At 53.6% G+C, this 57,671-nt stretch carries 46 protein-coding genes, 1 tRNA gene and 1 other RNA gene (1 of these 48 running past the window's edge); 32 read left to right on the top strand and 16 right to left on the bottom strand.

Annotated features, from left to right (window positions below; genetic code table 11):
* The 5 genes from NXT01_RS02510 to NXT01_RS02490 all read left to right on the top strand — a co-directional run.
* Positions 1–2,118: the 3' portion of an ATP-dependent DNA helicase gene (locus NXT01_RS02510; RefSeq protein WP_259077155.1), read on the top strand. The gene continues 1,131 nt to the left of window position 1, outside the view; the window shows 2,118 of its 3,249 coding nt (coding positions 1,132–3,249); its start codon lies beyond the left edge, outside the window; its stop codon occupies positions 2,116–2,118.
* A 71-nt stretch (positions 2,119–2,189) separates the two neighbouring features.
* Entirely contained in the window at positions 2,190–5,522 is a 3,333-nt protein-coding gene (locus NXT01_RS02505; protein WP_259077154.1) for an ATP-dependent helicase, read from the top strand.
* Between the two features lie 79 nt (positions 5,523–5,601).
* Entirely contained in the window at positions 5,602–6,678 is a 1,077-nt protein-coding gene (locus tag NXT01_RS02500) for a TrkA family potassium uptake protein (RefSeq protein ID WP_259077153.1), read from the top strand.
* The gene (locus NXT01_RS02495; protein WP_259077152.1) at positions 6,638–7,420 is read left to right on the top strand and encodes an NAD(+) diphosphatase; all 783 of its coding nucleotides are present in this window, start codon (positions 6,638–6,640) and stop codon (positions 7,418–7,420) included. Before NXT01_RS02500 ends, NXT01_RS02495 begins: the two co-directional genes overlap by 41 nt.
* Positions 7,413–9,461, top strand: coding sequence for an ATP-dependent DNA helicase UvrD2 (locus tag NXT01_RS02490; protein ID WP_259077151.1), 2,049 nt, complete (start codon positions 7,413–7,415; stop codon positions 9,459–9,461). Before NXT01_RS02495 ends, NXT01_RS02490 begins: the two co-directional genes overlap by 8 nt.
* Here the strand turns inward: NXT01_RS02490 and NXT01_RS02485 are convergent.
* Positions 9,391–10,347: a hypothetical protein gene (locus tag NXT01_RS02485; protein ID WP_259077150.1), complete on the bottom strand. Its 957-nt coding sequence runs from the start codon at positions 10,345–10,347 to the stop codon at positions 9,391–9,393. The two genes, NXT01_RS02490 and NXT01_RS02485, sit on opposite strands and share 71 nt — an antisense overlap.
* A gap of 82 nt (positions 10,348–10,429) precedes the next feature.
* Here NXT01_RS02485 and NXT01_RS02480 point away from each other — a divergent pair, with 82 nt between their 5' ends.
* The gene (locus NXT01_RS02480; RefSeq protein ID WP_259077149.1) at positions 10,430–10,948 is read left to right on the top strand and encodes a SprT-like domain-containing protein; all 519 of its coding nucleotides are present in this window, start codon (positions 10,430–10,432) and stop codon (positions 10,946–10,948) included.
* On the opposite strand, the gene NXT01_RS02475 is transcribed toward NXT01_RS02480, so the two are convergent.
* The 3 genes from NXT01_RS02475 to NXT01_RS02465 all read right to left on the bottom strand — a co-directional run bounded on the left by NXT01_RS02475 (position 10,929) and on the right by NXT01_RS02465 (position 14,734).
* On the bottom strand, positions 10,929–11,654 hold the full coding sequence (locus NXT01_RS02475) for an ABC transporter ATP-binding protein (RefSeq protein ID WP_259077148.1): 726 nt from the start codon (positions 11,652–11,654) through the stop codon (positions 10,929–10,931). The two genes, NXT01_RS02480 and NXT01_RS02475, sit on opposite strands and share 20 nt — an antisense overlap.
* 5 nt (positions 11,655–11,659) lie before the next feature.
* Positions 11,660–13,162 (bottom strand): ABC transporter permease/substrate-binding protein, encoded by a 1,503-nt coding sequence (locus tag NXT01_RS02470; protein ID WP_259077147.1) that lies wholly within the window; start codon positions 13,160–13,162, stop codon positions 11,660–11,662.
* A gap of 204 nt (positions 13,163–13,366) precedes the next feature.
* The gene (locus NXT01_RS02465) at positions 13,367–14,734 is read right to left on the bottom strand and encodes a zinc-dependent metalloprotease (RefSeq protein WP_259077146.1); all 1,368 of its coding nucleotides are present in this window, start codon (positions 14,732–14,734) and stop codon (positions 13,367–13,369) included.
* Positions 14,735–14,826: 92 nt separating this feature from the next.
* Between NXT01_RS02465 and NXT01_RS02460 the strand changes: the two genes are divergently transcribed.
* Positions 14,827–15,888, top strand: coding sequence for a PDZ domain-containing protein (locus NXT01_RS02460; protein WP_259077145.1), 1,062 nt, complete (start codon positions 14,827–14,829; stop codon positions 15,886–15,888).
* A 16-nt stretch (positions 15,889–15,904) separates the two neighbouring features.
* On the opposite strand, the gene NXT01_RS02455 is transcribed toward NXT01_RS02460, so the two are convergent.
* Complete coding sequence (locus tag NXT01_RS02455; RefSeq protein ID WP_259077144.1) at positions 15,905–16,675, bottom strand: hypothetical protein; 771 nt, start codon at positions 16,673–16,675, stop codon at positions 15,905–15,907.
* Between the two features lie 27 nt (positions 16,676–16,702).
* On the bottom strand, positions 16,703–17,227 hold the full coding sequence (locus NXT01_RS02450) for a PPA1309 family protein (RefSeq protein WP_259077143.1): 525 nt from the start codon (positions 17,225–17,227) through the stop codon (positions 16,703–16,705).
* Between the two features lie 248 nt (positions 17,228–17,475).
* Here NXT01_RS02450 and NXT01_RS02445 point away from each other — a divergent pair, with 248 nt between their 5' ends.
* A complete protein-coding gene (locus NXT01_RS02445; protein ID WP_259077142.1) occupies positions 17,476–20,451 on the top strand; it encodes a UPF0182 family protein in 2,976 nt (991 codons plus the stop codon).
* 124 nt (positions 20,452–20,575) lie between these two features.
* Positions 20,576–20,649, top strand: a tRNA-Met gene (locus NXT01_RS02440).
* Between the two features lie 267 nt (positions 20,650–20,916).
* On the opposite strand, the gene NXT01_RS02435 is transcribed toward NXT01_RS02440, so the two are convergent.
* The 4 genes from NXT01_RS02435 to NXT01_RS02420 form a co-directional block, all read right to left on the bottom strand.
* Positions 20,917–21,087, bottom strand: coding sequence for a hypothetical protein (locus NXT01_RS02435; protein ID WP_259077141.1), 171 nt, complete (start codon positions 21,085–21,087; stop codon positions 20,917–20,919).
* Between the two features lie 493 nt (positions 21,088–21,580).
* Positions 21,581–24,694, bottom strand: a complete 3,114-nt coding sequence (locus NXT01_RS02430; RefSeq protein WP_396124719.1) for a type I restriction endonuclease subunit R — start codon at positions 24,692–24,694, stop codon at positions 21,581–21,583.
* Between the two features lie 20 nt (positions 24,695–24,714).
* Entirely contained in the window at positions 24,715–25,923 is a 1,209-nt protein-coding gene (locus tag NXT01_RS02425; RefSeq protein WP_259077139.1) for a type I restriction endonuclease subunit S, read from the bottom strand.
* Positions 25,920–27,854, bottom strand: a complete 1,935-nt coding sequence (locus NXT01_RS02420; protein WP_259077138.1) for a class I SAM-dependent DNA methyltransferase — start codon at positions 27,852–27,854, stop codon at positions 25,920–25,922. Before NXT01_RS02420 ends, NXT01_RS02425 begins: the two co-directional genes overlap by 4 nt.
* Positions 27,855–29,602: 1,748 nt before the next feature.
* Between NXT01_RS02420 and NXT01_RS02415 the strand changes: the two genes are divergently transcribed.
* The gene (locus NXT01_RS02415) at positions 29,603–29,833 is read left to right on the top strand and encodes a hypothetical protein (RefSeq protein WP_259077137.1); all 231 of its coding nucleotides are present in this window, start codon (positions 29,603–29,605) and stop codon (positions 29,831–29,833) included.
* Entirely contained in the window at positions 29,830–31,890 is a 2,061-nt protein-coding gene (locus tag NXT01_RS02410) for a DUF262 domain-containing protein (protein ID WP_259077136.1), read from the top strand. Before NXT01_RS02415 ends, NXT01_RS02410 begins: the two co-directional genes overlap by 4 nt.
* A 113-nt stretch (positions 31,891–32,003) precedes the next feature.
* Here the strand turns inward: NXT01_RS02410 and NXT01_RS02405 are convergent, their stop codons facing one another.
* Positions 32,004–32,153, bottom strand: a complete 150-nt coding sequence (locus tag NXT01_RS02405; protein ID WP_259077135.1) for a hypothetical protein — start codon at positions 32,151–32,153, stop codon at positions 32,004–32,006.
* A gap of 565 nt (positions 32,154–32,718) precedes the next feature.
* Between NXT01_RS02405 and NXT01_RS02400 the strand changes: the two genes are divergently transcribed.
* Positions 32,719–34,182 (top strand): hypothetical protein, encoded by a 1,464-nt coding sequence (locus tag NXT01_RS02400; RefSeq protein WP_259077134.1) that lies wholly within the window; start codon positions 32,719–32,721, stop codon positions 34,180–34,182.
* Between the two features lie 170 nt (positions 34,183–34,352).
* Here NXT01_RS02400 and NXT01_RS02395 read toward each other — a convergent pair whose 3' ends face one another.
* Positions 34,353–35,972: a hypothetical protein gene (locus NXT01_RS02395; protein WP_259077133.1), complete on the bottom strand. Its 1,620-nt coding sequence runs from the start codon at positions 35,970–35,972 to the stop codon at positions 34,353–34,355.
* Between the two features lie 332 nt (positions 35,973–36,304).
* Here NXT01_RS02395 and NXT01_RS02390 point away from each other — a divergent pair, with 332 nt between their 5' ends.
* The 5 genes from NXT01_RS02390 to NXT01_RS02370 all read left to right on the top strand — a co-directional run bounded on the left by NXT01_RS02390 (position 36,305) and on the right by NXT01_RS02370 (position 41,284).
* Positions 36,305–37,786 carry a methylmalonyl-CoA carboxytransferase subunit 5S gene (locus NXT01_RS02390; RefSeq protein ID WP_259077132.1) on the top strand — a complete coding sequence of 494 codons (1,482 nt, stop codon included), beginning with the start codon at positions 36,305–36,307 and terminating at the stop codon, positions 37,784–37,786.
* A gap of 15 nt (positions 37,787–37,801) precedes the next feature.
* The gene (locus NXT01_RS02385; RefSeq protein ID WP_259077131.1) at positions 37,802–39,358 is read left to right on the top strand and encodes an acyl-CoA carboxylase subunit beta; all 1,557 of its coding nucleotides are present in this window, start codon (positions 37,802–37,804) and stop codon (positions 39,356–39,358) included.
* A 24-nt stretch (positions 39,359–39,382) separates the two neighbouring features.
* Positions 39,383–39,646: a hypothetical protein gene (locus NXT01_RS02380; protein ID WP_259077130.1), complete on the top strand. Its 264-nt coding sequence runs from the start codon at positions 39,383–39,385 to the stop codon at positions 39,644–39,646.
* A 20-nt stretch (positions 39,647–39,666) separates the two neighbouring features.
* Positions 39,667–40,029, top strand: coding sequence for a biotin/lipoyl-containing protein (locus NXT01_RS02375; RefSeq protein ID WP_259077129.1), 363 nt, complete (start codon positions 39,667–39,669; stop codon positions 40,027–40,029).
* A gap of 130 nt (positions 40,030–40,159) precedes the next feature.
* Entirely contained in the window at positions 40,160–41,284 is a 1,125-nt protein-coding gene (locus NXT01_RS02370; RefSeq protein ID WP_259077128.1) for a S1 family peptidase, read from the top strand.
* Between the two features lie 52 nt (positions 41,285–41,336).
* Here NXT01_RS02370 and NXT01_RS02365 read toward each other — a convergent pair whose 3' ends face one another.
* Entirely contained in the window at positions 41,337–42,164 is an 828-nt protein-coding gene (locus tag NXT01_RS02365; RefSeq protein ID WP_259077127.1) for an inositol monophosphatase family protein, read from the bottom strand.
* A gap of 47 nt (positions 42,165–42,211) precedes the next feature.
* Between NXT01_RS02365 and prfB the strand changes: the two genes are divergently transcribed.
* The 11 genes from prfB (at position 42,212) to NXT01_RS02310 (ending at position 51,129) form a co-directional block, all read left to right on the top strand.
* Complete coding sequence (gene prfB / locus NXT01_RS02360; RefSeq protein ID WP_259077126.1) at positions 42,212–43,306, top strand: peptide chain release factor 2; 1,095 nt, start codon at positions 42,212–42,214, stop codon at positions 43,304–43,306.
* 58 nt (positions 43,307–43,364) lie between these two features.
* On the top strand, positions 43,365–44,054 hold the full coding sequence (gene ftsE, locus NXT01_RS02355; protein WP_259077125.1) for a cell division ATP-binding protein FtsE: 690 nt from the start codon (positions 43,365–43,367) through the stop codon (positions 44,052–44,054).
* 9 nt (positions 44,055–44,063) lie between these two features.
* Positions 44,064–44,960: a permease-like cell division protein FtsX gene (gene ftsX, locus NXT01_RS02350; RefSeq protein WP_259077124.1), complete on the top strand. Its 897-nt coding sequence runs from the start codon at positions 44,064–44,066 to the stop codon at positions 44,958–44,960.
* 29 nt (positions 44,961–44,989) lie between these two features.
* Positions 44,990–45,484, top strand: a complete 495-nt coding sequence (smpB, locus tag NXT01_RS02345) for an SsrA-binding protein SmpB (RefSeq protein WP_259077123.1) — start codon at positions 44,990–44,992, stop codon at positions 45,482–45,484.
* An 82-nt stretch (positions 45,485–45,566) separates the two neighbouring features.
* Positions 45,567–45,957: a transfer-messenger RNA gene (gene ssrA, locus NXT01_RS02340) on the top strand.
* Positions 45,958–46,136: 179 nt separating this feature from the next.
* The gene (locus NXT01_RS02335; protein WP_259077122.1) at positions 46,137–47,393 is read left to right on the top strand and encodes a site-specific integrase; all 1,257 of its coding nucleotides are present in this window, start codon (positions 46,137–46,139) and stop codon (positions 47,391–47,393) included.
* Complete coding sequence (locus NXT01_RS02330) at positions 47,393–48,046, top strand: hypothetical protein (protein ID WP_259077121.1); 654 nt, start codon at positions 47,393–47,395, stop codon at positions 48,044–48,046. Before NXT01_RS02335 ends, NXT01_RS02330 begins: the two co-directional genes overlap by 1 nt.
* A gap of 158 nt (positions 48,047–48,204) precedes the next feature.
* Positions 48,205–48,396, top strand: coding sequence for an excisionase family DNA-binding protein (locus NXT01_RS02325; protein ID WP_259077120.1), 192 nt, complete (start codon positions 48,205–48,207; stop codon positions 48,394–48,396).
* 74 nt (positions 48,397–48,470) lie between these two features.
* On the top strand, positions 48,471–48,734 hold the full coding sequence (locus NXT01_RS02320) for a hypothetical protein (RefSeq protein WP_259077119.1): 264 nt from the start codon (positions 48,471–48,473) through the stop codon (positions 48,732–48,734).
* A gap of 3 nt (positions 48,735–48,737) precedes the next feature.
* Positions 48,738–49,610 (top strand): bifunctional DNA primase/polymerase, encoded by an 873-nt coding sequence (locus tag NXT01_RS02315; RefSeq protein WP_259077118.1) that lies wholly within the window; start codon positions 48,738–48,740, stop codon positions 49,608–49,610.
* 1 nt (position 49,611) lies between these two features.
* On the top strand, positions 49,612–51,129 hold the full coding sequence (locus NXT01_RS02310) for a phage/plasmid primase, P4 family (protein ID WP_310472002.1): 1,518 nt from the start codon (positions 49,612–49,614) through the stop codon (positions 51,127–51,129).
* A gap of 585 nt (positions 51,130–51,714) precedes the next feature.
* Here the strand turns inward: NXT01_RS02310 and NXT01_RS02305 are convergent.
* Both NXT01_RS02305 and NXT01_RS02300 read right to left on the bottom strand, forming a co-directional pair.
* Entirely contained in the window at positions 51,715–52,140 is a 426-nt protein-coding gene (locus NXT01_RS02305; protein WP_259077117.1) for a hypothetical protein, read from the bottom strand.
* Complete coding sequence (locus NXT01_RS02300) at positions 52,137–52,355, bottom strand: hypothetical protein (RefSeq protein WP_259077116.1); 219 nt, start codon at positions 52,353–52,355, stop codon at positions 52,137–52,139. Before NXT01_RS02300 ends, NXT01_RS02305 begins: the two co-directional genes overlap by 4 nt.
* A 783-nt stretch (positions 52,356–53,138) precedes the next feature.
* Here NXT01_RS02300 and NXT01_RS02295 point away from each other — a divergent pair.
* The 4 genes from NXT01_RS02295 to NXT01_RS02280 all read left to right on the top strand — a co-directional run bounded on the left by NXT01_RS02295 (position 53,139) and on the right by NXT01_RS02280 (position 56,937).
* Positions 53,139–54,176, top strand: coding sequence for a siderophore ABC transporter substrate-binding protein (locus NXT01_RS02295; RefSeq protein WP_259077115.1), 1,038 nt, complete (start codon positions 53,139–53,141; stop codon positions 54,174–54,176).
* A gap of 82 nt (positions 54,177–54,258) precedes the next feature.
* Complete coding sequence (locus NXT01_RS02290; RefSeq protein WP_259077114.1) at positions 54,259–55,224, top strand: ABC transporter permease; 966 nt, start codon at positions 54,259–54,261, stop codon at positions 55,222–55,224.
* Positions 55,214–56,185: an iron chelate uptake ABC transporter family permease subunit gene (locus tag NXT01_RS02285; RefSeq protein ID WP_259077113.1), complete on the top strand. Its 972-nt coding sequence runs from the start codon at positions 55,214–55,216 to the stop codon at positions 56,183–56,185. The genes NXT01_RS02290 and NXT01_RS02285 overlap by 11 nt, the downstream gene beginning before the upstream one ends.
* Positions 56,182–56,937: an ABC transporter ATP-binding protein gene (locus tag NXT01_RS02280; RefSeq protein ID WP_259077112.1), complete on the top strand. Its 756-nt coding sequence runs from the start codon at positions 56,182–56,184 to the stop codon at positions 56,935–56,937. The genes NXT01_RS02285 and NXT01_RS02280 overlap by 4 nt, the downstream gene beginning before the upstream one ends.
* 527 nt (positions 56,938–57,464) lie before the next feature.
* Here NXT01_RS02280 and NXT01_RS02275 read toward each other — a convergent pair.
* A partial coding sequence (locus NXT01_RS02275) for a hypothetical protein (RefSeq protein WP_259077111.1) occupies positions 57,465–57,671 on the bottom strand: 207 nt, incomplete at its 5' end.

Genomic DNA, 57,671 nt, shown 5'->3' with positions numbered 1-57,671 from the left:
TCCGCCGAGGTCGATCCCATCAGACGTGCTCTCATAGCGGCTGGGGTGCCGGTGCACACAGATGCAGGTGCTCTCGTTCTCGGAGAACAGCCGCTAGTTTCAGCGCTTGTGCTCACCGTGCGTGCCGCACGCGATGGTGTGAGCCTGGAAGAACTGGAGGACTTACTCATCGGACCAATTGGTGGTGCCGATCCAGCAACTTTACGACGCCTCTTGCGCGGCCTCCGGCTAGCTGAATTGCGCTATACGCGCGCTGTAGAAAGCGGTTTTGATAATTCTACTCCGCAGCGGAGAGCTATGGAGGTATTAGCGGATTTGCTGCGCGCTGATGCCGCCCAAAAAAATGCTGATTTCGAAGAGGTCGTCACAACCGTTCTCGCACCCCGTGAATGGGAGATACTCAGCCACATCCGTAGCATCCTCGAGCAGGCACGGCGCCCTGGTTCAGTAGAAGAGGTGCTGTGGAATATTTGGGAAGCAACTGGATTAGGGCGCCACCTTCTGGCTGTCAGTCTTCGCGGCGGTGCGCCTGGATCTCAAGCCGATCGCAGTCTCGATGCGGTCATGACGCTCTTCGATTATGCTGGCGACTTTGCTGAACGTCGTCCGCACGCAGGAATAGATTCCTTTATCGCGCATATAGCCCAACAGGAGCTTCCTACCGGGGTACGTGATAGACGCCTGAGCGCACCCGATGCCGTAACAGTGCTCACTGCCCACGCCACCACAGGCCGCGAGTGGGACACGACGATCATCGCCGGAGTTCAGGAGGGGAGCTGGCCCAACACGGGAGTCACCGGCGGGATATTCGGCCAAGAAGAGCTCGTTGATCTCATCGACGACGGCATTGAACCGGGCGTTCCTATCTCGCGGATCCGAGAACGCATCCACGAGGAACAGCGCCTTTTTGATATGGCAACCTCACGTGCACGCCAAAAGGTAGTAATCGCCGCCGTTGACGCCCCCGAGGCTGACGAGGTCATGGAAATATCCCGCTTCCTCGTGCCCTATCTCGATATGCTCGAGGAGCAGTCCACGCCAGATTCTCAACCGCCAGCGAAACCGGACCAGAGTTACCAACCAGCGGTAGCAGATTCCACCGCCAGTGCCGAGAATTTAGAGGAGATGGGGCGCACCACGCTGCTATCGATCCCAACGGTGGTGGCCGAACTGCGCAGAGTGCTGATCGATCCTCATCGCCCAGCTTTTTTTAAAGAACAGGCGGCGCGTCACTTAGCTCGAATGGCCCACGCTGGCATAGCCGATGCGCACCCGTTTTCGTGGTGGGGAAGTGGTGGGATAAGTAGCGATAAAGAACTAACGGTGACTGCGCTGTCACCTTCTAAAATCGATAGAGCTTTACACTGCCCATTGCTGACAATGCTAGGTCCTTTAGTCGTGGACTCGGAAACCTCCCCGGCACTGCTCAAAGGTATCCTTGTGCACGCTTATGCCGAAGCTTTAGCTCGTGGGATGGATAAAGATCGAGCCCAAGAACTGCTGCGCGCTGCTTATCCCCAGATCAGCGATAGCGCAAAGTGGCAAGAGGAGACACATATCCAACAGTGGCAGGAAACACTCGACCATACCGCTGCGTGGATCGAGACGAATAGCCATGATGCCGCAGATATATACGCGGAAATCCCCGTGAACGTGGAGGTTCTTCCCGGAGTTCGCCTAAGAGGTCGTATCGACCGCTTAAAAAAGACCACCGACGGGGCCTATCACATCTACGATTTCAAGACTGGATCCAACCTCCCCTCGACGTCCGATGCAGATAAGAACCCGCAGTTATGTGCCTACCAATTAGCATTGAACAAGGGGGAGATAGAAAATGGGCGCGTCATAAATGGCGCTGGGATGGATATTGAAGGTGCGAGCCTCATCTACGTAGAGTTATATGGTGCACGGGGTACCAAATTTCGCAGTCAAGTGCCAAAACAAGAGGCCGATTTACAAGAATTTGCAGATCAACTCCCACCACTGATGGACAAGTTGCGCGGACCCTACCTGGAGGCGCGAGTCTCTCAGAGGTGCGATACGTGCGTACTTAGAAATATTTGCCCTGCCCACAGTACCGGTAACTTGACCACCACCCCCACGGGTATGCAGCTATGAGGACGTAGCTTCCACGATGACATATTTTTTTCAATACCCGCACCAGAGAACAGGCAAGTAGAACAAAGACGATGAGTGACAATCGAAGCACCGATATTCGCCTAGACCCGTACGAGCTGTCGCAGCTATTAGGGCAGGCCCATCCGCCTACCTCACAACAGGCTGCGGTGATTTCTGCAAACCGTGAACCCCTCCTCGTCGTGGCCGGAGCTGGGGCTGGAAAAACTGAAACAATGGCAGCCCGTGTGGTGTGGTTAGCCGCCCAAGGTGTTATTGATCCTTCCCGGGTGCTCGGATTGACGTTCACCCGAAAAGCAGCGCAACAATTATCACAGCGGATTCGCACAAGGCTGGGACAACTAGCTCACCTTCCCCACCTAGAAACCCTAGATCCCAAGGGGCGCCTCGCTGAAAATCTCTCTGTTATCGCCCCCACAGTATCGACCTACGACGCATTCGCTGGATCCCTCATCAGGGAGTTTGGGCTCCTACTTCCCGTGGAGCCCGGGAGCAGAATGATTACTCAGGCCGAATTATTCGAACTCGCCTACGCCGTGGTGGAAGCCTACGACGGTGAGCTGATGAGTGGTGGAAAAACAGCAACCGCTGTTCAAACTCTTCTGGATCTGGTCAGCGAATTAGATAACCATATGGTCAGCGCTAACCAGATCATTGAGGAAAGTCAGCCATTTATTAACCTTTTTGAGGAATTACCAAAGGGGCCACGTCAAAGAGATGCCCTCAATGGGGATATGGTCAAATTTCGCGACGCACAGATCCTGAGGATGCAGTATCTTCCTCTGGCGCAGCAGCTCAAGGATCTATTGGCCGAGCGTAACCTCATGACTTTCGGGGAGCAAATGTCGCTTGCCGCCAGACTAGCCACCGAAAATCCGCGCGTATCTGATTCCCTCGCCAAGCGCTTTGATATCGTTTTGCTCGATGAGTACCAAGACACCTCCCACGCTCAACGTGTCTTGTTATCTGAGCTCTTTGCCGGCCAAGCTGTGACGGCTGTGGGAGACCCCATGCAGTCCATTTATGGGTGGCGTGGTGCTACCGCAGCTAATCTGGAACGTTTTGTAACGGACTTCGCGCATAGTGGCAACCAGGTGGCCCCCAAAGCCCAACTGACCATGAGCTTCCGCAACCCACCGCGCATTCTTGAGTGCGCCAACGAAATCAGTGAGAGCGTTTTAGGTCCGATTAGGAAAAAGAATCGCTCCGTAGAGCCACTAGTCTCACTCCCGCACGCTGATGAGGGGGTGGTGGAACTAGGCTATTACCCCAGCCCTGAAGCGGAGTGTGCGGCAGTAGCCGAGAAATTCGCCGATTTCTATCACAATCGTGGAGATTCTCCTTTTACAGCGGCCGTCCTCGTGCGCAAACGCAAGCATATGGATCTCATTTCTCATGAACTCAAAAAGCGGGGAGTTCCAGTGGAGATACTTGGATCCGCTGGACTAGTCGATATTCCGGAGGTCGCTGATCTTATTGCTGTGGCTACCATATTGATTCGTCCTCTCGATTCCCAGGCTGCTATGCGGATACTCAGCTCGCCCATGATGGGTCTATCAGTAGCTGATATTGAGGTACTTGCCCAGCGAGCTCGCAACCTCAAAGGTCGAATGCACGGAGACGAGCACCCAGCGAATCGCCCTGAGCCAGCTGTGGATGATGATCCCACTATATCGGCGGCTGAGAAAGCACTACGCACCCATATCGCGTCAGCGGTGAAAGAAAACCCAGAGGAAATTGTCGGGCTTGCGGATGCTATTGCAGACCTGGGAGAAGCCGAAGGTTTTAGTCCCCTGGGGTTACGACGTTTAAAAAGACTCGCCGCCATTTTAAGACGCTTGCGCCGCAATATTCTTAGTCAACCGCTACCGGATCTGTTCGCCCAGATCGAAAGCGAATTAGGATTACGTACTGAGGTTCTAGCGCGAGAGAATCCCCGCGCTGACGGGGCTAGCGGAGTAGTTCATCTTGAGCGCTTCCATGAGGAGGTGGCGCGCTATGCACAGATACCTGGCGCCAGCCTATCGAAATTCTTGGATTACTTGGATCTTGCTAGAGAACACGACAACGGGCTTAGTCCCGGGGAAGTCACGGTTCGTACGGATCGGGTGCAAATCCTCACCGTCCACAAGGCCAAAGGTTTGGAATGGCGGTATGTCAGCGTCCTCCACGCCGATGCTAATACCTATAGCGCCAGAGTACGTACCTGGTTGACTGATCCAGCGCAGGTGCCCTCCACATTGCGCGGCGACGCCCAAGAAGAGACAGAGCAATCAGGTTCACCCGTATTAGATCTCACGGAGGTGGAGGATCGTAAACAGTTGGAGACTGCTCTCAAGGGACATATTCAGGAATTCAAGGAAGGGGCCGAAGAGGAGAATACTCGTCTCTTTTACGTTGCCCTCACGCGAAGTGAACAATATTTGATCATCACAGCCTCGCATAACCCGAGCCGCAAGGCCATCATTGACCCCTACGAGCATCTCGCTCAGCTAGCCAAGAAACACCCAGACTATATCATTCACTGGTGGCAGGGGCGGCAGGCTGATGGGAATGATACCGATGCGCAACCAGAGAACATTGAGCACCAACCTAGCTTTTTCCCGCCGGCAATCACCACTCCAGCTAAAGAAGAGGCAGCCCAGCTGGTACTCGCGGCTATGGAGAAGGTTCCAGCCTATTCCGCGGACTACGAGATCTTCGAGCAATGGGAACGCGATGTCCAAGCGCTAATCCGAGAATATGAGCGCCAAAGCACCACTGAGGTCGAGGTAGCTCTATCAGATCAGCTTACTGCCACCGATATAGTCGCCCTTAGTGAAAACCCTGAGCAATTCGCGAAGCGGCAGCGCCGACCGATACCGTTTAAGCCCAATACCTACGCCAAGCGGGGAACCGCGTTCCACTCCTGGTTGGAAAACAGATTCGGTGCCACCAGTTTGCTCGATGAGGATCAATTGCCGGGCGTTGATGAGCATATACCCGATGAGTCCTTAGCGGAGCTCAAAAAAGCCTTTTTGGCTTCTGAATGGTCAGACCGTAGCCCCGATTTCGTTGAACAACCCTTTGAAGTGAGTATCGATGGAATAGTCATCCGCGGCCGCATGGACGCCATTTTTCGCGAAAACGACGGCAGCTATATGGTTGTGGACTGGAAAACTGGGCACCCTCCGACCGCACAAAAGTTGCGCAGTACACGACTGCAATTAGCAGTTTATCGTTTAGCGTGGGCACGGCTAAAGGATCTACCACTCGAGCAGGTGCGCGCCGGGTTTTACTATATTTCCTCTGGAACCATGATTACTTTCGAGCAGTTACCCTCGGATCACGAGATCGCCGCAATGATCGCGAATGCCACGGGTCAGGCAGATCGCGAAAAAGGCTGAGGGGGAGCAGTCGGTGTGACTGCTGAGTCTAGTAGACTAATCGAGGTGTAAATATCATCGATGAGGGAGAGGTAGCGGGATGGCATCCCATTTGCCGGATAGATTCCGAACTGATCCGCAACTTGCGGATGTGCCTGAGCACGCTCTGCTCAACGTCATTCGTATACCTAAAAACACGCTGGTTAGCCCCGTTCAACTCATCGCCAGACGATTTTCTATCGCCCTCATCCTTATAATCGTGGTCACGTTGCTGGCCTATTTGGACCGTGATGGGTATTCCGAGGAGCTGACCTTTGTCGATGCTCTCTACTACGCAGCCGTCTCGCTTTCGACGACCGGTTACGGCGATATAACGCCAGTGACGCAATTTGCACGGTTGATTAATATCTTCATTGTCACGCCGTTACGCGTCGCCTTCGTGGTGCTCTTAGTTGGTACCACCTTATCGGTGTTGACCGAAGAATCCCGTAAGGCCTGGCAAATTCAACGTTGGAGGAAAAAATTGCGCAACCACACCATTGTGATTGGCTATGGCACCAAGGGACATTCGGCGGTCTCAGCACTGCTCGCCGATGGTGTAAACCCCCGCGAAATTGTGGTGATCGACACTGATAGGTCAGTCCTCGAGGCGGCCGAAAACAAAGGCCTTGTCACCGTCAACGGGTCAGCTACCCGCTCCGAAGTCCTCAAATTAGCGGGAGCGAATAAAGCTAAAGCCATTGTAGTTGCCCCCTCCACAGATGATACTGCGGTGTTGGTGACGCTTTCGGTGCGCGAGTTGGCCCCTTCTGCCTGGATCGTGGCTAGTGTGCGAGAGAGTGAAAATCAACACCTTCTGGAGCAATCGGGTGCCGATTCCGTAGTTATCTCCTCGGAGACGGCGGGCCGCATGTTGGGGCTAGCTACTGTAACCCCGTCAGTGGTGGAGATGATGGAAGATTTGCTCTCACCCGACGAAGGTTTCTCCGTAGCCGAGCGGCCCGTAGCCGAGGACGAGGTAGGGGCGAATCCTCGACACCTCGCTGATATAGTCCTCGGAGTAGTTCGTTCGGGGGAGTTATATCGTCTTGACTCCCTCGAAGCTGAGACCGTGGAACCTGGCGACCGGCTACTGTATGTACGTCGCGTATTTAGTGAGGACCTTAAAAATCGTTAGCAGCACTCCACTCTTTCTATTCGACGAGCATGGCTGCACACTCGTTGATACCGCAGGTTGTATCGAACACTGCCCCCACCCTGACCTTCACCTCTACGAGGGAGCTTTCTTTTTCGAGGCCATAGCGGTCAAGCGGGTCGCACGGGAGGAGTATTCGCTACCAGAATATCTGGTCTGGGCGCGGTGCTTTCAGCCCCAAGCTCTTCGGGCATTAGGGGTACTACAGCAGCGTGAGAATTTCCGTTTCCACCCGCGCACCGGCGAAGCCCTGGACTACCACGGACATATTGCTAGACCTCGTGGAAATGTCGCGGGTAACGTACTAGAAATTTTCCCGCGCATCGACCCAGCAATCATCTGCCGCCTGGAGCTTATGGGTGAAGAGAAGATCCTGGTGGGGCTCAATGCGCTACGCCCGCACTACTATTCTTTGATTGCTGGCTATATTGAGGTGGGAGAATGTGCTGAGGACGCCGTGCTGCGAGAAATTCGCGAAGAGACTGGGCGCCTTGCTTGTCATCCGAACTATATTATGAGCCAGGCTTGGCCGTTTAGCGGATCTCTTATGCTGGGCTTTGAAGCGTATACCGATGATAGAGAACCGCGGTGGCCATCCGACGGCGAATTATTGGATATTCAATGGTTGTCTCGGGAGGATGTGCGACGGCAGACGGTGAATCTTCCAGCACCTGGAACGGTGGCGTGGACGATGATTGAGCAATGGGTGAATAAATATGATTAATCTCGAAGACCTCGATTCTGATCAGCGAGTTGCTGCTACCGCACCGCGTGGTCCCGTGGCTATTCTCGCTGGTGCCGGCACCGGAAAAACACGCACTATCACCTACCGCATAGCTCATATGATCGATGCGGGCTTTGTCAGTCCGCAGCGGGTCATGGCGGTCACTTTTACCAAGCGGGCAGCTGGGGAAATGTCACACCGACTGAAACTGATGGGTATTGGTGGCGTGCACGCCCGCACCTTCCACGCAGCGGCGTTGCGTCAATTACGGTATTTTTGGCCTCAGGTAGCTGGAGACCTGCGCTGGGCGATACTGGATAATAAGTTTCCCAAGGTTAGCCGAGCAGCGCGCCGCCTTGGTATCGAGTCTTCAAAAGAAAATATTCGTGATCTCTTAGGAGAAATTGAGTGGGCGAAAGCCAGCCTTATCCCACCGGAAAGCTATGCGGCACGGGTGGGCGATCGCAGACTCCCATACCCTGCAGAGAAGATAGCGCAGTGCTATCAGCTCTATGAGGAGTCCAAAATATCGCCAGAGGGCGTGGAACTAGATTTCGATGATCTTCTTGTTCATGTAGCTGGGGCTCTAGAGAATTCTCGTGGCATCGCCGAGGAATTCCGCAGCCAATATCGTAGTTTCGTGGTCGATGAGTATCAGGATGTCACTCCTCTGCAGCAGCGAGTGCTCAACGCATGGCTAGGGGATCGAGATGATCTCACGGTCGTTGGCGATGCCAACCAAACAATTTATTCATTTACGGGAGCAACCCCGAATTTTCTGTTGGATTTTTCCCGTACTTATGCTCATGCCACCATCGTGAAACTACAACGAGATTATCGTTCTACCCCGCAGATCACCACTCTTGCTAACCGGGTGATCGCCCAAGCTTCAGGGCGTGTTGCGGGCACGCGCCTGAAATTAGAGGGTATGCGACCGCGGGGACCTGAACCGGTTTTCCGACCCTACGACAGTGAGCCAGAAGAGGCCCGTGGTGTTGCTGCCGCTATTAAAGATCTCCTAACACAGGGGGTTGATCCCGCCGAGATCGCCATTTTGTATCGTATAAACGCCCAATCTGTCGCCTTTGAACAGGCACTGGCTGAGGCTGGCATTGTCTACCAAGTACGTGGTGGGGAGGAGTTCTTCAAGCGGCCTGAGATTATTCAAGCGATCAATCAACTTGTACGCGCGGCACAGCGTGAGGATTTTCCCGATCAGCACCGTGGGCCCGAGATTCACCATCTAGTGACTGCTATCTTAAGCGGTGTGGGCTTTAGTACTCAGGAGCCTCAGGGTGTGCAAGCTCGTGAACGGTGGGAGTCTTTGCGTGCCTTGGTGGAGTTGACCCAAGAACTAGGACAGGCCACTCCCGACTTAGATTTGGTTGGCCTTTTGGGCCAGCTCAAACAGCGAGCCGATGCCAAACATCCGCCTTCTATGCGGGGAGTGACTCTGGCCTCGCTTCACGCCGCTAAGGGGCTGGAGTGGGACGCAGTCTTTTTGGTGGGACTTAATGATGGTTCTATCCCCATTAGTCACGCTCTGAAAGCGGGAGAGGAAGCGATCGAGGAGGAGCGTCGTCTCTTCTATGTTGGTATTACGCGGGCGAGGGAACACCTGGTGCACACGTGGTCGTATGCACGTCAGGAGGGTGGACGTAAAAGTCGCAAGCGCACCCGTTTCCTTGATGGCATAGTAGCGGAGCCAGCGACGTTGACTGCGAAAAAAACTAAGCGAGGTGCGCACAGGTGCCAGATTTGTGGCGTGCCGTTAAATGATCCTGATGATAAAATTCTAGGCCACTGTCAGGACTGTCCCTCTGAGGCTGATCATCAGCTCATCCACACATTGCGGAGTTGGCGCTTAGAGCAGGCAAAGCTAGCGGGGCGCCCCGCCTACACCATTTTCTCTGATGCGGTGCTATTAGCCTTGGCGGAGCGTCGACCTACCACCGACGAGCAGCTTTTAGCTATTGCTGGGATTGGCCCGGTGACAGTCGAGAAATTTGGTGCGGATCTCTTGGAATTATTGGCCCAGTAAATCGTGGTCGCTCACCTGCGTGCTCCCAGCAGTAGGGGCATGAGCGATGGGGACCGACAACCTCAATATCCTCTGCGCCACGGTAAGGGTTGAGCGCTATTTTTAAGCCCGGTCTCAGGAGATCATTCTTGATCCCAGGTGATGGATATGCTGGGGCGAGTAGTGCCGCTAAGCGCGCAGCAACGCTATATTCTACAATCGGATCGTTCCGGCCTGGAGTGTGGCGTTGATCAAGGAGGAAGCCCCAATGGGGGTCCTTCTCAGTGGCATAGAGATCCCCGCATACGGGGCACGGGCCGTGACCATCTATTCTTAGCGGCCCAATTATAGCACTGCCGCCAAGGAACTCAATGGGAATGATGGTCTGAAAACTATAAATGTCCTTGGCATAATGAGAGCCCCTCTGATAGTGTCCTGCAACGATTAAGGGGGTGGTTCGATCCACGGAGTCGAGAAGAAGCTCAGGAAAGCGGTGATCCTCAGCCTCAATAACGCGAGCACCCGCTTGTTTGAGTACAGAAGCGATGGTGAAACCGTGACTTCCCGGACCGATAAGACAAACAGTGGGCCATACGGGATCGACTAAAACTCCGTGGTAGGTTAGATCTTCGAGAATCATCGAGGCAGTGCTCGATTTCAGCCCGAGTTTGATCAAACCAGCGTGGATCACGCTTATGTGATGGGGGCGGTCCAGAGAACGTAAGAAAGCGATGAGATCTCCCGGTCTTAACTCGGTAATATCAAAGATCCCAGCCCTGGAGGTGTCAAGGCCACATTGGACGGCGCAATCGGCACGAAGGAGTATATCTATACCTGGGCTGAGCACCAGGAGGCGATCGCTAACGCGATGGTCGAGGTTATGATCGGTGAGAGTAGTGGAGGTCATATGGCCATTGGATCACGGCTTTCATCAGTGCGCATCTCGAATGGGCAGAAGAGGGTAGCAAGCGATAGAGAAAGATTGGGTCATGGATGACAATCCCGATATCACCGTCATCAGATCTGCGCGGCGAAAGAAAACGGTGAGTGCAAGCTGGGTCGATGGCGTCATTGAAGTCCGGGTCCCAGCCCACCTATCGGAACAGGCAGAGGCAAAAATAGTCTCAGAAATTACCGAAAAACTCACTCGGTCGAAGCAGCAAACTAGATATAGCGATGCAGATCTAGAACAGCGAGCTGACGAGATCAATAGGCGCTACCTCGACTCGCGAGCACACATGACTTCGATCAGGTGGGTAAAAAATCAGCGCAAAAGGTGGGGGTCATATTCCAGCTTGACAGGCGAAATTCGCATTTCTGATCGTCTCCGTGGGGTCCCAGATTATGTTCTTGATTCTGTCATTGCCCACGAACTAACTCATACTTTTATCCACTCCGGTCATTCAGCCGAGTTTTGGCATTGGGCGGATCGGATTCCCTATGCCGAGCGCGCTAAGGGATTCTTAGAAGCGTGGGCACGTCAGCCGGTCAGTCGCTCATATCCATAAGGTCGGAGACAAATCCCTCGGCAGGATGGTCCTTAATCTCAGCGGGTGTAGCGAATTGCTGAATCACACCATCGTGAAGCACGAGCACCTTGGTGCTCATACTGAGAGCCTCGCGGATATCGTGAGTGATAAAAACGATGGTCAGCCCTAGCTTTTCGTGCCAGTGTTTGAGATCTTTTTGGAGCTGATAGCGGGTAATTGCGTCTACTGCTCCAAAGGGTTCGTCCATGAGTAATACCTTCGGTGACGAGGCATAAGCCCGTGCGATTCCCACCCGCTGTGCCTGGCCCCCCGAAATCTCATTAGGCATCCGGTCACGTATATCGTCGGGTAACTGGAAAGTATCCAGCAAATCTCCAACGCGCTGCGAAATCTCCTCGGGGTCTTGCTCCATAAGGGAGAGCACATACCCAATATTTTCTTCAACCGTCAGATGGGGGAAGAGCACATTGCCCTGAATGCTGTAGCCGACGTGGCGGCGCAAATCGACCAAATCGAGGTCGGCAACATTTTCGCCATCGATAAGCACGCGCCCGGAATCGGGCAGGATTAAACCGTTGATCATTTTCATGATTGTGGTTTTGCCGGACCCTGAGGAACCAACAATGCTGACAAAATCGCCGTCGGCTATTTCCAGATTGAGGTCTGTGAGCAAATGATTATCGCCGAATGAAAGGCTGACATCTTCATAGCGGATGGTAGACATGTCTTCTAGGCTCCAATCAATTTGTTGTTCACCGCGAATTCTTCGGCAACTTCAGCCACAGTCTTTCCCTCAACTTCAACTTGGTTGTTTAAGTTGGCCATCGTCGCTTCATCGATCAGTTCCTGCAGTGGGCTGAGGATCTGAGCGATCTCGGGATTTTCTCTCACAAAATCTATACGGCTAAGAACTCCCGCCTCATAGGAGGGGTAGAAGTTTTTATCGTCCTCAAGGACCACAATGCGCGGATCCGTTAGCTGGCCATCAGTGGTGAAAACGGTGATGGCATCAATCTTGCCATCCAAAATAGCCTGGTATTTCAAACCGTTATCCATATCCACGGTGTTTTTGAAACTTAGACCGTAGAATTCCGCGAGAGCGTCATAACCATCCTCACGCTCATAGAAATCGTATTCCGCACCAAAGCTCATCGACGGAGCTACCCGGGTGAGATCTGAGAAGGTCTTAATGGAGTATTTTTTGGCTAGTTCAGCATTGACCGCAATTGAATATGTGTTATTGAAGCCGAACATGGGGTTGAACTCTTGGCCGACCTGGGCGCGCAACCCATCATTGAGTTCGGCGAACTGAGATTCATCATAAGCGCGCGAATTTTTTAGGATCACCTGCCAAGCAGTTCCTGTGTATTCGGGGTACATATCGAAGTCCCCGGCCTTCATGCCGCTTTGGATATTGCTGGTGCCACCGCCAACTCCGTCGGTCATGGACACCAAGTAATCGGAATTCTCCTCGATCATGCGCTGCATTATTTTACCCAGAATAAGATTCTCGGTATTTGGTTTAGTAGCAATACGCACCGTTTGGGCACCTCCAAGATTGACTGCAAAGAATGCCACGAGCACCATGAGTACAGCCCCAGTGGCCACGAGCCCCTTAGTGGTGGTGCGCCGTGTTTTAGTCGAACCCGTCAGGCCCTTTTGTATAGCGGCCAGGAGAGCATCAGATATTAGGGCGAGGGCCGCAACGAGGGCACTACCGATAACAATCATCTGTTGGTTACCGGTTGTGATACCCCGATAAATTGCCACACCCAAGCCGCCTGCGCCCACAAAAGAAGCAATACCAGCCAGCGCGATAGTCATGGTCACCATTGTGCGTATCGAGGCAAGGATCTGCGGCAGTGCTAAGGGGAAGGTGACTGTGCGAAAAACCTGCCGCTTCGTAGCGCCCATTCCCCTGGCAGCCTCGATTAAAGCTGGATCAACGGCGCGCATGCTCACAAAGGTTGATCGCACCACCGGGAGCAAGCCATAGACGACGAGCGCAATAACCGCCGTCGTATTGCCAATGCCCGTCACAGTGATGAGCACGCCAAGCAGCGCGATCGATGGGATGGTATACGCAATATTGACCACCGCAATAGCGGGAGTGGCAATCTTGGGCCGTGTAGAGAGCCAAACTCCAGTTGCCACTCCGATCAGAGCCGCAACAATCGCGGCGCCCAGAGAGATCATGAGGTGGTCGATAATCAGATCGCCGTAAAAGCGCATAGCAGTCGGTGTCCTCACAAGGGGAAGGGGGTGACAGCTTCCCACGCCTTCCCACGATGAGGTGGGAAGGAGACAGGCTGCCACAGCACTGTTACTTGGTGCTGGTTAATATGTTAGGGCAATTGAGTGATATGTGCCCACCCGTTACCCCACACGAGTAGGCACAAAGGAGATCTGTTATTACTACAGGTCTATCAGAGGAGGTTATTGATTGGAGGGATTCTCCGGATCATCCTCGTGAGAGGATTGTTCTTCGCGTTCTTTCTCTAGTGCCGTTATCTCAGCAATAGGATCAAAATCTTTAAAATCAGATTCGTCGAGGAGAGAATCTATAAATTCTGCAGGATTCGTAATATCATCCGCGGTTGGAAGGAAATCGGGGTGCTTCCATACTCCGTCGCGGCGCTGGGTACCGACAGCTACGGTCACTCTGCGCCACAGTTCACCGGCCTCATCCGTGGGAGGCTGAGCGATCTCAAAACCGACGACCTCAAAGAAGACATTTTCGGCAGAGCCCCCGGTCAGTCGGCGGTTAATCCACTGCTTGTGGAGCTGTGCAGCTTGCGGTATCCGATCCGATAGCCCCTCTTGTACAACCACATCGACCCAACCTTCGACAAGGGCAAGAAGGCTCTCCAGGCGAGAGGTGGCGGTGATATTTCGAGAGGAAATACGCGGTTCCAAATCCATATCCTGCAACCGAGCCATAGCCTCCTGGATTGCCTGCGGATCCTGAGATTCGATATTAATCTCGCGCATGGCCTCCTCAATATGCGAGGTATCTATCTCAAGTCCAGCAGCATATTCCTCCACAGAGGATACTAGGCGTTCAACAAGCCACGGCACGGAGTGGAAAAGTCGTTGGCGCGCAGCCTCGCGGGCTGCCACATAGACCAGAACTTCCTGAGCGGGGATCCCTGAGTTCGCGGCACTTTCCTCAATGGCCAAGGGGTTAAGCGCCAAGATCCCAGGTGCCGCCACTGGTATGCCAAAGTCGGAGCCAGAAAGCGCTTGGGTAGCGAGATCGCCTAAAGATTGCCCCAAGTGCATTCCGTAGTTAACGCCTGACATCTGGTTCATCATTGCGAGCATGGGGCCGATGGCATCCTTGGCTTCGCTCGGCAGGGTATCTAGTCGCGCCTCATTTTTGTGGGCGGCAACGGGGGAGACGAGACGCTTCCACTGCGGGAGCGTCTTCTCCAGCCAATCCGCAGCAGACCACGCCTCCACCCGGGCCGAAGCCGACGGCAGGATGGTAGCGTCGTCCAGCCATAATTCGGCAAGGCGCACTGATTCTTCGCTCGCTTTGATGTGGGCGCTGCTGACTTTTTCGGTGCGCTTAAGGCTAGATAGATGTTGTATCCCTATGCGCTTGGCCATTTCATAATTCACGGCCTCTTTCTGCGCGTCGGGGGTATTCATGGAGTTACCCAAACCTGACAGCATAGCGCCGAGCTGATTGAACATATCGCCTAAGCCGCCAGAGAAATTGCCAGAATTCTCTCGGCGGTCATTATTGTCATCATCGTCGGAGCCGAAGTTGAAGGAGAAACCGAAACCGCTGTTATTCATGTCCCTAACCTACCGAAATCTAAGCAATAAGCGCTAGCGCTATATACATGCTGTTAGCGAACAGTGACCTTCTACACGTAAGCTGAGTGACCGTGAGCAGACGAACGCGAACCCTAGCTTTTGGAGCCATCCCGGTTGTTATTCTCATGACGCTTGCCCAATTAGACCATATACCTGGCACCAATTATTCCCTGACTATTCCCTATGCGGCAGAGGGGCAGGGGCCGACGTTTAATACGCTCGATGAAGTCAACGGGGTCGAGGTGATCAATATCGACGGCGCCGAGGTGGACTCAACTCAGGGTCATCTCGATATGACCACAGTAAGTGTACGTAGCAATATGACGCTCATCCAGGGACTCAATCGACTTATCGTGCACGGGGATACGCTCATCCCCATTGAACAGATCTTTCCCCAAGGAAAAACCGAAGACGAGATAAAACAGCTCAATGAGGCTGCCTTTAGTGCATCTGAATCTGCGGCTACCACCGCCGCTCTGCGTTATCTCAAGCGCCCTATGGACGTAAAGATCGCGCGTATTGTTGCTGATTCCGCCGCTGCTGAAGCGCTGCGCGATAATGACGTAATTCTAGCTATCGATTCCGTCCCTGTACGCACTGGAGGTGGAGCGCAACAGCTGGTCCGAGCGAAAAAACCTGGCGATAGCATTGAGCTGAGTATCAAGCGCGGGGATCGCAGATTGACAAAAACTTTGACTTTGCGGGCGCATCCCTACGACGAGACCGTGCCCTTTTTAGGAGTCAATATGGTGACGTCGTCAGCAGAGGGAATCTCTGTGCGCTATAACCTCGAGGATGTTGGAGGACCATCTGCTGGGATGGTTTTCGCCCTCGCTGTCATTGACAAGCTTTCGCCCGGTGAACTCAATCACGGGAAATACGTGGCCGGTACCGGCACTATTACTGATACGGGCGAGGTGGGCCCTATTGGGGGCATCAAGCACAAAGCCCGAGCCGCCGCTGCTGCGGGAGCTGAACTCTTCTTAGCCCCGGCGCGCAATTGCGAAGAGCTCACCGGCGAGAATTATTCCTCCATGACAGTAGTGGGAGTATCAACGCTTTCCGATGCCGTAGCACGCATGGATGACTTTGCCGCCGGTAAAGAGCTGATAAGCTGCACCGACCGTCCATAATGGTTAAAATTTCCTCTTAGCTACCTGGGTCCACCCGAGATGCGATTGACTTAGAAGTCGCGGAGGTGGCCTCCGGTGTGGGCTCAGAGATGGACTTCACGGAATGACTTCGCGGGGATTCTACCGCGGCAATAAGCCCTAGAGTGGAAATTCTTTCCTTAGGATCGACGTCATAAGTAGAAACCATCTGCTGCATAACAAGGCCGAGATCATTATCAATTGCCGTAATAATCGCGGTATTGCCCACCGTGGACCAGCCCACCACAAAGCGGCCGGAATCGTACATCACGCGTGAAGAACGCAGTTCAGTCAGGATCTGGGTGGTTGAGGCAGCCTTGGCGTCGGAGGAGAAAAACTGAAATTGCCCAACCTCCGGCCCGGTGCAGGCCATGGAATCACTCACTCCATTGGGTTGGCAACTATCAAATTGGGCGAAAAGAGAGTCAGGCGCCAGCGTAGAAAAAGCATCGCGAGTGCGCTCAACTGGGCCGTTTAGCGCCCGTTGCTGTGTGCGCGTACTCGAGGTGTCTACCCGTGAGGTGGGCGCATGAGCCTTTGTTGTGGGATGCGTTGTGGGATGCTGCGAGCCCTGGGTATGCGGCCCGAGAGAGGGAACCCCAACTGGTTTTACTGCAGTGCGTATTGGTTGCAATGTTGGTTGGTCAGTGGAGTCAGTGGACTCGTGAGGTAACGACTCACTGCAACCAGAGATGAGCATGAGAGCGCCACAGGTGGCGACGAGCAACCTTTTATACATAAAGGGGAGGGGAGCTGTGTGAATAACCATAGTGATCCAATCGCAGGAGAAGGACAGTTAATCGTCGAAGCCAGCCAAAAGAGTAGCGATAACTCCAGGGGCAATAGAACCGCCCCCGCGCAACTCGATGTCATCTTCGGCAAAGGGGCCCTTCGTGGCTAATTCTTCTGCCGAGGGACGCATCTGGAATAAGGTTTGGTGCGCCCCATTTCTTAAGACACCCGATAATAGGCGCGCCGGGCGGGGCGCATCGGACTCTTCATCGGAGGAGTCGCGGAACTTAATTTCCTGGGCTAAAACGGCCCCTAAAACTTCCTCTGGCCAGGTGATTCTGGACAGATAATCTCCTAGCTCCATCGAGCCAGGAAGAATATGTGTGGGAAGCTCTTCTTGGACCACGAGAGTCAAGGGAGAGTCGTCCTGCTCGAAAGTGTCGACAGATTGGGCGATTAATCTGGTAGGCACAAGAGCAAAGAGGGTTGGGGAAGCGTCCCACCCTTCAGCATGGACAAAATCCACCGCTTCGAGCATCGCCTTATTTAAAGCTTGTTGCGATAATTCTACTCGGTGCTGATCACTCATACCCTTAATCCTTAACTCACACGTTATAAATGTATATATTCAGTTCCGGGACGGCCTAGGCGCCTTTCTTCATCTTATCCGCTGCGCACACTATCGTGCTCCTGGGGGAGTAGATCCGTGGTCTGTGGTGGCGCAGGGCCTACAGGTGGAAGGGAGATCTGCTTTACCTCATCTGCCGTTTCTCCTCGATCTCCACTAAAGTGGGAAAGCACTTCCCTTATCATCAAAGTTTCTACAGAATTGAGGAGATGGCGTTGGCCAATCGCCTACTGTCCACCCCACGTTCGGGGCGCCCACCAAAAATCCTGACGACCTTGCTCATCATTGGTACATTGTTGAGCATTTTGATCCCTATTACGGTCACCTTCTATGCCGACTGGCTGTGGTTCGGGGCTATCGACTTCCGCAGTGTGTTCAATAAGGTTGTCCTGACGAGAATCGCTTTATTTTTTGCCTTCGGTCTCCTAGCAGCTTTATTCGTAGGAGCTACCTTATTAATTACTTACAAATCCCGAGCTCACGAGAATTTACTTTTCGTCGACGATGCTGTTGCGGAGGCGCGACGGCAACTTGAACAGTTCGTTGCTAAGCGCGGATTTGTGCTCCCCCTGGCATTCGGAGTTTTTGCTGGTTTTATCGGTCAGCAGCAGTGGCGAGTTGTGCAACTTTTCCTTAACCGCCAAAGCTTTGGAGTTACCGATCCGCAATTCGGCATGGACTTTGGCTTCTACGCATTTACCCTCCCCATGCTGCGGCTCATGCTAGGAACTGTGTCAATTCTGCTCGTTGTCTCGTTCTTCCTCGCCTTGATCGGGCACTACCTCTTCGGGGGAATCCGTCTGGCAAACTCCCAAACAGGAGCCCCGGGAGTCGTCACCATGGGGGCTCGCATCCAGCTGGGGATTACAGCTGGTCTGTATATGATCCTGCGCGCACTGGGCTATTATCTGGATCGATTTGATCTGTTGAATAATTCCAATGAAACCTTCACGGGCGCGTCATATACCGATGTTCATGCGGTACTTCCCGCCAAGATCATCTTAATGGTCATAGCAGTGCTGGTAGCTGCCTCATTCTTCTCCGTTATTTTCCTCAAGGATTTGCGTATTCCAGCGGTCTCGACAGTCCTCATGCTGCTGTCCGCCCTTGTTATCGGCAGCGCCTGGCCACTGATGTTAGAAAAGTTCTCGGTGACCCCAAACCGCGCTGAAAAAGAATCAGAATATATTGGTCGCAATATTGAGGCCACCCGCTACGCCTACGGGCTCACCGATGAACAGGTGGACTATAAGCTCGATTGGGGCGCAGAACGCGCCAGTGAAGAAGTAGTCGCGTCCGACTCAGCGACGGTGTCCAATATTCGTTTGCTGGATCCAGAAATCCTCTCTCCAACATTCACGCAAAATAAGCAGCTCAAAAACTTCTACGGATTCCCTGAGTCACTGGCGATGGACCGCTATGTCATCGATGGTGAGTTACGTGACTTCGTGGTGGCTGCCCGCGAGATCGATCCCAACTCGCTGCGCGAAAACCAGCGAAACTGGATCAACCGACACACTGTATATACCCACGGCAATGGTTTCGTGGCCGCGCGCGCAAATAAGGTCGATGAGGTCGCCCGCGACGTGGGATCAACTCGTGGTGGGTATCCCGTTTATACCGTCTCGGATCTCCAGACAACAGACGAGGATGCCAAAAAACTTGGCATCGTGGTCGATGAACCCCGAATCTACTACGGCCCACTAATTGCATCAGCGGTCGATGGGGCTGATTACGCAGTGGTTGGATCAAATTCGGATACGGCTGTGGAATACGATACGGACAACTCCACTTATACCTATCAGGGCAAGGGTGGAGTAGGCATTGGTAATTACTTCAACCGAGGTGTATTTGCAGCGCGGTACGGGGAAATCAATATCCTGTTGTCTGAACGCGTCAATGAGAATTCCAAGATTCTATTCGATCGAGATCCGCGCCAGCGCGTACACAAGGTAGCACCGTGGATGAGCACCGATTCCACTACCTACCCGGCGGTTATCGACGGTCGCATCAAGTGGATTGTTGACGGCTATACAACTCTGCGCTCGCTTCCTTATGCGCAGCGCGTGAGCATGTCGCTGACCACGCAAGATACCACCGCCGGAGTGGGAGCGGACAACCGCGCGATTGTCAATGATGAGCTCGGTTATATCCGTAACTCCGTGAAGGCAGTCGTCGACGCCTATGATGGCTCAGTTGAGCTGTACGAATTTGATAAGAATGACCCTGTTCTAAAAGCCTGGGAAGGAGTATTCCCTGGCACCGTAAAGCCAAAGGAAGAGATCTCTGATGAACTCATGAGTCATATCCGCTATCCGCAGGATATGTTCAAGATTCAGCGCTCCATCCTTGCCCGCTACCATGTCAATGAGGCCCGCGAATTCTTCACCAATGACCGCTTCTGGTCCGTTCCCTCTGACCCATCCTCAGGTATTGACGGCAAGGCTCAGCCCCCGTTCTACGTGGTAGCTGCCGACGCTGAGACCGGTGAACCCTCCTTCCAGTTGATCACCCCATTCCGTGGTCTGAATCGCCAATACCTTGCTGCCCATATGGCGGCGAGCTCGGATCCTGAGAATTACGGCAAGATCACCGTTCGCGTATTGCCTACCAATACTCAGACACTCGGGCCCCAGCAGGCCCAAGACGTTCTGATGTCCTCTGACCAGGTGGCTCGTGACCAGTCGTTGTGGAAGGCTACTACCGAGCTTAAGAATGGAAATCTTCTCACTTTGCCCGTGGGTGGTAGCGAGATCCTATACGTAGAGCCCATCTACGCTCAGCGCAAGGGGCAAGAAGACTCCGCCTTCCCCAAGTTGTTGCGCGTACTCGTCAGTTATAACGGCCAGGTAGGTTATGCCCCGACAGTCTCTGAGGCACTCGCACAGGTTGGAATCAACCCACGTGAGGCTCAAGATATCGACCAAGCAAAAACTCTCAAGACGCCGACGGGTAAGGCACCCATAACGGAGACACCCGTCGAGGGTGACGGTGAAGAGACTAGCGGTGAAGGGGTGGCTGAAAAGCCAGTACCAGGAGCTGCTAATGCTTCGGAAGCAATCACAGCGATCAACGAGGCTCTGAGCCGACTCGAGGCGGCTCGTGACGGGTCCTTCGAAGAATACGGACGGGCTCTTGATCAGTTAGATCAGGCTGTAGCTGCCTACCAAGCCCTGAACAACTAGGAGCCGATCCCCAGTACTCTTTTGCTGCCATGAGGTGGAAGGTACTGGGGATTTGTCTTTGCGCGCATGATCTGGGTATAGTTGTTTCTCGTTGCGGAGATCAGATATGATCTAAGCAATTCGGCGCGGGGTGGAGCAGCTCGGTAGCTCGCTGGGCTCATAACCCAGAGGTCGTAGGTTCAAATCCTGCCCCCGCTACTATAGAAAACCCTCGCCAGGCCCATAGCCTGGCGAGGGTTTATTTTTTTGCTTCGGAAGTGCTGGAGGGTCTCGGTGGAGTTCTCTTGGCTCGTTTAAAAACCTCGGTGGCCGCGCCGCGACGCGTTGTGTGACCTATTACACTCCTGTCGCGTTGTCACGCAAACGTTTCGTCAATATACCCGCTAAGTTCAACAGCAGTTTTCGTCTGGACAAGGCGGCCGAATCCAGCGTGGACGACGAGGATATAACAAAGGCGTGGGAGAGTCACAGCGCCACCGCCACGCCGACGACGTAAAGCCGACCGAGGATGAAGCAGGCAATCGCACCGTTAGAAACACCTGCCGCGATATCACCACGCTGCTCGGGCACCGACGCGAGACCGAACACCTGCAACAGCGCACCCACCGGCATGACCAACCACACGACGCTGGGCAAAAACGCAGCGGCGTGCAGGCCGAAGGCACGGACGGTACGCAGCAGTTGACCCTGTCAGCCGAGATCAGCGGGCCTCAGAGCCTCCCAATACACCGGTCGGCCGCTTTGCCGCGGAAAAAGGCATAGTCGACACATCAACCGCCGTTGTCTGCAACCGCTATTGGAGGCGGCAGCGGATGGAACCAGAGCCACTGCCACGGCCCCTTGGGAGCTGTGAGTTCATCGAGATGGTGCAGTAGGCAGCCAGGGAACAGCACCCAGCGTCTGGAAAACCGGTTTTACCGCAATCTCGGCTCTTTCGAGATCCCAACGGGCGCAGGCCAGGTTGCTCAGTCGCAAATGAATGCGCTCCAGTCGGGGCCTGTCCAGAAGGTGGGGCGCCGTGCGTACTACTCAGCGCGGTGACTACAGGGACGTGAGCAACTGCGCGGCGCATCGGGATCTTCGGTTAGCACAACTGTGTCGCGGACCCGTGACTTAGATCGGACGTCAGCTATGCATTATTCCTCTCATCCTGGCGTGCTGCGACCAGCATGTGCGCCAGTACTTCGAGGAACTTTTCTAGGTTCTCCGGATCGGCGGTGACAGCTTCGAAAACCTCGTTGGACTGTCTGGCGGCGGTGACGATGGCCCCGAGTCCCTTGTTCCTGAAGGTGTCGGTGCCGGCTACCTGTGTCGGGTCGTTCTCCCGCGTTAATGCCTGCACAGTGGTGTCTGCCGCCAAGATGCCGTAACTTGCTCGAACTGCGTTGCCGGCAGCTTGGTTTGATGAGTCCAGACCGGCCTTCGCCAGCAGTTGGTTCACTTGGTCTACGGCCTCATCGAATGCGGCTTGCACAGGCGAGTGACTGCCGACCGGACGACCGTCAAAGCCTGGCAGCCTCAGCTTCCCCTCGGGGTCGTGTGCGGCCAGTTCCAGATCCTGTTCGTCTGATGTCGGCTCGACGGAGACTCCCACCAGTTCAATGCCGACGGTATAGTCATCGTCATCGTCCTGACGCTCGAGGTTGAGGTTCTTGGCCAGCAGACCGGCGACAATCGCCCGTTTATGCAGCAGCGCGTCCTGGAAATCGACGATCTGGCTGAGAAACTCCCAGGCATGGGTGTACTTGATGAGGTTGGCCCTAAAAGACTTACCGGTATCGTAGGCCTCCTTGTCCAGCTTCAGACGGGCATCACGCATGTGATCATTCCACCGGGCCCGGATCGGCGCCACCAGCCCCTGCAGGGTTTCGGCATCCTCATGCGCTATGTAGGCATCGGCCAGTTTGTCGAGCTCGTCCGGGGTGTAGAACGCGGCGGCATCCAGGACATCACCCAGATCCGCCAAAGCGTTAGCGGGGATCTCGTCCTCGATGTAGGCATCCCGGTAATAAGGCCTGAAGGACTCCAGAATAGCGGACGGCTCGTTGATGAAGTCCACCACCATCGGCTTGGGCTTGTCCGGGAACACCCGGTTGAGCCGCGACAGGGTTTGCACAGCCTGCACACCGGAGAGCTTTCGGTCAACATACATCGCACATAGGCGCGGCTCATCAAACCCGGTCTGGAACTTGTTCGCCACGATGAGCACCTTCGCCTCGTCATGCTCACGGAAGTGCCCGGCGGTATCGCGCACACCGTTCATCGACGCCTCGGTAACCTCCATGGCCTCGTCTCCCTTTCCGTAGGTCAACGACCCAGAGAACGCCACCAGGGTGGTCATGTCCGTGTAGCCGCGCTTGGCTATATACTCGTTCATTTTGTGCGACCAGGTCGCCGCCGACATCCGGTCAGCTGCCACCACCATGGCCTTGGCGGTGCCACCCAGGTGGTGCATGACGTTGCGCCGAAAATGTTCGACGGTGACCTCCACCTTCTGGGCAATCGAGGTCGGGTGCAGGCGCACGAAACGCACCATATCGGAGACCGCTTCACCGAAGTTGACTGTCTCCTCCCTCCCCAGCGCATCACGGATGCTAGCGAACATCTGGTAGGTGGAGTAGTTGGCCAGCACATCGAGGATGAAGCCCTCCTCGATGGCCTGACTCATCTGGTAGGTATCGAATGCGACACGACGGTCAGGGTTGTGCGGGTCCACAGCTCCGTACGCGGCCAGGGTTTTTGCTTTCGGGGTGGCTGTTAGCGCAATAAAACTCAAGTTCGGGGAGTTGGTCACTGCCTTGTCCATGGCCAGCAGGACATCATCAGCGCCGATGTCCTCGCCCTCAGGAACCTCAACGTCAACGAGGATCTCACGCAGTCGGGTGGCGGCCTCACCGTGCTGGGAGGAGTGGGCCTCATCCATGATCACACAGTAGTTGCGCCCGCTAAGGGCCGGAGACTTCTCCATCATCTTCGCCAGCGCCGGGAAGGTCTGGATGGTGCACGAGATGATGTGCCCACCCCGAGAAAGAGCCGCCTCTAGCGTCTTAGACTTGGAGCCGAGTTCGTTGTTGACGTTGACCACCAGGCCCTCGGAGGCACGCAGCAGGTCCAAGCCCTCCTTGATGTTGTCATCAAGCACGGTGCGGTCGGTGACCACGATGACCGAGTCGAATACCGGCTTGCCGGCCATGTCGATGACACGGCCCGCCCGGTGGGCCAGCCACGCAATTGTCTTGGTCTTACCTGAGCCTGCTGAGTGCTGGATCAGGTAGCGACCACCAGCACCTCTGCCGGTGGTCCGGGCACGCTCGGCGATGTCGTCGATGACCTTCTCGGTGGCCCGCAGCTGGTGGTAGCGCGGGAAGATCAGTCGACCCTTGTTCCCCTTCGACGACGGCTCCCAGAGGGCATAGTCGCGCAGGATACGCAGGAACAGCTCCGGTGCGAACACCTCCTCCCATAGGTAGGCGGTGTCAGAGCCAGTTGGGTTGGCCGGGTTGCCGGCATGGCCGTCGTTGCCCTGGTTGAAGGGCAGAAAGAAGGTGTCCAGGCCCGCCAGCACGGTGGTCATGTAGACCTCCTGGTTGGACACGGCAAAGTGCACCAGTGCCCGGCCAGGCTTGAGCAGGGGCCGGTTCTTCGTCGGCTTGCGGTCCTGCTTGTACTGCTTGACGGCATCACGCACTGCCTGGGTGTTATCGGTCTTCAGTTCCAGGGTGGCTATCGGAATACCGTTGACGGTGAGTACCAGATCAAGTGTGTCGGTGCCGGTGACATCGAAGGGCACCTGGCGCAGCACCCGGAGCCGGTTGTGACGGGCTTGCTCGACAGCACTGGTGTAGAGCGGGTTTTCAGGATGGAATGCCACCATCGGGCCGAAGGTGGCGTTCATCTGGCCACGCTGGGCGTGGGAGAAGCCGTTACGCAGGGTACCGAGCAGCCCGTGCTGGACCTTCTTGGTCCGCGCGTTGAGGATCGGTGCCTTATCCAGCATCTCGGCCAGACGGTCCAGGAGCTTGGCGATGTGGACATCACGCTGCACACCCGTCGACGACTCGGGGACCGCTTTGGCAAACTCCTCCGGGTACTGGGTCTCAAGCCAGTGCAGCACGTCAGGGATATACAGCGCCCGGGCCTTGTCCCAGCCGGCGTTACTGCTAGCGCCAGCATTGCCGGTGCCGGTCAGCCACCCGTGGGCGGAAAGATGGTTGACGATGGTGTCCTCGAACGCCCTTTCCATCGTGGACGAAATACCCATGATTATTGAACCTCCTTCCGGCCGGTAACGACCTCAGTAATAAGAACAGAACGACGCTTGAGCAGAAGATCACGGAGCTTGGTGGATTCGGCGATAAGGGAGTCGATTTCTGCATTTTTCTCGTCGAGGGACTGAACAATCTTCAACTGCTCTTTTTGGTTGAGAAACGCGACTGGAAGCTTCTTAGCGCGTTCAGAAGAGAAACCGGGGATTGTGGCGCCAATTGCTATTAAGTCGATAAGACCATCGGCTTTATGTGCCCTTATCGAGTAATCCAGAAACTTACCTATCCAGCCAGCAGAGGGGCGGATTCGGATGACATGGTTTTGAAACCCCCAACCCGGAAGTCCGCGTTCCATTGTCAAACTTCTACCAAATCCAGCACCACCCTCGACGACAAGTACATCACCAGCTTCGATGGAATACGTTTCGATCTCAATCGGTGACATCCACATCTTCTTCTCCTCTCCAGCGAATACTCCATTTGGTTGAATATTCCCGGCCCGAACGTAGCTAGTCAATTGATCGAAATCATTCTTCGCCTCTGATTGGAGAGTTTTTCCGAGAAAAACCTGGGCGTGACGGCCGAGGTTAGTCAAGGGGACGGAATCCCGGATCTTAGTCTCCTTAATCAACAACGCGGCTCGTCGCTCCTCCAGCAGCTCCACGTACCTGTCTAGGTCGGCCACCGCAGCGTCGATCTCGGCGGTCTCCCGATCCAGGTAGTCAGCGATGCGGCGCTGGGTACGGACGTTGGTTTCCATCAACTTGTAAGAACCAAGATACCCCGCGGAAATTCGTTGTAGACCGCCCACACCATAGACTTCACCGCGCGCGCGATCTAGAAACTTGCTAGATAGCAAATTGTAAACAATCCACCTCGCGTCTGCGTTTTCCTTTGGTCGCAAAACATGCACTTCAGAAGTAGCAAGACCAATATCAGTTTTAGTATTGGCAATGATAGACCGCCCATGAAAAACTGTAGGAGTAACTTTTGGAACAAGAACATCTCCTCGCCGGAATTGCGTGTAGCTAGTTTCCGACTTTTTCCAAGCCTTCTTTCTGGAATAGTCCGTGCCCTCTGTGGACCAAATATTTTCTAGAGGGAGGAAATCGACCACAGTTCCATCTTCAAGATTGTTAAACTCGGTGGTGAGAGGGTTTACATGGGCGTAATGGCGGATGCCGACCTCACGAGCATTTAAACTCATTCCTTGACCTCCTGAAAACGAGCACGGATGGACTCAAGCACAGTCTCGATCTCAGCGTCGAGCTCCTCGAGTGAGGGCATCTCCTCGGGCTTGTAGAACAGCCTGGTCATGGGGATCTCGTAGCCCACCTTGGACTCAGCCATGTCCCACACCAGATCAGGTGCAAACGGCAGCACCTCACGTTCCATGTGGGAATCCACATCCTCAGTCAGCGGAATTCGCTCAGTGATTTTGGAGGCCTTGTCGATGACTTTGTTGCCGCGGTGATCAACGGCCTCCGGTGCGTGCTCATCCTCGATGGCGAGTGCATTCATGATGTGGCCGAGCAGTCCGACACCCATCTTCAGGCCAGCTGCCTTGGCAGCCGTGCGCAAATGAGCCGGCAAATCATTCCACGCCACCCCTTCACAGGACCGGATTGCAGCCTCATGGCCGGTGAATGCCTGCTTATGGTCCATAGCAGCAGCAACGGTCTCATCGGTGACCGACACCGAGTAGCGCTTGATCCGGTACATGGGAACATCCACAAAGCCCAGTTCATCAGGGGTGACGATTTTGGAGTACTCCGGATCAGCGTCTTCGAAGGCACTATAAAGGCCGAGGATGAACTTCCGGTCTTCCGCAGAGAACTCACGGCGCTTGTTGCCCATGCCTTTGCGCATGGGCGACCAGATACTCGTGGCGTCGATAAGCTGGATTTTTCCATCACGCCGAGGTTCTTTGTTTTTGTCCAGAATCCATACGTAGGTGGCGATACCGGTGTTGTAGAACATGTCCGTCGGCAGCGCGATGATCGCGTCGATGAAGTTGCCGTTGATTAGCCAGTTACGGATCTGATCGGGACCGGATCCGGGTCCACCGGTAAACAGCGGTGAGCCGTTGGTGACCACACCGGCCCGTCCACCCTTGGTGGTGCCGTGCTCGCGTTCCTTGAGCTTGTGCACCACATGGCATAGGAACAGCATCTGACCGTCCGAGACCGGCGGCAGACCATGACTGAAGCGTGAGCCCTCGATCTTGGATTCTCGCTCCACCGCGTCTTTGGAGCGCTTCCAATCAGTGCCGTACGGCGGGTTGGCGAGCACGTAGTCGTAGAGTTCACCCTCGTAGCGGTCATTGACCAGGGTGTCGCCGTCGCGGATGGCATCCGGTGAAATACCGGAGACGATGAGATCGGATTTGCCCAGTGCCAGAGACTCGGCCATCATCTCCTGCCCGTAGACAGATACCTCGACATGGGGGTTGAGTTCCTCCATGGCCCGCTTGGCAACCAGCAGCATACCACCGGTGCCGGCGGTTGGGTCATAAACGGTACGTGCGGGTGCCTGACCGTGGAGGCTATCATCATCACTGGCTAGCAGGACATCCACCATCATGCGAATAGCATCACGCGGGGTGTAGAACTCACCGGCGACCTGCCCGTTCTCTGAGAAGGACCGGTACATGAGGTTCTCGAAGAGGTTGCCCATGGCGTTTTCACCGAGGACATCGTCGGAGAGGTCGATGCCCGCAAAGTGCTTGACAACACCCCACAGGACGTTATTCTCTTCGAGTTTGGTCAGCATCTCCGGGAACTTGAAAGCGGTCCAGATGCTGCGGACATTGTCGGAGAAGGCGTCTAGGTAAGTGAGCATGCCCTGTTTGACGTGGTCATCACTGCCACCGATCATCCCCAGTGACAATTCTGAAGTGTTGTAGAAAGACAAGCCATGGTCAGCGCGAATCAGGGCTTCCCACATGCTTTCCGGGAATTTTGTGTGCTTGATGGTCTGCAGCACATCAGCCTTGGTCGGCTCCAGGAGGCACTCGATGCGCCTGAGCACGGTGAAGGGAAGGATGAAGTCACCGTAGTTCTGGCGGGGCACGACACCTCGGAGGTAGGTATCTGCTGTCTGCCAGACAGCTTGGGTGAGCGAGGTTGATAAGGTCATGCGGGCTGAGACTCCTACTTTTGTTGCTTGATCACTGAACGCGGAACACGACTGAGAATCATCGTTCACTATGATGTGGATACTCCACCCCGCTAGGCCGAAAATGTGATCGAGAAACCGATCGAAATGACGATACTGCCAGGGTGAATGATTCTTCGCATATTCTAACTTTGGATGTGGTGTAAGCCTATTTTTTGGGGAGTGGGGGTTGTCGGTTTATAGAGTGGACTAATATCGCGTAATCGGATGGGTGTGAAACGAGCAATCATAGGAGCAAGAAGCCATCCGTGCGCTCTATCGGGAGATGACGTTGCAACTGTGCCTCGAGTCGTTGCACATGGACTTCCGCACCCACGGCTGGCGCACCACGCTCAGCATGTTCTATGACGACACCATTCCCGTCGATCAACGCGCCAAAAGGTTCGCCACTGCGTCGAAGTCAACCATACGAACTACACACCCGACGACGTGGACACCATGGCCGCGTCACGTTCCGCCATGTTCGCTGCTATACGAAAGCGGCAACAAATCGCTCAGTCCTCGCATCATCTGCGCGTCGTCGAGTAGACATTGGTGCAGATCGTGGGCATAGGGGGCCTTTCGTTGACAGGACCGCTTTGAAGTGGCGCTCCATGGCTCTAAGTGGTCCTATTCCTCTTCGTTAGAGTCAATGAATCTAATAGTGTTGCTGTATCGACACCGGTAACATGCGTAAAAACGTTGTTTACAGGAGGCTGCCAGCGACAACATTTTTAATTATGGCTATAGACCTAACGCTGGGCTCATAACCCAGAGGTCGTAGGTTCAAATCCTGCCCCCGCTACTAAATATGCGATGTGAAAACCACGGTTCTAAAATACCGTGGTTTTTGCGTTGTTCCTTGATAGTGTCCTCCAAGGTTCCTCAATCGTGAGAACCTTAGAAAATCGGATATCTCGGGCAGTTCTACGAGTAAGGGAGACACACTCTGACCAGATAATTCTTCGCCCCTACTAGATCGATCGGAGACCTGTGGTGTACTTGTGGAAGCACTGGTTTTAATATCCGGTTGGTGTTCAGTATTTCGCTTGCCCGACAATCTCACCGCTAGATCGTTGGTTATCAGCAGCAGGTAGGCCGAGTTGAGGACGCTGGGCTCAAAGTGACGCAGATATACCGATGCTAGAATCTGCTTTGGCTGAGGTTGCGACGCGACTTAGCGTCGACGATTAGTTAGAGGCGGTGGGCTGGAGCTTCAATGCGCTGAGTTTGTGTGCCTCCCCGCTTTCAGCCGCTACGCACATTTGCTCCGAGCAGAGTTCAACTGTGCTGATCGCATCAGGTTCGAGCGCTTAGCTGATCCGCTCAAGTATGTGTAATTACTGTTTAGATACAGTATCGCGTGGGCTTACTGCAGTGACTTGGACAACGTGCTCACTGAGACAACTTATCGCAGTGCTACTAGTCTTCGTTTAAGGGGTGGTGGCTGAAATTGTAAAGCATTTATCCTGAGCATGTTGATATGACGGTTCGTTTTCGGAAGGTGAATACTTCACCTGAATGAACTCGACAACGAGTCTGGTGACATCGAGTTCGATCGTTTAAATTTCAGGTGACAGAAGTCCCGAATTGGTCGCAGAGATACGGTTGATGAAAAATGATTTTATTTTTCCACACCATGATTTCTAACTGCACCTTCGTATTCCAGGAATTCAGGTAAAGCTGTAGAGTACTGTGCTCCGGCGTTTCGGCAGAGTTTGAGCGCCTCCATGGGGGATTGGGCTACTTTCGGAAAATCTCGAGCACATCTCTTGATCCCCTTGCGGCTCGTAAAAGATGCCAGTTATGCCACTAAGCTCACGGCCAACTACTACAATAAAGCAGAGATCAACTACGGTGATATGACGAAACTGGACGCTGAGATCGCGTGGATTGTCGTCCAGCAATGGTGCACCTTAAGCGATGAGATCGTGGCCGATCTCGAAGGGATCAACAAGTGAAAGCAGTCGACACAAATTTGCTTAAGCTACTAAAAAAGAGTGATCGGTTCGTCGTGCCGATCTATCAACGTGTTTATTCGTGGGGTGAGGCAGAGTGCGAACAGCTTTGGCACGACATCATCCGCGCTGGTGAGCGAGAGAAACTAAATAGCCATTTTACTGGATCGATCGTCTATATCGAGCGGGACCAAGGCGCCAACACGTCACGTGAACCCGACCTCATTATCGACGGTCAACAACGTGTCACTACGGTGACACTGTTACTAGCCGCGCTCGCCGCCAAGTTAGAAACCCTGCCGGCAGATGACCAGGAACCCGAGCCGGGCTTCGCTCCACAGAAGATTCGGGGGCAATATCTACGCAATGAATATGAATCTGGCGATGACTACTTCAAGCTGACGCTGTCTCAACGCGACAGAGATGCCTTGAAGGCAGTTGTCCAAGGTGCTCCGATGCCTCAGACAACTTCACGAGTGGAGGACAATTACGCATACTTTGTCGCTAGGCTTAATGATCCCGAGGTCGACCTGACTCACGTCTGTAGGGGACTCGACAAACTTGTAGTGGTCGATGTGAAGCTCACCCGCGGTATGGATGATCCGCAGCTTGTATTCGAGTCAATGAATGCCACTGGGAAAAAACTTTCTCAGGCGGATCTCATTCGCAACTTCGTGCTGATGGATCTGCCACCAGCGCAACAGGAGCGGTGCTATGAAGAGTTCTGGTTTCCGATGGAGTGCTTATTTCAGGGGGATAACGAGAAGCGGTTTGACGAGTTCGTCCGTCACTATCTGACCGTCAAGACAAACGCTATTCCACGCCTTGTTGACATCTACGAAGCATTCAAAACCTATGCCTTTAGTCAAGAATCCGCGGGTGTCAGCAGCAAGGAACTGGTCACTGACCTCCACCGTTATGCGACATGGTTCGCCAATATGGCACTAGGAAAGGAACCGCTAAAAGGTCTGGCGCGCAGGTTCGCCGAAGTCGATCAGCTTGCCACCGTCACGTATCCGTTCCAGCTGCGTCTCTACGCGGATTACAAGGCCGGAGTCCTCAGTGAGGATGACCTTGCCGCAATTCTAGATGCGGTGATTTCGTATTTGTTCCGCCGGGTGATCTGCCATATTCCTACCAATAGTCTTAACAAGACCTTCGCAAATTTAGCTGCTGCGATCGATGAGGATAACTATGTCATCAGCGTCTGTGCACGCTTGCTGACGCTGTCGAACTATCGGCGATTCCCGACTGATGAAGAGTTCGAGAGAGCACTCAAGTCAACCGATATGTACAACGTGAAGCGTCGCAGCTATTTCTTCCGAAAAATGGAGAATTACGGCCGTAAAGAAGAGGTGTCGATCGCCGAGTACACGATCGAGCACATCATGCCGCAAAATGCCAACCCCGCATGGCAGGAAGCGCTGGGGGGCAATTGGAAAGCCGAGCATGACCGCTTGCTCCACACACTCGGCAATCTCACACTGACCGGGTACAACCCGGAATACTCAGATCGCCCATTCGAAGACAAGCGTGACATGGAAGGCGGCTTCAAGTACAGCCCACTCCGGCTTAATCAGGGACTCGGACAGCTTGACACCTGGAACGCTATCGAGATCGAAAGGCGTGCCAATATACTCGCAGCACAAGCCGTTGCGATCTGGGCCAGACCCGAGTACGAGGAAGCTGTCCTAGCAGAATACAGAGAGAGTTTTAGTGATCAGAGGCGGTTCGACTGGTCGCAGGCGCACACCATTTTGGACGCTTTTCCTGCCAGGCGGTGGACGAGCTACAACAATCTCGCTGAGGCTGTTGGAACAGGGCCCGTCGCGATGGCTGGTCATCTCAGCCGGTGCACTGACTGCGTTAATGCGTACCGAGTTCTAAGGTGGGACGGGAGGGTTGCCGAAGAATTTCGCTGGCACGACCCCGAGGATCAGCGTGATCCGGTTGATGTATTACGCGCGGATGGGATCAATATTATCGATGGTCACGCAGATCCCGAACAGCAGCTCGCGGTTGAAGACCTTCTCGCACTGGTCGGTGACGGCAAGCTGTAAATCGTAATAATGTGATCACTGAGCCAGGCTTAGGTTCTTGAGAGTCTTAGAGGAGTTCATGCGTGGGCACGGTCTCAAGAAAAGGAAACTGACCGACGGCGAGAGAACAATGTTTAGCGAGAACTGGGGGAGTCTATTGGGGTTGTCTGGGGCCACACACCTTGCAGAAGCGTGAAGCGCGAAATGATACCTTCACGGTGTCCTGCTTTAGCGCGGTTAACACCGGTGTCCGTCGGACGCTGACCGAATTGGCTACGACTCATGTCGTCTCGCCACCTTGGTGCAATCGAGCGATATCACGCGATCGGAGCCGTCGGCTGCCGAGTCTCTCTGTTCTGATCATGTTGTCCGACTCTAGAGAGCTAAGTTCAACCGTACAAGCAGCCATAATTTTATCACTCGCGTTCCTCGGTAATTTCTTGGCGACCACCCACCTAGGTAGATGGCTGCGGACGTTCTCACACCGCACGCAGTTTTTACTCATACAGGTCGCGCCTTAGATACGTGGTAGGAGAGCGCAGGTAAAGGTGTAACCTTCGGCTAAGTCTTCTTAATGAAACTGCCGTGTAGCTCCCTTTCCTCCCATAAGGAAAACGTGGCACTGCTGCGATCGAGACACTTGGAGCTATGTAGCTTCAACAAATCTCACCGTAATCGACAGCGGCAACCTTGAAAATCTTGGTAAGTGCTGGATCCAACAAAGCTAGTTAGGGTTACCTTAGCAAAATTGGGCATATGTGTGTATCTTGTAGTAATGCACCCTTTCTTAAGGGTGTGCTCTCGCGAAAAAAAATGAACGTCGTGGGATCATGCAACGAAAGGACATTCATGAAGAAAGCGGTGCGTAATAGCATCTTAAGTCTCGCGGTTGTGAGCTCTCTAGCAGCTGGCACGATAAGTCAACCTGCCCTGGCTCAGCCCCTCGACTACACGGTAGCCCAGGCTCGGGGTGGGTCCACGATTCCGAATGAGTTTCTCATTGAGCCCAAGTCGGATTCGGCGTCTTATACTGCTGCTTTTGAGCTATACGACCAAATTTACAAAGCTCGCTCGTACTACTCCGAAGGTGCTCAGGCATTTTGGCTGCGTGAGGCGCCGAATGAGTGGGCTGGAAGATTCTATGCCAGGAACCAAACTTTGATCGCTCAGGCGGCACGCGAGATGATAATCCTGCAGGCGGAGGATTTCCAGGGAGCCCGCGATCTGGATGTGAGCTCGATCGGCGTAGATCCAGTAGTTGAGGCCTCAGCTGCTGAGATCATTGATCGAGCAATGGTACATTTCACCGAATTGAAAGCAACCTCCGATCGACAGCTGGATATCCAAAACCGTTTGGATAATCTAGGCCAGGCCAAGTCAGGCTTGAATAATTACAAGGGTGACGAGAAGTTCATCTTCCGCATTCCGAGTGCTGCAGTGGTTAATTGGGGCGTGCCGCAAAAGTACTTAGATTCAGGTCGAAGCCCGTTTACTCCCAGTGATTTTGCTGGTATCACGGTGACACAGGTCGCCTATTCGGCGACTGATCAGGCTCAGCAAGTCTCCCAAGAAGCGCTCGAAGCCGATGCCCTAACAAATGCAACCCCTCAGGGGCCCACGGCCACAGAGGTCGCGGCACCGCTGCAGAAGGCTCTTAATGATGTGGTCGACGGCGTGCTGGGATACAGCGGAAAGGTTCTCTTTGACGAGTGGATCAAGCTTGCCAAGATTGCTGATGATGCGGCTCGTCTCTTAGCGGAGATTAATTCGCTAGAAAGGGCCAATAATGTGGCGGGCATCGAGGCCCAGACCGAGAGAGTTCGGCAATTAGAGTCCACGTTCATCCAGGCGTCGCAGGCTATTGACAAAGAACGGCAAGATCTCCTCACGGACCTTGCTTCAGCACTTGAGGCCGTGCGTACCCTTGATGATGCTGATTTAACTCAACAAGCTGAGGAACTGAAGGCGGACTTCGATAAGGCGAATAACTTTGCGATTAGTCCTGAGCTAAAGAAACGACTGAAGGAACTTCAATCTGAAATAGCCAAGCGATCAGGGATTAACCAAGATGATCAAGAGGCCCCCACTGATCAACCAACCCCACCTGCAGAGCAGACCTCAGAGAATCCAGCACCCCCCGCTGATCCGGGACAGCAGCCAGAACAGGATCCAGAAGCGTCTTCGCTGGGCGCGGGAGCAATTGCTGGGATCGTATTGGCGGTCGTTGCTGTTGTAGGCGGAATCATGGCGGCGCTATCTCATATGCTCCCGCAGTTAGGTGCGCTAGCTCAGACTTTAGGAATTCGCATCTAGGACATTTCTAGCATTCTATCTTGGGTGAAATGCCAAGAGGAGGCGAAGGCAACTACCGTAGCTCAATCGATGGTTGCCCTCGCCTCCCTTTTATTGGGGGAGTAGTTACCCCCAAGGCCTCACTGGTTTTGTTTATGTGGGCTTGTGGCGTGGTTATTCCCCCCCATTATCTACCCCATCTTTCCCAATGAGAGGGCGATGCCGCGTAAGTACACGGGATTTTCCTCGGCAAGGATATCAATTTGTTCGATGGTGGATTGGGTAACGTTCTCATCGAGGGGCACTCGGATGGTTGCGAGTGAATAGCGGCCATTGTCATTGGCAGATTCTCGATTGCGCAACGCTGGATCCTCAGGATCAAGGGCGATAGCGTGGAGTGATCCATCAGCGAGGTGCAGGTTGAGATTCACCGTGGTGGGTTCGGTATACGAACCTGTTGGGGCAAGCGTGATAGCGAGGCTTCGAGCACCGCTTACTTTAGTTTGAGTGCTAGCTTTCGTCAGGCGGCTAACTCCAGTGAGGATATCTACCACTCCTTTATCAGCCATGGGGCACAGATCGTCCGGCTTGATAGGATTCATCGGATCCCCGATATGACAGGGGGTACTATCGCCACTAAATTCCGTGTGGTTGATAAAAGCTGCGGGCTCGGGGCTTAGAGCAAGCCACGTGATGGGAGTGTCCGCAACAGTTTCTGGTAACGGGGCTGAAGCGCTAAGAGGCAGGCTCGTGGGTTTACCGCGCAAGGTGGCATCGAAGAAGTCGATACTCATGGTGCTGAGGATTTCTTCGTGGGTGGGGGCATCTGCACAATTTGTGAGGTCACAGGCAGTGCGATCATCCATCTCAGCGGCAGCTGCGGTGCGGTTAATGAGCATATGGCCAAGTCCCGGGGCGTGAGCTGCTAGCGCAGGGGAGGTGCGGGGAGTATCGAGGTAGTGACCGAGCCAAAGGTTTGCTGACTTTCCCACATCTTGGTCCATATCGCCGCTCAGTGCGAGGTAGGGGATATCGCGGGGAGCTGGGTTGAGGGCTTCGAGATCATAGGTATCGTATGCGGGGGCATAGGCGAAAACCGATTTCAGAGATCTTCCACCCACCACGGTGGCAGCTGAATCTACGAGGCTTCCGGACCTTGAGTGAGCAAAAAAACCTACCGTAGACATATCGATTTTGTCGGTGAGATCTATACCGAATGTTTGGGTCTTTCCAGAATTATCTTCCCTAACTGCAGCGAGTAGCGCGCCCACGCTTCCTTCCCACATTGTGTTTTGGTCATAAGGTTCGGTGACATCGTAGCCGGAGAAGATGGCTCCGAGATCAGGAATGAGGGTGGCGTAGCCCTGTGAAGCATAGGCCTCACCAAGGTAGGTCATGCCGCGGTCAAATCTATGTTCCTCCTCGCCTTGAGGGCAGGGAAACGCAAACGTGGATTCGCCGCAGTTAGGAGCCCGGAGGTGGCTGATAATAACCAAAGGAGCGGGCTCGGAGGTGGACGTCGGGGTCACTAGCACGCCTCGAATAGGTGCACTGTAACTTCCGACGGTGGTATTGCCGAGATCAACGTCGGAGATCGTGGCGTTAGTGGTGGAAGACTGTTGCACTTTGAGCGGAGCCCGTGGCCGGTCTGGGGCTGCGTGCGGTCCGTCTGGATCTGCGGTGTCCATGGTACTAGAGGCGATGGACGAGGGGTCGGTTGATGGTTCAGGGGGAGTGGTAGAGGCGCACCCTGAAAGGACGAGGCTAAGGGAGGCGCCAAGCGCTGCGAGTGGATATGTCGAGAGTTTCATAGTGCTCTATTTTAGGTTGACTGTTGTCGCTTTGATGATAGGCCTCAAGAGAATTGGCGTGATGTGGTACAAAAGTGCACCTAAACGCTGTTCAGTAACTGTGTGCTAGGACATAATTCACTGCGAGATTAGCCACAAATATACCCGTTTTGCTTATTTGAAACCCGTTACCAAAAGGTGAGAATACCTGCCTAGACGTGCCTATATAAGAAAAAGTTATCTCCAATAAGAAGATTCAGCACACTCAAACGGACAAAAGTGGGCATGAACTCACCGTTATTTCTGCCCAACTCGACTGCAAAAAACCTGCATATACCCTAGATTCTTTAAGTATGAGTCCAAGAAAAATTGGAGTGACTGAAGTAGCACTCCGCGACGCGCATCAGAGTTTATTCGCAACGCGCATGGCCCTCGAAGACATGGTCGATGCCTGCGCCGATATTGATCAGGCAGGATTCTGGTCAGTTGAATGTTGGGGTGGTGCAACATTCGACGCCTGCATCCGCTTCCTCAATGAGGATCCGTGGAAGCGACTGCGCACCTTCCGCGAGCTCATGCCCAATTCTCGCCTGCAGATGCTACTGCGTGGCCAGAACCTCCTCGGCTATCGTCACTACGAAGATATGGTGGTCGATAAATTCGTCGAAAAGTCCAAGGAAAACGGCATGGATGTTTTCCGCGTTTTCGACGCCCTCAATGATCCTCGCAACCTCGAGCGCGCCATGAAGGCCGTGAAAAAGGTCGGTGGGCATGCTCAGGGTACGATTTGCTATACCGTATCCCCGCTGCACACCGTCGAGGGCTATATCGAGCAAGCCGGTCGACTGCTGGATATGGGTGCCGATTCAATCGCGCTCAAGGATATGGCTGCGCTGCTCAAGCCGCAACCAGCCTATGAAATTATTCGCGGCATCAAGGATAGGTACGGCGATGATACTCAGATCAACGTGCACTGCCACTCGACTACCGGCGTGACCCTTGTAACTTTGATGAAGGCCATTGAGGCTGGAGCAGATGTTGTTGACACCGCCATCTCCTCTCTCTCCCTGGGCCCTGGCCACAACCCCACCGAATCCCTCGTTGAAATGCTCGAAGGATCCGATTTCGAGACTGACCTCGACATGGATCGTCTAATCAATATCCGCGACCACTTCAAGAAGATTCGTCCGAAGTATAAGGAATTCGAGTCAAAGACTCTCGTCGATACCAATATCTTCCTCTCTCAAATCCCAGGCGGCATGCTGTCCAATATGGAATCTCAGCTCAATGCCCAGGGTGCCGGCGATCGCATCGACGAAGTGATGGCCGAAGTACCTCGCGTGCGCGAGGATGCTGGCTTCCCACCACTGGTGACCCCATCCTCTCAGATCGTGGGTACCCAGGCGGTCTTCAACGTACTCATGGGTCGGTATAAGGTCATGACCGCTGAGTTCGCAGACCTCATGCTTGGCTACTACGGTGAGTGCATTGGGGAGCGCAATCCCGAACTCATCGCTCAAGCGGAAAAGCAAACCAAAAAAGAAGCTATTACCTGCCGGCCAGCTGATCTACTCGAGCCAGAGTGGGATGAACTGCGCAGCCAGGCCGAAACGCTCGAAGGCTTCGACGGCACCGATGAGGACGTTCTCACCAATGCCCTCTTCCCAGGTGTTGCACCAGGATTCTTCAAATCTCGACCAGAAGGTCCAAAGAATGTGGGCAAGGATCCAAGTAAGTTGAAGAAGCGCGAGAACGAGCCTGTTCTGGAACCAATCACCTACCGAGTCACCATGGGCGGTCGCACAGAGACCGTTCGCGTTGAGCCAGCCGAATAAAAGGGAGAAAAAGACATGGCTGAATTAAAAACAATGGCCCAGCGCCTCGAAGAGCTCGCCGCTGAGCGGGAGCGCATCACCTTAGGTGGCGGCGCCGATAAACAAGACAAACAGCGCGCAAAGGGCAAGATGACTGCCCGTGAGCGTATCGATGCCCTGGTAGATAATGGCACCTTCCGTGAAACCGGAATGTTCTCAAAGCACCGTACAACTCACTTCGGAATGGATAAGGCAGTGGCACCCGCCGATGGTGTGGTCACTGGTTCCGCCGCAGTGCTGGGACGTCCGTTGCATATCGCTTCCCAGGACTTTACTGTTATGGGTGGTTCGGCCGGCGAAACCCAGTCGAATAAGGTGGCTGCAATGATGCAGGCATCGGCTACAACCGGCACACCATTCGTATTCATCAACGATTCCGGCGGAGCGCGTGTTCAAGAGGGCATCGATTCTCTCTCAGGTTACGGAAAGGTCTTCTACAACAACGTCCTGCTGTCCGGACTCGTGCCGCAGATCTCCATTATTGCAGGCCCGTGTGCTGGTGGTGCAGCTTATTCACCAGCACTTACGGACTTCATCATTCAGACGCGCCAGGCCAATATGTTCATTACTGGCCCAGGAGTTATCAAGTCCGTAACCGGCGAAGACGTGACCGCTGATCAGCTGGGTGGCGCCGATGCGCATATGGCAAAGGCTGGAAATATCCACTTTGTCGCTGACAACGATGAGCAAGCAATTCTCATCGCACAGAAGCTACTGAGCTTCTTGCCGCAAAATAACACCGAGGAACCACCTGTAGTGGACCCAGACGTGATCGTGGAACCAGATCCAGAGCTTCGCGATATCGTACCAGTTGACGGAAAGCGCAGCTACGATATCCGCGACGTGATCACCCGCATTGTTGACCATGCTGACTTCCTTGAGGTACAGGCCGGCTTTGCCCAGTCTATCGTCGTAGGTTTTGCGCGCATCGTTGGGCGTACCGTCGGAATTGTTGCCAACCAGCCGAATGTGATGTCCGGTGTCCTCGATATCAATTCCTCCGATAAGGGCGCGCAGTTTATCCGCTTCTGCAACGCTTTTAATATTCCGCTGTTGACATTGGTTGACGTTCCAGGCTTCATGCCTGGTGTCGCCCAGGAGCATGGTGGCATTATTCGCCACGGCGCTAAAATGCTCTACGCCTATTCATCAGCTTCGGTGCCGAAGATTACCGTTGAGCTTCGCAAGTCCTATGGTGGAGCTCACCTTGCCATGTGCTCGAAGGATCTCGGTGCTGACTGCGTCTTCGCATGGCCTACTGCAGAAATTGCCGTGATGGGGGCCGAAGGTGCGGTTAATGTGGTCTTCCGCAAGGAAATCGCTGAGGCCGATGACCCTGATGCAAAGCGCGAGGAGCTCATCACCCTCTACCGTGAAACCTTTGCAACACCATTTATGGCAGCTTCCCGCGGCCTCGTCGATGACATCATCGATCCTGCCGAAACACGGATGCAGATCGCGCACGCCTTAGAGGTCCTTGCCAATAAGCGTGTCGATCGTCCAACCAAGAAGCACGGCCTGATGCCGGTTTAATGCCGGCTGAGAAGGATTGTGAAAATGAGCGAGATGAATAGTCAAGAGTTGGCTAGCTTAGTTCAAGAGCTAACCAAGCGCCTCGACGTCGCCGAGGCCGAAATTGCTGAGCTGCGTAAGCGTTCCGATATCGCTATCCCCGAGGACGTCATCACCGCTATCGCGGCTGCTGTCAGCGCATTCTTAGGTAATAAGGGACGCATCAAAGCGGTCCGCTACTCCCGTCACCGGACCTGGGCTGCTCAAGGGCGTCAGGCCGTGCAACAGCACATGCCAGGGCCCAAATAAGGCTCTAGGAAGAGGAAAAAATGAAATTGAATGTGACCGTCAATGGCATTACTTATGCCGTTGAAGTCGAAGTTGAAGAAGAGAAGCGCACCCTGAGCCCCATCGTATTTGGTGGCTCCCAAGCTACGGCACACAACGAGCCGTCCAATGCTTCTGTTCAGGGTGTCTCCGCTAATGCCGTGGTGGCCCCTCTTGCCGGTAGCGTTTTCAAGGTTCTGGTTGAACCAGGCGACGAGATCGAGCAAGGGCAAGTTTTGCTCATCCTTGAGGCGATGAAGATGGAGACAGAGATCACCGCTCCGAATGCTGGCGTGGTCGGCGCTGTGCGCGTAGAAGTCGGAGATTCAGTCCAAGGTGGACAGCCGCTGGTTGAAATCAACTAGTCACCCCTGTTGAGGTAGTTGATACGAAAGTTAGGGAAGTTTCGTGGCATGATAGAAAATGCCGCGAAGCTTCCCTACTTCTTTAGCTTCACCTGTATCCATACCGCCCCGAAAAGAGATCTTTGTCACTATGCGCGCTTTCCGTTTCGTTCTAGCCTCGGCCCTAGCCCTGGGAATCCAGGGAGGCCTCACTGCCCCCGCTGGAGCTGCTGTGATCCCCACAGCTTCGGAGACCCTGCGGCAGGTGCAATCCGACTTAAAGGTTCACGGTCTTGAACTCCCTCCCATTGACCCTGTTATCGTTGCCGATATCGATCGCGCGGTGGACAATCTCAATAGGGAACTTAAACAGGCGGAATACGCGGCTCAAGATTTTCAAGCGGCGATGGATTCTCTCGGTAAGGGCATTCCCAAAAATTTGAATCCGCAAGCCCAACCGCAACCAGATTTTAAGCTAGGGGATGAGACCCTAAAACGCACGGGGGATGAGTTTCGCCCCATAGTCGATGGCCCTAATTACCATTGGCGCTCCGATCCTCTCTCAATGTTCCTGGCTTTAAAACCTCACCCAGTGCTCAACCGCATTAATAATTCATGGTTCGACCAGCCAGCAACACCCTTGGCTTCCTTATTTACAGAGCGCGAGGGCTTTTCCCTCTACGGGCCCTCCACTCCGGTATATATTGGCGAGAGTCAAATGTGCACGATTACCGCCAGTGGGGTCGATGAGAAGGGCCACCAAGTGGCGTTGACCGCAGGCCACTGTGGCAAGGTAGGTGACCAGGTAGTTAATGCCGACTCGTGGCGCGTAGGACGATCTGGGACCGTGGTGGCCCATGGTTCGAAGGGATTGGATTATTCAGTCATTGAGCTCGGCTCAAACGCCAAAATTACTCGTTCCTATAATGGCGTTACTGCCCAGCGTCTGGGCGGGCAACCTGGGCACTACGAGATGGTGTGTAAATCGGGTGTGGCAACCGGCACCACGTGCGGACGGGTATGGGTTTCTGATAGTAAAACCTCGATGAGTCAGGTATGTGCCACCGTAGGTGACTCCGGCGCCCCAGTGATCGCCGGCGGTGCTGTCGTGGGCTTGGTCTCCGGCGGAGTAGTTCCGCAATACCAACTCTCTTGCCACACCCCCATCCAAGGTCCATTCTTCCAGCCCACAATTACTACCAATATGGACGCGGTTCTCAATGACCTCAATGTCCGAGGCGGGGTCGGCCGAGGCTTCACACTACCTAATGCCTAGGTTAAAAAGGGAGCACATATTCTATGTGCTCCCTTTTTCTTATCAGCTATTATCAATCGCTCAATAACGCCTGAGCAGCTGCAACTGCCTCGCTATGCCCGGCGATCGACCATAGTACTCCACCTGCGTCGACGGTAACTCCAGTGCCACCGACTCCGTGGATCAAGGCAAGTCCAGGTAACCAATCCCATTCGTGCACGCTATGCTGCATCCACAACCCCAGGCCCCCCTCGGCGACAGTAGCAAGGTCGATTGAGGCTGCCCCGAGGATTCGTATAGTGGCTACCTCGGTTGCAACTTTCAACCATCTATCTCGCACCGCGTCATCTGCGAGATAGGTGGGGTGGATATAGGTTCCTAAACTGAGCTCGGGGAGCGGGTGAGGCCCAAGAGGAGATAATTCTTGTCCATCGCGTTTGGTCGGAATATCTTTACCGCCAATCCAGGTATATCCCATAGAGGGGCGATGAACCGCTCCGAAGTGGAGTCGATCGCCCTCCTTTAGGGCCAAGGCGGAGCAGAAATAATCACTATTGGAGGTGAAATTATAGGTACCATCAACAGGATCAATCACCCATGTTTTCCCGCTCGTCGATACGCGATTGCTCCCTTCCTCGCCGAGGATACCGTCGTCGGGACGCAAAATTCTCAGAGCGCCCGCGATGAAATCTTCAGCTGCGCGATCGGCTTGGGTGACCACATCGGTGATATTGCTTTTATATCCAATGCTTAGGCCCGTTTCTCGGATACGCCACGCGAGTCGCCCGGCGTTATAAACCAAGGCTTGAGCCAGAGTGGGATCGCTATCGGTGTCGTGGCTCAAGCAAAAGGTTTTGGTGATGGCGGGAATCATCTCGGCCATATTCTTGTGATCCGTCATAAGTCCCATTGTGCCTTGTTTTGCTAGGCGCGTTAAACTATCTGCTTATGCACCCTGATATTGTCTCTCAACTGGCTCAGCTCGAGACCACCCTAACGACGATCGAAAAAGTGATGGATCTCGACGAGATGGCGGCTAGGGTGCGCGAACTGGAGCAGCAGGCCTCCGACCCGAGCTTGTGGGATGACGCGGAGGTGGCACAGCGGGTCACGTCCTCGCTATCGCATGTGCAAAGTCAGCTTAAAAAAATAGAATCTTTGCGCACTCGCCTCGAGGAATTCCCGGTGATGTATGAACTCATGGAAGAAGAGGGTGAGGATCTAGGAGCGCTCCAAGCAGATCTCGACTCGCTCGGTGAAGAAATAGCTTCGCTTGAGGTGAAGACCATGCTATCGGGGGAATATGACAAGCGCGAGGCACTGATCAATATCCGCTCGGGAGCCGGTGGTGTTGATGCTGCGGACTGGGCCGAAATGTTGATGCGTATGTATATCCGGTGGGCTGAAAAGAAGGATCATCGCGTGGATATATACGATATATCCTATGCCGAAGAAGCCGGTATCAAATCGGCGACTTTCGTCATCCACGGGGAGTATATGTATGGAACGCTCTCGGTCGAGCAAGGAGCACATCGTTTGGTGCGGATTTCCCCATTCGATAATCAGGCCCGCCGCCAGACTTCTTTCGCCGAGGTAGAAGTTCTTCCCGTGGTGGAGACCACGGACCATATTGACATTCCTGACGCTGAGGTACGCGTGGATGTTTATCGCTCTTCAGGGCCTGGTGGGCAGTCCGTGAATACCACCGATTCTGCGGTGCGCCTGACCCACATCCCCACTGGCATCGTGGTGACCTGCCAGAATGAGAAATCCCAGATCCAAAATAAAGCCTCAGCTATGCGAGTACTTCAAGCCAAACTACTCGAGCTGAAACGTCAAGAAGAGCGCGATGAAATGAATGCTCTCGGCGCTGGTGGTAACGCCAGTTGGGGAAATCAGATGCGATCTTATGTGCTGCATCCCTATCAAATGGTCAAGGACCTGCGTAATAATTTTGAGGTCAACGACCCCTCGAAAGTTCTCGACGGCGATATTGATAAGTTCCTCGAGGAGGGGATTCGGTGGCGAATGGCGGCCGAATAAGAGTCACATCAACCTCACTGGGCTACAAAAATAACAGGCCTTTCGGTAGGCTGAGCATGTGATCACATTCGATAACGTCACCAAATCCTATAAAACGTCCACGAGACCTGCGCTTGATCGGGTATCGGTGCATATCCACAAGGGAGATTTCGTCTTCCTGATCGGCCCCTCGGGATCCGGAAAATCAACCTTTTTAGAATTGATGATCCGCGAAACTAATGTGAGCTCGGGCTCCATCAAAATAGCTGATCTCGAGGTGAATAAGCTCAAGGGATCCCAGATCAACAAACTGCGCCAGAAGATCGGCTATGTCTTTCAAGATTTTAGGTTGCTCAAACAAAAAACCGTCTACGATAATGTCGCATTTGCCCTCGAGGTGATCGGTGCCAAGCCAGCAAAAATTCGCCAACTGGTACCTGAAACCTTGGAAATGGTGGGACTCGCAGCAAAATCGGACAGATTACCCGGAGAATTATCTGGCGGAGAACAACAGCGGGTCGCTATCGCCCGCGCCTTTGTCAACCGGCCCTTGGTCCTCCTTGCCGACGAGCCAACCGGCAACCTCGACCCCGATACGGCAGACGGGATTATGGTACTGCTCAATCAAATCAATCGGATGGGAACCACAGTGGTTATGTCCACCCACAATGCCAAAGCAGTCAACGATATGCGCCGGCGCGTCATCGAATTGCGGCTCGGCACACTAGTACGCGATGACGCCCATGGGGTCTATGGGGAAGCGCAGTAGGAGACGACAATGAAATTTGTACTACGAGAAGCCGTCCGCGGTCTTGGCCGCAATATTACGATGACCTTGGCGCTGATAATCACCACTGCTATTTCGCTAGCACTATTAGCCACAGGCTTTCTAGTAACCAATATGACTGAGCGCACAAAGGAGATTTATCTCGACCGTGTGGAAGTTATGGTGCAGTTCGATGATGAATTATCCGCAACCGATACCACCTGCAGTTCCCCCAACTGCCAGCAGGTACTTAAGAAACTGGAGAAATCCTCGGGGGTTGAGTCGGTGATTTTCCGATCCCGCGAGGAATCCTATAAGCGCTACGTGGAGCTATTTAAGGATTCGGATCCACTCCTTGTTGAGGAAACGAGCCCCGACGCGCTACCCGCAGCACTACATATACGCCTTGTCGATCCCCTTGACACCACTCCCTTGGACCCCGTTCGTGAGCTTCCTCAAGTTGCCGGTGTCATCGATCAGGTCGATGATCTGCGTGGAGCAACCGATAGTCTCGACGCGATTAGGAATGCAACCTTCCTCTTTGCGGGCATCCAAGCTCTCGCAGCCATATTCCTTATTGTGAATATGGTTCAAATCGCTGCCTTCAACCGCAGGGAGGAGATCTCGATTATGCGTATGGTGGGAGCATCGCGCTGGTACACCCAAGCGCCCTTTGTTCTCGAAGCGATCGTGGCCGTTATCTTCGGTGCTGTCCTTTCGGGGCTTGCGCTTATTTTGGGCAAAGTGTGGGTGGTCGATCGCACTTTGGCAGGGCTTTACGATGCCCAACTCATTGCCCGAGTCACGAGCGCCGATATCTGGGCTATTACGCCAATCGTGGGCCTTTTGGGTATCCTTTTTGCGGCCATTACGGCGCAAATTACCTTGCGTTGGTATGTGCGCAGTTAGCACTCATAACACGTTAGAATAGGTGAACTATGGCGAAAAAGAATAAGAAGAAGTCGCAGACCCAGCCCGTTATCGCTACCAATCGCAAGGCGCGGCACGATTACACCATCCTAGATACCTATGAGTGCGGCATTGTGCTCGTTGGTACCGAGGTGAAGTCGTTGCGGGAAGGTAAATGTTCTCTTCTTGATGCTTTTGCCACCATTGACGATGGAGAAGTGTGGCTGCGCAATCTTCACATCCCTGAATATTCTGCGGGTCATTGGACCAACCACACGCCCAGACGCACCCGAAAACTGCTCATGCATCGACGTGAAATAGACTCGTTGATGGGCAAAGTGCGTGATGGTAAGAAAACCCTTATCCCGCTCAGCATGTACTTCAAGGACGGTCGGCTCAAAGTAGGGCTGGGTCTAGCCCAAGGTAAGCAGGCCTACGACAAGCGCCAGGATATTAAGCGGCGCACCGAAGAGCGAGAGATCGTGCGCGATTTGGGCCGCCGAATCAAAGGGATTCAGGGTTAGCCGGCTAGCCTTTAGGGAACGGATCGGTTAACATTGACCCTACCCGCTAGTTATTATGCATCAATCCCAAGTAGCGGGCGACGGGGTCGATTTTGGTTTCGACTGCGTTCATTACGTCAGGGGAAGCGTGCCGGTGCAGGCTAGAGACCACCGTAAGCGTCGTAGCAACTTGATAAGCGCCGAGAATTCTCAGCGTGACTACGCCCTCGCTGCCTAATTAGAATAGCCAGCGACCTGCGTGTCTGTCGGACTGGAATCGTCTCCGTTCCAGACCCCGGCATCGACTAGAGAGACTTGCTTATTCCCTTGGTTACAAGGGGTGAATAAGGACTTTCACTTGTAACTGCGGCTCATCATCCGGAATTGTTCGTCACAGCCGGAGAGTCAGAGAAAAGATCCTCGCGCGAACTGCGCACGGAGAAGCCCTGATACGGTGACGTAGGACCCGGGTTCGATTCCCGGCGGCTCCACTGATAGCAAAATCCCTGGTAAGCATTTACCGGGGGTTTTGTTGTATCCGGGCTGGTTAAAGGCATGATACTATGTTGCCATAAGCGGCATTGAGTGGCAAGGAAACGACTTGTTTACGCAACAGTTACGCAACAGATAAGCAACGCTTGCCGCATGGATTACCCAGTGAAGAAGGGCAGACATGGCAGGCACCCGGCGCGCGCGTAGTGATTGGGGCACGGTGCGCAAAACTCGCAACCGGTTTACCGCTCAATACACGGGGGCAGACGGCAAACGACATACCCCAGGCCGTTCATTCCCCACTCGTACAGACGCCCGGGGCTGGTTAGCTGCAGAGCGTAGGCTCATCGAACTAGGGACATGGACACCACCAGAGCAACGCGCGGCGAAAGAAGCGGCGGCATCTGAAACAGTTGGGCAGTGGCTAGATAAGTTCCACGACTCACTAGAACAGGGCGCAACAGCCCGGCGCGCCACGACTATGCAGAATTACCGACGGGTGGTGCGAGTGCGCATAACCCGTCCGTGTGATGCTGGTGCCACAGATGCGGATGTGTGTTCTTTGAGGGGTATAAGGTTGGCAGAGCTTACCAAGAAGGACGTGTACCGCTGGTGGGATGGTGTGCAGCGGTGCTACCCAGATGCGCACACGATTAACCAGCAAGCCTATAAGCAGTTAAAGGCGGCGTGTGCTGAGGCTGTCAGGCGTGAGCTGTTGGACGCCAACCCGGTGGATATTCCAGAGGCAGGGAAGAAGATTAAGCCCAATGAAAAGTACTTGCCGCAAGACTGGGAGATTAACGCGATTATCGACAACATGCCCGCGCGTTATCGCGTCCTTGCATCTTTGATGTTGCACCACGGGTTGCGCATTGGTGAGGCGCTAGCGGTTGAACTCGATAGTGTGAAGGTCATAGACCAGCCCGGTGGTGCCTTGCCTAGGGTAGTGGTGGCAGTCAAGCAGAATGCCGGGCGTCTTGCAGACGGCGGCAATACTCACATGGTTGTGCAACCACCTAAAACGCAAGCCGGGTTCAGAGAGGTGCCTATCTTGGCTACTGATGTGCCACTGTTTGTAGAGCACCTGGAGAAGTATGCACCTACCCAGCCCACGCTATTGGTGGAGGATAAGGGCACCCGCAAAGCGCGGCTACTGACCACCACTACTACGGGTGCCATGGTCATGGACACCAGTTTTAGAAGTATCTTGAAACGTGCTGTGGAACGCGCCGGGGCTAGTCCAGAGATTAAGCCCCATAACGGGCGCAACTGGTTGATTACCCGGCTGGCAGAACAGGGCGCGCACTTGAAAGAGATTGGCAAGCTGTTGGGGCAAGAAGATGTGTCCGTCATCTTGGGCGTGTATATGAAAGTTAGAGCCGGGCGCACTGATTCACTCATGGATAAAGTCAGCAACACCCTAAAGGAAGAAAGGTAATGGAAGAATTAGAGCCCACTCAATGGGCAGTGCAGGAGTCTCTGCAAGGATACGAAGATTTTGCCGACTTATTTGGGGGCATTACAGAGCGGGAAAGAGAACTGGCAAGACAACATGCGGCGAATGCGCTCATACCCCATGAAGGTGCCACACCAAGCGTTAAGCTAATTTACATCACTTATAGGGAGCGTTATCTAGGGGCTTTTTGGCTGGAATCCGGGGGGCTACCTACAGGTGAACCAACTGGAGAATGTGACCACATGGTATTAGCAACATTGCGACCGGGGCGCCCACCAACACCCGGTGATCGAAGTAAAAACGATGCGGCCGAATGGTTTAGCTATACGCAACTGGGGCTGTGGTCTATGCAGACTAGGGCGGTTTACGAAGATGCCCCAACTTATGGTGGGTTGTATAGGCTAAAAAAACCGTTGAATAAGGGCGCGGGGGATACGCGGGGTGTTGTGCAAACCGTCCACATTGAACCTATTAAAAGTGCTGATTGGGACACGCGGTTTAAGTTCAAGGCCGGGGATGACGGGTTTACAGTGCGCGGGTCTAAGCTGGCACCGGTGTTGTGGAAGTTAGTGCAGTTAGGGGTTGAATCGGTCGATATTCGCACAGTAAGAAAAGCAATAGAGATGAATATCTAGCGTTGCACCCTTGTTGCCTAATGTGTACAGGAGTGTATACTTTCGTGTGGTGCAGTGCGCCCGCCTGTCATAGGTTCTTGCTAACGGCTAGGCATGTTTAGAGTCCGGGTAACGCCGGGGCATTTTGTTATGCCCATGGAGCACCCGAAAGGACTACAATGCCCGTTAAGGCAGATTTTGAGACTATCAAACAAGCCTCAAAGCGCACACAACTGTGCGAACGCTTGCTAAGGAAAAATATCGCAGAGGGTAAGCTACGTGCTTACCGCGCCGGGCGCGCAATTCGTTTAAAGCCCGCTGATGTAGATGCCCTACTCATCCCTACCGACTCATGGGGGGATGCAGCCTAATGAACGTCAGGAATAAAACCCTGTTGCTGGTAACAAGCTCACACCTTACAAGCATTCAAGGGGGTGAATAAATAATGGCAAGCAAAGCACCAATACTGGTACAACGGGACACCCTCGCACTGACTTTCAACCGGGGAGATAAGCGCGAAATAACCGCAACTATCGCAGTCAAGCACTACTCGCTCAACGCCTTCCCAGGTGATGAAGTGCTAGAAATTGAGTTGGTTAAGCACGGGTCCACCACCAAGACTGTTGGCGCAATGGTCGACAGAGATCAACTGGTGAAGTTGGCCCACTGGCTACTGCACGACCACAACCACCAACAGGGTGGTGCATAGACAATGAGCAACAAGAAAACCCCCACAGTAGGGACATACGCGGGGGCCATAAAAAGCTACCCTAATACTACCATGTTCGGGCAGGTGGAACGCTCACAATGGCCGAAAGTAGGCGCACTCCGGTGGGCACGCGCCGGGCTGGAAGTAGGCCCACTAGACGGTAAACGCCCCCTAACGCAAGCTGTGCCCAATGGGTTCAAGAGTTTCACCAGTGACCCAAAGAAAGTAGCTAACTGGTGGGCTGCCCACCCAACCGCCAACATTGGGGCACGTCCCCCAGCTGATGTAATCGTTATCGACATTGACGTTAAAAACGGCGGCATACAGTACTGGAAAGACTTATGCGCCGGTAGACATGTGCCAGAAACACTAGCCATCTCTACCGGCTCCGGTGGCTGGCACCTTTGGTTCACCCTGCCTTACCTCAGAGACTTACGCGGCCAACTAGGTGCCACAACCTCAGGCATCGACCTTAAAACCCACGCCGGTTATCTGGTCATGCCACCCAGCATTCACCCCACCACCGGCGGGATGTACCACATCCACCACTGGCACCCACTAGCAGCACTGCCAGAACTGCCCACCTGGCTAAGACCACACGTATTCAAACCGCTAAAACCAACCCACACCAGCCCGGCGCGCCGGGGCGTGTACAAGGGCGATAAATCACATAAGGGGCTTGTAGGTGTGGTTGCTAAGGCTGTTGAAGGTAACCGCAACAAGGCGCTGTATTGGGCAGCTCGCAAGGCACTAGAAGATGGGCACAGTATCGAAGATGAGCTAATCAACGCCGCAATGGGTGTTGGACTCTCAGAGCTGGAGGCGCGGCGCACAGTTACCAGCGCACAAAGGGCAGTAGCTAAGGAGGTGGCCTAATATGAACGCACAAAGCAGACCCGCCCCAACTGATATGCAACTCATTGCACGCAGGGAAATAGAGGCTAAACCCGGGGCGCTTGAAGTCCCATCACCTAGTGAGCCATATCGCGTAGCCAAGTGCTTAAATAGAGAGTTGTACACAGCAAACGGCCTTCCTACACTTGCCTATTGGCGCGGTGATTTTTGGCGACACGAAGGCACACACTGGGAGCTAAGGAGTGTACTTGGTCGTAACCCGCATATAAAACTCAAGAACGACCTATACAGAGTGTTAGACGCCGCTGTATATGAAAAACACCAGGGCGATGGTAAAGCCACCCTTGTGGACTGGAAACCAACGTCATCTAAGCTAAATAACACCATCGATGCCCTTATGTCGCTGGTGGATTACGTGGTACCCGATAACGCCACCCCGCCCATGCTGGCAGGGGATACAGGAGAACTACCGGGCAACCCGGGGGAGTTCGTAGCAATGGAAAATGGGCTATTCCACATCCCCACAGGGAAGATGCACCCGCATACCCCACGTCTGTTCAACACCTATTGCCTGCCCTACGCATACGACCCCAATGCCATTACCCCGGTGTGGTCACAGTTCCTTGCAGAGACCTTTGCCCATGACCCCAATGCGGAAAAATGCCTACAGGAATTTGCCGGGTATATCATTTCAGGCCGCACCGACATGCACAAAGCACTGCTAATGGTAGGGCCTCGAAGGGCGGGCAAGGGCACCATCTTGCGAGTACTTACACAACTGGTAGGGAAGAACAATACAGTTGCCCCCACGCTTAATTCATTGGGCGGTGATTTTGGTGCCTGGTCACTTATTGGCAAGCCCTTAGCCGTTATTGGAGACGCCAGGGAAGCCAAACCAGGAAACAACCAGGTAATGACAGAAAGGCTGTTGGGCATCATTGGAGAAGACTCAATAACCGTAGACCGCAAGGGTATTAGCCCCTGGAGTGGGAAACTATCCAACCGGTTCGTTATCGCCTCCAATGAGCTACCGCGCTTTGTAGACGCATCCGGGGCTATTGTGTCCCGCTTTATGATGTTCGAACTACAACGCAGCGTGGAGGGCAATGAGGACACTCACCTAGGGGCAAAGCTTTCCAAGGAGATGCCCGGCATCTTTAACTGGGCACTGGAGGGGTTGAAACGACTGGAGGAGGCAGGCCGGTTTACAGTGCCTACCACGATGGCGGAAATGACTAACCACATGCATGATGCCGCCTCCACAGCACACCAATTCATTGAAGACTGTTTGGAGGTGACGGGAAACGAAAACGACAGAGTCCGAACACCAGAGGTCTACAAAATGTGGACAAGGTGGCACCAGGAGAATGGCTATAGGAATACGCCTAACCAAGCCACGATGTGCAGGAATTTGCGCGCGGCTAGTGGACAACGGATTAATGACCGTCTACGAGATTTGCCAGACAGCACCAAGAAGGAGCGCAAAAGGGCAAGGTTTGTTCTTGGAATCAAGTTAAGGCCTGTAGATTTTTACTACTAACCTTAAAGGAACAATGTTCCAGTGTTCCACCAGGTTAAAGAATATTTTTTAACTGTTCCTTATCTGTTCCATACTGTTCCAAGAAGAAAGGATCACAACTTGGAACAGTTCCGGAACACGTTAAAAACATACCACTACCAGGCGGAACGGTGGAACAGTGTTCTTTACGGTCAGACGTAAAAAACATTTAGACGTGAGTCTCTAAAAACCCCAGACCCGTACACACACCCAGCAGCATCGCCCACTGTGGTGCCAGGAAGGTGGGGGAGGGGGTGCCCCCCACCCTCTGCGGTGAAGACCCCGGAAGGCATAGAGTCCCCCAGACTGTACGGGTTACAGAAAAAGCACTATTACCCAGAGAGGTGGCCTTAGCTCACAGTGCCCGCGCACCAGTGTTTGGGGGGTGGGCACCAATGCACATTGCTCTGCGTAGCCGTGGGGAAGGTGTGCAAGAGGTTTTAGGGTTCAAAAATCCCCAGGGGCGCAGTGGTGTCGTCTAACGCTGGGGCAAGAACACCCCGCCACCGGTGATTGCGTTAGGGGCGGGGTGTGTTTTGCCTGTTCAATTTCGCGATTTGAGGCGTTTTATTGCACTGGTTGGGGTGGTAGTGTCTTCATTTGCTTTAACAGTGTTTTAACGGGGTATTGTGACTGCCCGATCATCTCAGCAGCAACCCCGGCCATGGTTAGGCAGTCTGGGCATGGTTGTAGCGCGGTTTCGTGGTAACCCAGCTCAATTAACTGGTGGTAGCGCATGAGGCGGCCTACGGTTATGCCTTTACGTTCGACAATGAAATACCCTCCGGTGCGCAGTCGGAGAGTTTTCCCGGGGAGCGGACAGGCCGCTACAGGGTTGAAATTGGTGCAGTAGCTTCCTGCTTGAACATCTGGCAGTGACAAGTGCCAGACTCCAGCACTTGTGTCTGGGTAAAGGGTGTGGACGTGCACGCGGTTCCATGTTCCGGTGTAGTGGTCTGGCTGGTCTGGTTTTGGTAGGGGTACGGTGCTCATGCTGTGACCTTTAGGAGGTGTTGGGCAGCAATGCAGGCGGGGCACGGTAGCTTTTCTTGGTGCCCAGCTATCACGCATCCATTGCCTTGGTTCCAGGTGCGACCACATAGGGCGTGCACTGTTCCGTTGGGTTCGATGTGGTGTATTTTGTGTTTGAGGTTGGGGCGCTTGGTAGTGCGCTGCAGGGTTGTTGTGTCCCTTGGTTGGGTGGTCATTGGGCGGCCTTCCTGTGAGGTGTTTACCGCGAGTTACGCAACAGTTACGCAACACCAGCGGATGGAGTTTCTGATTTTGTGCATTTAACCTGGTGTTTAGTGGTGAGGGAGTTCAGTTCCCGGCGGCTCCACCGGAGAAAAACCCAGTTACCTTGAGTAGCTGGGTTTTTTGCTGTTTAGCTGCGGTTATGGTCTCTTAGGGATTGTCCCAATCCGTCCCGATTCGTCCCAAAAATGGCCCTAAAATGGCTCTAAAATGGTCTTGGTGTCCCTCCATTAAAACAGCCGACTATTTTTCACATCAACCATGGCGCGAGCGCGGCGACTGGGTAACGATACACAAAACTTGGTATATACCCACTACCCAATATGCGGGGGAGGCAGTGTGGAACTAAATTGCTGACACCGTTACCCCCCGCCCAAATACAAGAGGTTGGTTAGCAAGAGGTGGGGAAGGCATACGCAACGAGTGAATGCGGACACCACCGTCGAACCGCACCAATCATGATGGCTTTTGAGGTGGAGGGGTGCCTGGAGCGCCCTGCAGCTTATCTGCTGGTCGAGGCGGTAGGACGAAAGATACGGGGGATAGAAAAAGGGGGCAAGGTGACTCGCGTGCGTACTTGCGGCAGATCCCGGCGGTACGAGACAGCGAACTAGTACCTGTTTAACATAGGACTGCCTTTGTTTGATAGGTAAGGATTTCCTAAAGTTTTGAAACTAAGCCAAACTTTAGTTAAACTCCTTTTGGCATACTTTCGCATGATTCTTAGGAGCTTTTTTATGGCTATACATTTCCGCAAAGCAGCTGTGGCTGCGGCAGTATCAGCATCAATGTTGGTAGCGTCATGCTCATCAGCTGACGATGCCTCAGATGGTGCTGGTTCCGCTACCTCCGGAGTTGCCTCAGTTGCTCAGGGCGCCAACGAACAAGCTATGGGCACTCTCACCATCGAGGACAACAACGGCGAGCACACCCTGAGCCTGCCCTTCAAGCGGGTAGCAGTGACGGACAACCGCTCCTTTGAAATCCTTGACAACTGGGGCGTTCCCATCGTGGCCGCACCCCTAGGGCTCATTCCTAAACCGCTTCAAGGGAAGATTAATAAAGACACCGTTGAAGCCGACTTGAAGGTACACCGGGAGCCGGACCTAGAGGCCCTTGTGGTCGCAAGCCCTGATGTGGTCATCAACGGCCAGCGCTTCCAGCAGCATCAGGAAGCTATGCAGGGTCTAGTAGGGGATGTTCCGATTCTTGATTTCGAGCCTCGGGACGGCAAACCCTTCGATGAAGAACTCATTCGCCAAACCCTCGCGCTGGGGACTCTCTTCGGACACGAAGACGATGCCGCCAAGCTGGTTGATGACTTCAAAGCAGCCCTCAAGCGCGCAAAGGATGCTTATGACCCTGCCATGACCGTTATGGCTGCTAACACCTCCGGTGGAGAGATTGGCTATATAGCACCCGGTAAAGGCCGCTACTTCGGGCCAGTATTCGAGTGGTTAGGCCTAACCCCTGCGCTTCAGGTGGAAAATGCGACCGACGACCACCAGGGCGATGACATTTCTGTTGAAGCCATCGCGGAATCTAACCCCGATTGGATCTTCGTCATGGACCGTGACGCGGTGGTGGGTGCTGATGAGGGTGTTGCTCACGGCGAGAAGCTCATCCTTGAAAATGCCGCACTAAACAACGTAAAAGCTGTGAAGAACGGCCATATAGTAGTTGCCCCTGAGGATACCTACTACAACGAAAATATCATTACTTATACGGAGACTCTCAACGCTATTGCAGACGCTCTTGAAGCTGCACAGAAGTAAGTCACCTTTATAAGCTGCTAAGGCCGGATATGCCCACGTTGGCAGTTCCGGCCTTATTTTTATCCAACGGGATTTGAAGATAATGGATACAATAACCCGCCCCAAGCTTTTTGATATGAAGCTGCTTATTGGCCTAGTGGTCGTATTAGCTCTTTTGGTTCTCTCTCTTAGTACGGGGCAGTACGACATCTTAGGCAATGACGATGGTCGAGAAATGTTTATGACCACCCGCGTGCCTCGAACCGTAGCCCTAGTTCTCTCCGGAGCGGCAATGGCCATGGGGGGACTGGTCATGCAGCTTCTCACTCAAAATCGCTTTGTAGAACCTACCACCACTGGGACCACCGAATGGGCGGGGCTGGGGTTGTTGACTACATTCGCTTTCTTCCCCAATGCCAACGTTCTCACCCGCATGATGGTAGCGGTACTCTTTGCCTTTGTAGGCACCATGATTTTCTTTGCCTTTTTGCGCAAGGTGCAGCTGCGCTCCAGCCTCATCGTTCCCATTATTGGCATCATGCTGGGGGCGGTGGTGTCTGCGGTTTCTAGCTTCTTCGCCCTAACCATGCAGATGCTGCAGCAGCTTGGCATTTGGTTCATGGGATCTTTTACCTCAGTTTATAGTGGCCAGTACGAGGTTTTGTGGGTTGTCTTATTCGTGCTCATCGGAGTTTTCTACTACGCGGACCGGCTCACAGTGGTGGGGCTTGGTCAAGACGTCGCTACAAATGTGGGGATAGATTACAACCGCTTACTTCTGATCGGCACGGGCCTGATCGCGGTAGCCACCGGCGTAGTGACAGTAGTTGTAGGAGCCCTCCCTTTTATCGGGCTGATCGTCCCCAACGTTGTATCCCTCATCCGAGGTGACGATTTGCGTTCCAACTTGCCCTGGGTGTGCCTTCTGGGAATTGGCATTGTCACGCTCTGTGACCTGGTGGGTCGGACAATCATTGCGCCATTCGAAATGCCCGTTGCTGTTATCCTCGGACTGGTGGGCGCGGTTGTCTTTGTCATCTTGATCGTGAGGTCGACCCGTGCCAACTAAGCGATACTTAGTCGTCCTTATAATCGTGTGGGCATTGGCTTTATCGAGCGCCTTTGGTCTATTGGCCTACAACAACCCCATGCCCTTTGGCTCGGAGAAGTTTTGGCTCATTGCTAACCGACGTCTTGAGTCCGTTATTGCTATGGCCATAGTTGCAGTGTGTCAGGCTATGGCTACGGTGTCCTTCCAGACGGTGACCAATAACCGAATTCTCACCCCCTCAATAATGGGGTTCGAATCTCTTTACGTAACTATTCACACGGCGACTATTTTCTTCTTAGGCTCAGCCGGGCTCAACCAAGCTCGGACTATGTCTAATTTCCTCTTGCAAATGGCTGTGATGGTAGCACTGTGTTTACTGCTTTATAGCTGGCTATTGACCCGGAGTACCCACAATATGCACGCCATGCTCTTAGTTGGTGTGGTTATCGGAGGCGGCCTTGGTTCCCTCTCCGCCTTCATGCAGCGCATGTTAACTCCCAGTGAATTCGATGTTCTCACCGCGCGCCTCTTCGGTTCGGTTAGTAATGCTGAGACGGAATTTTACCCGGTGGCCATTCCTTTGGTTGTTGTAGCTACGGGAATGCTCTTTTTCAACGCGCGTCGCTTGAACGTCATATCCTTAGGCCCGGATATGGCCCGAAACTTAGGGGTAAATCATAAGGCAAACGCTATCTACACTCTAGTTCTGGTAGCAATTCTGATGGCGTGTACAACCGCATTGGTGGGGCCAATGACTTTCCTCGGTTTCCTGGTAGCAACGTTGGCGTATCAGGCCACAGATACCTATGATCATCGGCTCATCTATCCTATGGCCATTGGTATCAGCTTCCTAGTTTTGACCAGTGCTTATTTTATTTTGCGCCATATTTTCAATGCCCAGGGGGTAGTTTCCATCATCATCGAGTTGGTGGGTGGCTCCGTTTTCCTATTAGTAATCCTAAGAAGAGGTCGGCTGTGATTGAGCTAAAAGATGTTGTCAAAAGCTACGCGGGGGAAACCACTATTGGCCCCATCACCGCTAAAATTCCAGCGCACGGGATAACCGCCCTTATCGGCCCCAATGGAGCGGGAAAGTCCACGATCATGACAATGATCGGCAGGCTCTTAGACTGCGATGCTGGCCAGATCACCGTCGGTGGTTGTGACGTCCACACCACTAAGTCGAAAGATTTGGCGAAAATCCTTTCTGTCCTGCGTCAAGAAAACCACTTTGTCACCAAACTCACGGTGCGCCAACTAGTGGGCTTTGGGCGCTTTCCTTACTCCCAAGGTCGGCTAAACTCTGACGACGAAAAGATAATCACAAAATATATCGAGTTTTTTCACCTCAAGGATCTTCAAAATCGGTACCTGGATCAACTATCAGGCGGCCAGCGCCAGCGGGCCTATGTGGCAATGGTTTTGGCGCAGGAGACAGAGTATGTTCTGCTGGATGAACCCTTGAATAACCTGGATATTGCTCACTCTGTCGATATGATGCGCCACTTACACCGGGCTGCTAAATCTTTAGGGAGGACCATTATCGTTGTCCTGCATGATATAAACTTTGCCGCCCGCTACGCGGACTATGTGGTGGCCTGTAAGAGCGGAAAAATTGTTGCGTTTGGGTCAGTCGACGAGGTCATTAACAGTGATATTCTCAGTTCCATTTTCAATACTCAAGTTACTGTTATAGATGGGCCAGACGGGCGCTTGGCCTGTTATCACTAGACCACGAGTTCGAGGCATACGTGATTCCTGAACCACCCCGACATAAGGCTGGTGAGGATAGTAATGAAGAGCCGGACTAACTGAGGTAGATCTTGTATGTTCATTCTTAGCGTCAGATCAGGTAGGAGACAAGGGTGTTTACCGGCACGAGCCGCCTGGTGTTGAATAAGTTGAACCTCGAAGCCGGAGAGGATCAGGTTTGCAACGGTCGATGAAGGAGAAGGTAAAAGGGGAGCCTCGGAGTGGTCAATGTGTGGGTTCAATAGTCTATAGTCCCTCTAAAAAACCAGGCCAATTAGTCCCCGTCGATGCGGTGGTATTCAATTTCCCAAAAGGGGCAAAAGGCCTGTACGAAATCGATTTATTACGGTGACAGACGACCAGATTTGCACCATAGTGCATCGTGTTCTAAAGTATCCACAGTCAGCGCGAGAGCCTAACTGAAGGAGCTTAGCGTAGATGCAAATAACTTTGACTCTGTCGATTTGACAAAATCGGAGGAAGTTATTAAGTTTAAGCGAGTCGCTTCAGTCAGTGGTTCCAATATCTCTTGGTGAGCGTACGTGTGTTGTTTGAGAACTCAATAGTGTGCCAATTGTTTTTTTGTTTTTTTTGATTGCAGTTGGGTTGTGTTGGTGAATGGTGTGGTGTTTTTGGTGGCCGGTGAGTGTGGCTTGCTTGGTTTTTGACCGAAGATATGAGCTGTTTGTTGGCATGATCGGTTTTGGCTGTGA

The organism is Corynebacterium sp. ES2775-CONJ (assembly GCF_024814515.1).
Classification (GTDB): domain Bacteria; phylum Actinomycetota; class Actinomycetes; order Mycobacteriales; family Mycobacteriaceae; genus Corynebacterium.
Note: the sequence above shows the minus strand (reverse complement) of the source record. Positions and strands in the feature narration are given on the sequence as shown.

Coding starts and splice junctions, on each gene's coding strand:
- NXT01_RS02315 (WP_259077118.1), top strand. CDS start 48,738: ATGAGCAACAAGAAAACCCCCACAGTAGGGACATACGCGGGGGCCATA.
- NXT01_RS02380 (WP_259077130.1), top strand. CDS start 39,383: ATGAGCGAGATGAATAGTCAAGAGTTGGCTAGCTTAGTTCAAGAGCTA.
- NXT01_RS02475 (WP_259077148.1), bottom strand. CDS start 11,654: ATGTCTACCATCCGCTATGAAGATGTCAGCCTTTCATTCGGCGATAAT.
- NXT01_RS02290 (WP_259077114.1), top strand. CDS start 54,259: ATGGATACAATAACCCGCCCCAAGCTTTTTGATATGAAGCTGCTTATT.
- NXT01_RS02480 (WP_259077149.1), top strand. CDS start 10,430: ATGGATGACAATCCCGATATCACCGTCATCAGATCTGCGCGGCGAAAG.
- ftsX (WP_259077124.1), top strand. CDS start 44,064: ATGAAATTTGTACTACGAGAAGCCGTCCGCGGTCTTGGCCGCAATATT.
- NXT01_RS02430 (WP_396124719.1), bottom strand. CDS start 24,694: ATGGAAAGGGCGTTCGAGGACACCATCGTCAACCATCTTTCCGCCCAC.
- NXT01_RS02490 (WP_259077151.1), top strand. CDS start 7,413: ATGATTAATCTCGAAGACCTCGATTCTGATCAGCGAGTTGCTGCTACC.
- NXT01_RS02335 (WP_259077122.1), top strand. CDS start 46,137: ATGGCAGGCACCCGGCGCGCGCGTAGTGATTGGGGCACGGTGCGCAAA.
- NXT01_RS02420 (WP_259077138.1), bottom strand. CDS start 27,854: ATGACCTTATCAACCTCGCTCACCCAAGCTGTCTGGCAGACAGCAGAT.
- NXT01_RS02405 (WP_259077135.1), bottom strand. CDS start 32,153: ATGAGTCGTAGCCAATTCGGTCAGCGTCCGACGGACACCGGTGTTAAC.
- NXT01_RS02425 (WP_259077139.1), bottom strand. CDS start 25,923: ATGAGTTTAAATGCTCGTGAGGTCGGCATCCGCCATTACGCCCATGTA.
- NXT01_RS02325 (WP_259077120.1), top strand. CDS start 48,205: ATGCCCGTTAAGGCAGATTTTGAGACTATCAAACAAGCCTCAAAGCGC.
- NXT01_RS02415 (WP_259077137.1), top strand. CDS start 29,603: ATGGGGGATTGGGCTACTTTCGGAAAATCTCGAGCACATCTCTTGATC.
- NXT01_RS02385 (WP_259077131.1), top strand. CDS start 37,802: ATGGCTGAATTAAAAACAATGGCCCAGCGCCTCGAAGAGCTCGCCGCT.
- NXT01_RS02470 (WP_259077147.1), bottom strand. CDS start 13,162: ATGCGCTTTTACGGCGATCTGATTATCGACCACCTCATGATCTCTCTG.
- NXT01_RS02390 (WP_259077132.1), top strand. CDS start 36,305: ATGAGTCCAAGAAAAATTGGAGTGACTGAAGTAGCACTCCGCGACGCG.
- NXT01_RS02485 (WP_259077150.1), bottom strand. CDS start 10,347: ATGACCTCCACTACTCTCACCGATCATAACCTCGACCATCGCGTTAGC.
- NXT01_RS02310 (WP_310472002.1), top strand. CDS start 49,612: ATGAACGCACAAAGCAGACCCGCCCCAACTGATATGCAACTCATTGCA.
- NXT01_RS02300 (WP_259077116.1), bottom strand. CDS start 52,355: ATGACCACCCAACCAAGGGACACAACAACCCTGCAGCGCACTACCAAG.
- NXT01_RS02320 (WP_259077119.1), top strand. CDS start 48,471: ATGGCAAGCAAAGCACCAATACTGGTACAACGGGACACCCTCGCACTG.
- NXT01_RS02295 (WP_259077115.1), top strand. CDS start 53,139: ATGGCTATACATTTCCGCAAAGCAGCTGTGGCTGCGGCAGTATCAGCA.
- NXT01_RS02465 (WP_259077146.1), bottom strand. CDS start 14,734: ATGAATAACAGCGGTTTCGGTTTCTCCTTCAACTTCGGCTCCGACGAT.
- NXT01_RS02375 (WP_259077129.1), top strand. CDS start 39,667: ATGAAATTGAATGTGACCGTCAATGGCATTACTTATGCCGTTGAAGTC.
- NXT01_RS02330 (WP_259077121.1), top strand. CDS start 47,393: ATGGAAGAATTAGAGCCCACTCAATGGGCAGTGCAGGAGTCTCTGCAA.
- NXT01_RS02495 (WP_259077152.1), top strand. CDS start 6,638: ATGTACGTCGCGTATTTAGTGAGGACCTTAAAAATCGTTAGCAGCACT.
- NXT01_RS02450 (WP_259077143.1), bottom strand. CDS start 17,227: ATGAGTGATCAGCACCGAGTAGAATTATCGCAACAAGCTTTAAATAAG.
- NXT01_RS02455 (WP_259077144.1), bottom strand. CDS start 16,675: ATGGTTATTCACACAGCTCCCCTCCCCTTTATGTATAAAAGGTTGCTC.
- NXT01_RS02505 (WP_259077154.1), top strand. CDS start 2,190: ATGAGTGACAATCGAAGCACCGATATTCGCCTAGACCCGTACGAGCTG.
- NXT01_RS02305 (WP_259077117.1), bottom strand. CDS start 52,140: ATGAGCACCGTACCCCTACCAAAACCAGACCAGCCAGACCACTACACC.
- NXT01_RS02400 (WP_259077134.1), top strand. CDS start 32,719: ATGAAGAAAGCGGTGCGTAATAGCATCTTAAGTCTCGCGGTTGTGAGC.
- smpB (WP_259077123.1), top strand. CDS start 44,990: ATGGCGAAAAAGAATAAGAAGAAGTCGCAGACCCAGCCCGTTATCGCT.
- NXT01_RS02370 (WP_259077128.1), top strand. CDS start 40,160: ATGCGCGCTTTCCGTTTCGTTCTAGCCTCGGCCCTAGCCCTGGGAATC.
- NXT01_RS02500 (WP_259077153.1), top strand. CDS start 5,602: ATGGCATCCCATTTGCCGGATAGATTCCGAACTGATCCGCAACTTGCG.
- NXT01_RS02445 (WP_259077142.1), top strand. CDS start 17,476: ATGGCGTTGGCCAATCGCCTACTGTCCACCCCACGTTCGGGGCGCCCA.
- NXT01_RS02365 (WP_259077127.1), bottom strand. CDS start 42,164: ATGACGGATCACAAGAATATGGCCGAGATGATTCCCGCCATCACCAAA.
- prfB (WP_259077126.1), top strand. CDS start 42,212: ATGCACCCTGATATTGTCTCTCAACTGGCTCAGCTCGAGACCACCCTA.
- NXT01_RS02395 (WP_259077133.1), bottom strand. CDS start 35,972: ATGAAACTCTCGACATATCCACTCGCAGCGCTTGGCGCCTCCCTTAGC.